Source organism: Exiguobacterium sp. s192 (assembly GCF_018618795.1).
Taxonomy (GTDB): domain Bacteria; phylum Bacillota; class Bacilli; order Exiguobacteriales; family Exiguobacteriaceae; genus Exiguobacterium_A; species Exiguobacterium_A undae.
Genome location: NZ_JACSMS010000014.1, coordinates 1 through 54,892, shown reverse-complemented (window position 1 = coordinate 54,892; position 54,892 = coordinate 1). Strand labels below are relative to the sequence as shown.

The 54,892-nt window shown below is 47.6% G+C and carries 70 protein-coding genes, 3 rRNA genes and 2 other annotated features (1 of these 75 cut by a window edge); of the genes, 1 reads left to right on the top strand and 72 read right to left on the bottom strand.

Translation table 11 applies throughout. The features are described from left to right. From KNP87_RS15685 to KNP87_RS15670, 4 genes are all read right to left on the bottom strand, one after another. Positions 1-22 (bottom strand): 16S ribosomal RNA (locus KNP87_RS15685) (its annotated part extends 176 nt beyond the left edge of the window); the annotation flags it as partial. A 342-nt stretch (positions 23-364) separates the two neighbouring features. Beyond that, the gene (locus KNP87_RS15680) at positions 365-970 is read right to left on the bottom strand and encodes a KinB-signaling pathway activation protein (protein WP_026834288.1); all 606 of its coding nucleotides are present in this window, start codon (positions 968-970) and stop codon (positions 365-367) included. A 3-nt stretch (positions 971-973) separates the two neighbouring features. Next, the gene (locus KNP87_RS15675; protein WP_026834289.1) at positions 974-2,005 is read right to left on the bottom strand and encodes a P-loop NTPase; all 1,032 of its coding nucleotides are present in this window, start codon (positions 2,003-2,005) and stop codon (positions 974-976) included. A gap of 180 nt (positions 2,006-2,185) precedes the next feature. Next, positions 2,186-2,818: a M15 family metallopeptidase gene (locus KNP87_RS15670; RefSeq protein WP_214722236.1), complete on the bottom strand. Its 633-nt coding sequence runs from the start codon at positions 2,816-2,818 to the stop codon at positions 2,186-2,188. 100 nt (positions 2,819-2,918) lie between these two features. Between KNP87_RS15670 and KNP87_RS15665 the strand changes: the two genes are divergently transcribed. Then, on the top strand, positions 2,919-3,209 hold the full coding sequence (locus KNP87_RS15665) for a hypothetical protein (protein ID WP_214722235.1): 291 nt from the start codon (positions 2,919-2,921) through the stop codon (positions 3,207-3,209). Between the two features lie 272 nt (positions 3,210-3,481). Here KNP87_RS15665 and rpsI read toward each other — a convergent pair whose 3' ends face one another. From rpsI to KNP87_RS15325, 68 genes are all read right to left on the bottom strand, one after another. After that, positions 3,482-3,874 carry a 30S ribosomal protein S9 gene (rpsI, locus tag KNP87_RS15660; protein ID WP_012369042.1) on the bottom strand — a complete coding sequence of 131 codons (393 nt, stop codon included), beginning with the start codon at positions 3,872-3,874 and terminating at the stop codon, positions 3,482-3,484. 24 nt (positions 3,875-3,898) lie between these two features. Then, entirely contained in the window at positions 3,899-4,336 is a 438-nt protein-coding gene (rplM, locus tag KNP87_RS15655) for a 50S ribosomal protein L13 (protein WP_012369041.1), read from the bottom strand. 155 nt (positions 4,337-4,491) lie between these two features. Beyond that, positions 4,492-5,241 carry a tRNA pseudouridine(38-40) synthase TruA gene (truA, locus tag KNP87_RS15650; RefSeq protein ID WP_026834292.1) on the bottom strand — a complete coding sequence of 250 codons (750 nt, stop codon included), beginning with the start codon at positions 5,239-5,241 and terminating at the stop codon, positions 4,492-4,494. Next, the gene (locus tag KNP87_RS15645) at positions 5,241-6,032 is read right to left on the bottom strand and encodes an energy-coupling factor transporter transmembrane component T family protein (protein ID WP_026834293.1); all 792 of its coding nucleotides are present in this window, start codon (positions 6,030-6,032) and stop codon (positions 5,241-5,243) included. Before KNP87_RS15645 ends, truA begins: the two co-directional genes overlap by 1 nt. After that, positions 6,029-6,886, bottom strand: coding sequence for an energy-coupling factor transporter ATPase (locus KNP87_RS15640; protein WP_214722234.1), 858 nt, complete (start codon positions 6,884-6,886; stop codon positions 6,029-6,031). The genes KNP87_RS15645 and KNP87_RS15640 overlap by 4 nt, the downstream gene beginning before the upstream one ends. Beyond that, a complete protein-coding gene (locus KNP87_RS15635; RefSeq protein WP_119924075.1) occupies positions 6,874-7,704 on the bottom strand; it encodes an energy-coupling factor ABC transporter ATP-binding protein in 831 nt (276 codons plus the stop codon). The genes KNP87_RS15640 and KNP87_RS15635 overlap by 13 nt, the downstream gene beginning before the upstream one ends. Positions 7,705-7,800: 96 nt before the next feature. After that, positions 7,801-8,172 (bottom strand): 50S ribosomal protein L17, encoded by a 372-nt coding sequence (gene rplQ / locus KNP87_RS15630; protein WP_012369036.1) that lies wholly within the window; start codon positions 8,170-8,172, stop codon positions 7,801-7,803. Between the two features lie 33 nt (positions 8,173-8,205). Then, positions 8,206-9,150 (bottom strand): DNA-directed RNA polymerase subunit alpha, encoded by a 945-nt coding sequence (locus KNP87_RS15625; protein ID WP_012369035.1) that lies wholly within the window; start codon positions 9,148-9,150, stop codon positions 8,206-8,208. 137 nt (positions 9,151-9,287) lie between these two features. Then, on the bottom strand, positions 9,288-9,683 hold the full coding sequence (gene rpsK / locus KNP87_RS15620) for a 30S ribosomal protein S11 (protein ID WP_012369034.1): 396 nt from the start codon (positions 9,681-9,683) through the stop codon (positions 9,288-9,290). A 16-nt stretch (positions 9,684-9,699) separates the two neighbouring features. Next, positions 9,700-10,065, bottom strand: a complete 366-nt coding sequence (gene rpsM, locus KNP87_RS15615; protein WP_012369033.1) for a 30S ribosomal protein S13 — start codon at positions 10,063-10,065, stop codon at positions 9,700-9,702. 20 nt (positions 10,066-10,085) lie between these two features. Further along, entirely contained in the window at positions 10,086-10,199 is a 114-nt protein-coding gene (gene rpmJ / locus KNP87_RS15610) for a 50S ribosomal protein L36 (RefSeq protein WP_003156543.1), read from the bottom strand. A gap of 33 nt (positions 10,200-10,232) precedes the next feature. After that, positions 10,233-10,451 (bottom strand): translation initiation factor IF-1, encoded by a 219-nt coding sequence (gene infA, locus KNP87_RS15605; RefSeq protein ID WP_012369032.1) that lies wholly within the window; start codon positions 10,449-10,451, stop codon positions 10,233-10,235. A gap of 150 nt (positions 10,452-10,601) precedes the next feature. Then, positions 10,602-11,354 carry a type I methionyl aminopeptidase gene (gene map, locus KNP87_RS15600; protein WP_026834296.1) on the bottom strand — a complete coding sequence of 251 codons (753 nt, stop codon included), beginning with the start codon at positions 11,352-11,354 and terminating at the stop codon, positions 10,602-10,604. Beyond that, positions 11,354-12,001 carry an adenylate kinase gene (locus KNP87_RS15595; protein ID WP_026834297.1) on the bottom strand — a complete coding sequence of 216 codons (648 nt, stop codon included), beginning with the start codon at positions 11,999-12,001 and terminating at the stop codon, positions 11,354-11,356. Before KNP87_RS15595 ends, map begins: the two co-directional genes overlap by 1 nt. A 72-nt stretch (positions 12,002-12,073) precedes the next feature. Then, on the bottom strand, positions 12,074-13,363 hold the full coding sequence (secY, locus tag KNP87_RS15590) for a preprotein translocase subunit SecY (protein WP_026834298.1): 1,290 nt from the start codon (positions 13,361-13,363) through the stop codon (positions 12,074-12,076). Further along, a complete protein-coding gene (gene rplO / locus KNP87_RS15585; protein WP_012369028.1) occupies positions 13,363-13,803 on the bottom strand; it encodes a 50S ribosomal protein L15 in 441 nt (146 codons plus the stop codon). Before rplO ends, secY begins: the two co-directional genes overlap by 1 nt. 36 nt (positions 13,804-13,839) lie before the next feature. Beyond that, positions 13,840-14,025: a 50S ribosomal protein L30 gene (gene rpmD, locus KNP87_RS15580; protein WP_012369027.1), complete on the bottom strand. Its 186-nt coding sequence runs from the start codon at positions 14,023-14,025 to the stop codon at positions 13,840-13,842. 18 nt (positions 14,026-14,043) lie between these two features. Then, a complete protein-coding gene (gene rpsE / locus KNP87_RS15575; RefSeq protein WP_012369026.1) occupies positions 14,044-14,544 on the bottom strand; it encodes a 30S ribosomal protein S5 in 501 nt (166 codons plus the stop codon). A 22-nt stretch (positions 14,545-14,566) separates the two neighbouring features. Next, entirely contained in the window at positions 14,567-14,917 is a 351-nt protein-coding gene (gene rplR, locus KNP87_RS15570) for a 50S ribosomal protein L18 (RefSeq protein WP_012369025.1), read from the bottom strand. Between the two features lie 37 nt (positions 14,918-14,954). Next, the gene (gene rplF / locus KNP87_RS15565) at positions 14,955-15,491 is read right to left on the bottom strand and encodes a 50S ribosomal protein L6 (RefSeq protein ID WP_026826919.1); all 537 of its coding nucleotides are present in this window, start codon (positions 15,489-15,491) and stop codon (positions 14,955-14,957) included. A gap of 31 nt (positions 15,492-15,522) precedes the next feature. Beyond that, on the bottom strand, positions 15,523-15,921 hold the full coding sequence (gene rpsH / locus KNP87_RS15560; protein WP_012369023.1) for a 30S ribosomal protein S8: 399 nt from the start codon (positions 15,919-15,921) through the stop codon (positions 15,523-15,525). Between the two features lie 31 nt (positions 15,922-15,952). After that, the gene (rpsN, locus tag KNP87_RS15555) at positions 15,953-16,222 is read right to left on the bottom strand and encodes a 30S ribosomal protein S14 (protein ID WP_012369022.1); all 270 of its coding nucleotides are present in this window, start codon (positions 16,220-16,222) and stop codon (positions 15,953-15,955) included. A 14-nt stretch (positions 16,223-16,236) separates the two neighbouring features. Next, a complete protein-coding gene (gene rplE / locus KNP87_RS15550) occupies positions 16,237-16,776 on the bottom strand; it encodes a 50S ribosomal protein L5 (protein ID WP_012369021.1) in 540 nt (179 codons plus the stop codon). Positions 16,777-16,807: 31 nt separating this feature from the next. Beyond that, on the bottom strand, positions 16,808-17,119 hold the full coding sequence (rplX, locus tag KNP87_RS15545; protein WP_014969156.1) for a 50S ribosomal protein L24: 312 nt from the start codon (positions 17,117-17,119) through the stop codon (positions 16,808-16,810). A 34-nt stretch (positions 17,120-17,153) separates the two neighbouring features. Continuing rightward, positions 17,154-17,522 carry a 50S ribosomal protein L14 gene (rplN, locus tag KNP87_RS15540; RefSeq protein WP_012369019.1) on the bottom strand — a complete coding sequence of 123 codons (369 nt, stop codon included), beginning with the start codon at positions 17,520-17,522 and terminating at the stop codon, positions 17,154-17,156. A gap of 48 nt (positions 17,523-17,570) precedes the next feature. Then, entirely contained in the window at positions 17,571-17,834 is a 264-nt protein-coding gene (gene rpsQ / locus KNP87_RS15535; protein WP_014969155.1) for a 30S ribosomal protein S17, read from the bottom strand. A 31-nt stretch (positions 17,835-17,865) separates the two neighbouring features. Further along, positions 17,866-18,069: a 50S ribosomal protein L29 gene (gene rpmC, locus KNP87_RS15530; protein WP_012369017.1), complete on the bottom strand. Its 204-nt coding sequence runs from the start codon at positions 18,067-18,069 to the stop codon at positions 17,866-17,868. After that, positions 18,056-18,493: a 50S ribosomal protein L16 gene (gene rplP / locus KNP87_RS15525; RefSeq protein ID WP_012369016.1), complete on the bottom strand. Its 438-nt coding sequence runs from the start codon at positions 18,491-18,493 to the stop codon at positions 18,056-18,058. Before rplP ends, rpmC begins: the two co-directional genes overlap by 14 nt. Before the next feature lie 33 nt (positions 18,494-18,526). After that, positions 18,527-19,183 (bottom strand): 30S ribosomal protein S3, encoded by a 657-nt coding sequence (rpsC, locus tag KNP87_RS15520; protein WP_026834299.1) that lies wholly within the window; start codon positions 19,181-19,183, stop codon positions 18,527-18,529. A 12-nt stretch (positions 19,184-19,195) separates the two neighbouring features. Further along, positions 19,196-19,528 (bottom strand): 50S ribosomal protein L22, encoded by a 333-nt coding sequence (gene rplV / locus KNP87_RS15515; RefSeq protein WP_012369014.1) that lies wholly within the window; start codon positions 19,526-19,528, stop codon positions 19,196-19,198. Between the two features lie 20 nt (positions 19,529-19,548). Then, positions 19,549-19,827 (bottom strand): 30S ribosomal protein S19, encoded by a 279-nt coding sequence (gene rpsS, locus KNP87_RS15510; protein WP_012369013.1) that lies wholly within the window; start codon positions 19,825-19,827, stop codon positions 19,549-19,551. A 63-nt stretch (positions 19,828-19,890) separates the two neighbouring features. Continuing rightward, entirely contained in the window at positions 19,891-20,721 is an 831-nt protein-coding gene (gene rplB / locus KNP87_RS15505; RefSeq protein ID WP_012369012.1) for a 50S ribosomal protein L2, read from the bottom strand. Positions 20,722-20,753: 32 nt separating this feature from the next. Beyond that, positions 20,754-21,038 carry a 50S ribosomal protein L23 gene (gene rplW / locus KNP87_RS15500; protein WP_012369011.1) on the bottom strand — a complete coding sequence of 95 codons (285 nt, stop codon included), beginning with the start codon at positions 21,036-21,038 and terminating at the stop codon, positions 20,754-20,756. Then, a complete protein-coding gene (rplD, locus tag KNP87_RS15495; protein WP_012369010.1) occupies positions 21,038-21,661 on the bottom strand; it encodes a 50S ribosomal protein L4 in 624 nt (207 codons plus the stop codon). The genes rplW and rplD overlap by 1 nt, the downstream gene beginning before the upstream one ends. A 29-nt stretch (positions 21,662-21,690) precedes the next feature. Further along, entirely contained in the window at positions 21,691-22,317 is a 627-nt protein-coding gene (rplC, locus tag KNP87_RS15490) for a 50S ribosomal protein L3 (protein WP_026834300.1), read from the bottom strand. Positions 22,318-22,385: 68 nt separating this feature from the next. Continuing rightward, positions 22,386-22,694, bottom strand: a complete 309-nt coding sequence (rpsJ, locus tag KNP87_RS15485) for a 30S ribosomal protein S10 (RefSeq protein WP_012369008.1) — start codon at positions 22,692-22,694, stop codon at positions 22,386-22,388. 318 nt (positions 22,695-23,012) lie between these two features. After that, positions 23,013-24,200, bottom strand: a complete 1,188-nt coding sequence (gene tuf, locus KNP87_RS15480; protein ID WP_026826916.1) for an elongation factor Tu — start codon at positions 24,198-24,200, stop codon at positions 23,013-23,015. A 117-nt stretch (positions 24,201-24,317) separates the two neighbouring features. Then, a complete protein-coding gene (gene fusA / locus KNP87_RS15475; protein ID WP_214722233.1) occupies positions 24,318-26,396 on the bottom strand; it encodes an elongation factor G in 2,079 nt (692 codons plus the stop codon). A 124-nt stretch (positions 26,397-26,520) separates the two neighbouring features. After that, complete coding sequence (gene rpsG, locus KNP87_RS15470) at positions 26,521-26,991, bottom strand: 30S ribosomal protein S7 (protein WP_026834303.1); 471 nt, start codon at positions 26,989-26,991, stop codon at positions 26,521-26,523. Positions 26,992-27,040: 49 nt separating this feature from the next. After that, the gene (rpsL, locus tag KNP87_RS15465; protein WP_012369004.1) at positions 27,041-27,463 is read right to left on the bottom strand and encodes a 30S ribosomal protein S12; all 423 of its coding nucleotides are present in this window, start codon (positions 27,461-27,463) and stop codon (positions 27,041-27,043) included. Between the two features lie 125 nt (positions 27,464-27,588). After that, positions 27,589-27,840 carry a ribosomal L7Ae/L30e/S12e/Gadd45 family protein gene (locus tag KNP87_RS15460; protein WP_026834304.1) on the bottom strand — a complete coding sequence of 84 codons (252 nt, stop codon included), beginning with the start codon at positions 27,838-27,840 and terminating at the stop codon, positions 27,589-27,591. An 80-nt stretch (positions 27,841-27,920) separates the two neighbouring features. Further along, on the bottom strand, positions 27,921-31,520 hold the full coding sequence (rpoC, locus tag KNP87_RS15455; RefSeq protein WP_285801258.1) for a DNA-directed RNA polymerase subunit beta': 3,600 nt from the start codon (positions 31,518-31,520) through the stop codon (positions 27,921-27,923). Positions 31,521-31,540: 20 nt separating this feature from the next. Beyond that, a complete protein-coding gene (gene rpoB, locus KNP87_RS15450; RefSeq protein WP_214722237.1) occupies positions 31,541-35,098 on the bottom strand; it encodes a DNA-directed RNA polymerase subunit beta in 3,558 nt (1,185 codons plus the stop codon). Positions 35,099-35,328: 230 nt separating this feature from the next. Further along, positions 35,329-35,925, bottom strand: a complete 597-nt coding sequence (locus KNP87_RS15445; RefSeq protein WP_214722231.1) for a class I SAM-dependent methyltransferase — start codon at positions 35,923-35,925, stop codon at positions 35,329-35,331. Positions 35,926-36,008: 83 nt separating this feature from the next. Next, entirely contained in the window at positions 36,009-36,374 is a 366-nt protein-coding gene (rplL, locus tag KNP87_RS15440) for a 50S ribosomal protein L7/L12 (RefSeq protein WP_012368999.1), read from the bottom strand. Positions 36,375-36,450: 76 nt separating this feature from the next. After that, the gene (rplJ, locus tag KNP87_RS15435) at positions 36,451-36,957 is read right to left on the bottom strand and encodes a 50S ribosomal protein L10 (RefSeq protein WP_014969141.1); all 507 of its coding nucleotides are present in this window, start codon (positions 36,955-36,957) and stop codon (positions 36,451-36,453) included. A 50-nt stretch (positions 36,958-37,007) separates the two neighbouring features. Beyond that, positions 37,008-37,162 (bottom strand) — a sequence feature (ribosomal protein L10 leader region). 54 nt (positions 37,163-37,216) lie between these two features. Then, the gene (rplA, locus tag KNP87_RS15430; protein ID WP_026834309.1) at positions 37,217-37,903 is read right to left on the bottom strand and encodes a 50S ribosomal protein L1; all 687 of its coding nucleotides are present in this window, start codon (positions 37,901-37,903) and stop codon (positions 37,217-37,219) included. Positions 37,904-38,019: 116 nt separating this feature from the next. Next, positions 38,020-38,445, bottom strand: a complete 426-nt coding sequence (gene rplK, locus KNP87_RS15425) for a 50S ribosomal protein L11 (RefSeq protein ID WP_012368996.1) — start codon at positions 38,443-38,445, stop codon at positions 38,020-38,022. Between the two features lie 149 nt (positions 38,446-38,594). Beyond that, positions 38,595-39,146, bottom strand: coding sequence for a transcription termination/antitermination protein NusG (nusG, locus tag KNP87_RS15420; RefSeq protein WP_014969139.1), 552 nt, complete (start codon positions 39,144-39,146; stop codon positions 38,595-38,597). A 19-nt stretch (positions 39,147-39,165) separates the two neighbouring features. Then, positions 39,166-39,336: a preprotein translocase subunit SecE gene (secE, locus tag KNP87_RS15415; protein ID WP_012368994.1), complete on the bottom strand. Its 171-nt coding sequence runs from the start codon at positions 39,334-39,336 to the stop codon at positions 39,166-39,168. A gap of 44 nt (positions 39,337-39,380) precedes the next feature. After that, on the bottom strand, positions 39,381-39,527 hold the full coding sequence (gene rpmG / locus KNP87_RS15410; protein ID WP_012368993.1) for a 50S ribosomal protein L33: 147 nt from the start codon (positions 39,525-39,527) through the stop codon (positions 39,381-39,383). Positions 39,528-39,684: 157 nt separating this feature from the next. Then, positions 39,685-40,326: an RNA polymerase sporulation sigma factor SigH gene (gene sigH / locus KNP87_RS15405; protein WP_214722230.1), complete on the bottom strand. Its 642-nt coding sequence runs from the start codon at positions 40,324-40,326 to the stop codon at positions 39,685-39,687. 192 nt (positions 40,327-40,518) lie between these two features. Next, positions 40,519-41,049, bottom strand: a complete 531-nt coding sequence (locus KNP87_RS15400; RefSeq protein ID WP_026834312.1) for an NYN domain-containing protein — start codon at positions 41,047-41,049, stop codon at positions 40,519-40,521. After that, positions 41,046-41,810, bottom strand: a complete 765-nt coding sequence (gene rlmB, locus KNP87_RS15395; protein ID WP_026826906.1) for a 23S rRNA (guanosine(2251)-2'-O)-methyltransferase RlmB — start codon at positions 41,808-41,810, stop codon at positions 41,046-41,048. Before rlmB ends, KNP87_RS15400 begins: the two co-directional genes overlap by 4 nt. 94 nt (positions 41,811-41,904) lie before the next feature. Then, the gene (locus KNP87_RS15390; RefSeq protein WP_026834313.1) at positions 41,905-42,309 is read right to left on the bottom strand and encodes a Mini-ribonuclease 3; all 405 of its coding nucleotides are present in this window, start codon (positions 42,307-42,309) and stop codon (positions 41,905-41,907) included. Further along, positions 42,306-43,703, bottom strand: a complete 1,398-nt coding sequence (gene cysS / locus KNP87_RS15385) for a cysteine--tRNA ligase (RefSeq protein WP_026834314.1) — start codon at positions 43,701-43,703, stop codon at positions 42,306-42,308. Before cysS ends, KNP87_RS15390 begins: the two co-directional genes overlap by 4 nt. Next, entirely contained in the window at positions 43,657-44,340 is a 684-nt protein-coding gene (gene cysE, locus KNP87_RS15380; protein ID WP_028107246.1) for a serine O-acetyltransferase, read from the bottom strand. Before cysE ends, cysS begins: the two co-directional genes overlap by 47 nt. 45 nt (positions 44,341-44,385) lie before the next feature. Beyond that, positions 44,386-44,603, bottom strand: a binding site (T-box leader). Further along, positions 44,603-46,048: a glutamate--tRNA ligase gene (gene gltX, locus KNP87_RS15375; RefSeq protein ID WP_214722229.1), complete on the bottom strand. Its 1,446-nt coding sequence runs from the start codon at positions 46,046-46,048 to the stop codon at positions 44,603-44,605. It overlaps the preceding feature by 1 nt. 45 nt (positions 46,049-46,093) lie before the next feature. Then, positions 46,094-46,576 (bottom strand): 2-C-methyl-D-erythritol 2,4-cyclodiphosphate synthase, encoded by a 483-nt coding sequence (gene ispF / locus KNP87_RS15370; RefSeq protein ID WP_026834317.1) that lies wholly within the window; start codon positions 46,574-46,576, stop codon positions 46,094-46,096. A 2-nt stretch (positions 46,577-46,578) separates the two neighbouring features. Next, positions 46,579-47,262: a 2-C-methyl-D-erythritol 4-phosphate cytidylyltransferase gene (gene ispD / locus KNP87_RS15365; RefSeq protein ID WP_214722228.1), complete on the bottom strand. Its 684-nt coding sequence runs from the start codon at positions 47,260-47,262 to the stop codon at positions 46,579-46,581. A 58-nt stretch (positions 47,263-47,320) separates the two neighbouring features. Beyond that, entirely contained in the window at positions 47,321-48,412 is a 1,092-nt protein-coding gene (locus KNP87_RS15360) for a PIN/TRAM domain-containing protein (protein ID WP_214722227.1), read from the bottom strand. A 131-nt stretch (positions 48,413-48,543) separates the two neighbouring features. Further along, positions 48,544-49,920, bottom strand: a complete 1,377-nt coding sequence (gene radA, locus KNP87_RS15355; RefSeq protein WP_026834320.1) for a DNA repair protein RadA — start codon at positions 49,918-49,920, stop codon at positions 48,544-48,546. A 75-nt stretch (positions 49,921-49,995) separates the two neighbouring features. Further along, entirely contained in the window at positions 49,996-52,449 is a 2,454-nt protein-coding gene (clpC, locus tag KNP87_RS15350) for an ATP-dependent protease ATP-binding subunit ClpC (RefSeq protein ID WP_026834321.1), read from the bottom strand. Then, positions 52,449-53,522, bottom strand: coding sequence for an ATP--guanido phosphotransferase (locus KNP87_RS15345; RefSeq protein ID WP_026834322.1), 1,074 nt, complete (start codon positions 53,520-53,522; stop codon positions 52,449-52,451). Before KNP87_RS15345 ends, clpC begins: the two co-directional genes overlap by 1 nt. Beyond that, a complete protein-coding gene (locus KNP87_RS15340; protein ID WP_026834323.1) occupies positions 53,515-53,943 on the bottom strand; it encodes a hypothetical protein in 429 nt (142 codons plus the stop codon). The genes KNP87_RS15345 and KNP87_RS15340 overlap by 8 nt, the downstream gene beginning before the upstream one ends. Positions 53,944-53,959: 16 nt before the next feature. Continuing rightward, the gene (locus KNP87_RS15335) at positions 53,960-54,415 is read right to left on the bottom strand and encodes a CtsR family transcriptional regulator (RefSeq protein WP_026834324.1); all 456 of its coding nucleotides are present in this window, start codon (positions 54,413-54,415) and stop codon (positions 53,960-53,962) included. Between the two features lie 139 nt (positions 54,416-54,554). Beyond that, a 5S ribosomal RNA gene (rrf, locus tag KNP87_RS15330) occupies positions 54,555-54,670 on the bottom strand. Between the two features lie 49 nt (positions 54,671-54,719). Continuing rightward, a 23S ribosomal RNA gene (locus tag KNP87_RS15325) occupies positions 54,720-54,892 on the bottom strand; the annotation flags it as partial.

The following is a 54,892-nucleotide window of genomic DNA, read 5'->3' as shown; positions in this document are numbered from 1 at the left end:
CCAGGATCAAACTCTCCATAAAGTGTTTGACTTGCTCGTTGTTGTGACTAGATGTCACGTTGACGAAGCTTGCGCTTCATTCATTGTTTGTATCCGAAGATACGTTTTTTGCCTCATCGTTCAGTTTTCAAAGTCCGATATGTCGTTTGACGACTTTTAAATCTTACAGTAAAGTATTAACTGGTGTCAATAACTTTTTTCATAAGTTTTTTTCGTTTCCGACGTGTCTGTGTGGCGTGTGCCTCAGCGACATGTATTAATATATCAACTCTTGTTTTTTACGTCAACTGTTTTTCTAAAAAAATATTAAAAAAAGATGGACGCCGCTCTGACCGGATCAAACGGTAGAACGGCGCCCTTTCTTTTATGCTCTTTTTTCAGACGTTGCGTTAGCTGAATTCGGTTTTTCCTGTAACCGATGTAACATCAAAATCTGATAGGCGTTACAAACGAGTAGTGTGGCGAGTGCCGCCCACAACATCCGTTTATCCTGTGTCGCCTGAAGTGCCGGCACCCATTCAATTAATGTGATGACCGTCATCAGAAACAAGGTCGGGATGAAAGCCGTGAAATTCGTTTCCCGTGCTTTCGTCCGGGCTACGAGGAAGGCGATGAACAACAGAACGACCATTTCCCCGATGTACAAGTTCGTCTTCTCAAACCCAAATGCCAGACCGCGTAAATAGATGCCGTCAAACAAGGCAAACGCAATCAAGACAATTTGGACCCGGTTCCACAATCTCGCGCCCCGGAAAATATCAAGCCCCACCCGGTGCAGGATCAGGTACGAAAAGAATCCCATCAGGCTGATGGCAGTCCATGTGCTGCTGTAAGCCAGTGCGGTGACATATCCGCTGATCGATTGGTTCCGGATATATCCTGGTTCAGCAACAAGGTTAAACACGAAGCCGGCGAGCGTCCCGATGAGGAGCGTCATCCAAAACAGCTTCAAAAATCCTCTAGTCTTCATTCATTATCCCTCTACTTTTTCGATGACACGCGTTGCGAGTTCATTATAGTGTGTTTCAAATGGATGGCCGTCACGATAAATCGACGGTGCAAAATCCGTCTCGTTCGCATACGGTTGACCAAGTGGAATCTTAGCTAGGATATCTGTTTTCAGCGCTTCTGACAACTTCTCTCCGCCACCCGAACCAAAGACATACTCTCTTTCGCCTGTCTTCTGACTTTCGAAATACGCCATGTTCTCGATAATTCCGAGCAGACGGTGGTTTGTTTTGATCGCCATCGCCCCGGCGCGTGCTGCAACAAATGCCGCAGTCGCATGCGGTGTCGTGACGATTAATTCCTGGCAACTCGGCAGCATCGAATGGATATCAAGTGCCACATCACCGGTGCCTGGAGGTAAATCAAGCAACAGATAATCCAGTTCGCCCCACTCGACGTCCGAGAAGAAGTTGTTTAACATCTTCCCGAGCATTGGACCACGCCAGATGACAGGTGCATTGTCTTCGACGAAGAAGCCCATGGAGATGACTTTGACACCAAACCGTTCAGGCGGAACGATCCGGTCATTGACGACCGTCGGACGGGTTTCGATTCCCATCATGTCCGGGACGCTGAATCCGTAGATGTCCGCGTCAATCAAACCAACCTTTTTCCCTGCCCGGGCGAGTGCCACTGCCAAGTTGACGGAAACAGTTGATTTTCCGACGCCCCCTTTACCGGAAGCAATCGCGATGAAGGTCGTACCCGACTCCGGTTTGAGAATCGACGGCGTCGTGGCCGCTTGGATCCCGTGATCACCGAGTGCCTCAAAACGTAAGCCGACCGTCTTGAATCCTTTTTCCTTTAATTCTTTGACAATCTGTTGCTGTAACGTCAACTGTTCACCGGAACCCGCTTGAGCAAGGGCGATTTTCAGACTGACATAATCCCCCTTGATGCGGACATCCCGAATCCCGTTCGTATCTGAAAGCGAGCGTTCAATCGTCGGATCGATCAATTGCCCGACCACCTCGCGAATTTCTTGTTCATTCAACATAGTGCCTTCCCCCTGAGAACGTTCGATTTAATCCATTTCAGTATAACAAAAATAAGATAGCGCTTGCACATTTCGGCTCATAAAGGATGACATTTCCTTGTCGACCCGGAAGAATCGGTCCAGCAGCTTTAAAAAAAGAGATCTCCTCCGCGCTGTCGCTAAAAGGGATCTCCCGATCTGTTAAAACATCCGATTCCAGGTTGCCGGTCCGACGACTCCGTCAACCGCTAATCCTTGGCGTGCTTGGTAGGCACGGACCTTTTCAACCGTCTCTGCATCAAATCGTTTCGTGACGGTTGCCTTGACCGCCCGCTGAATCCGCTCGATGTCCCGGCTGTTCATCTGGACGGACCCTCGATAGAGCGGTTGTCCCGGATAAGGCACCAAAACATCCGTCGTCACTTTATTTAACTCAAAGTGCGGGTAATCTTTAAATCCACTCCAGTCTCCGCCCCAGGAAAAACCTTGCCGTTTCATTGCCTGGACGATTTGTTGAAAGTTGGCATCGGTATTAAAAATCGCTTCCGTTCCGTCCATGGAGTATTGAAACAGATCAACGGCAATCCCGCGGTTATGATTCGATTGTCCTCCACGGGCATTCGTGACAATCGCTCCCGGAGTCGTTCGTCCTTGCGCATAGAGTTCCTCCTGCTCGGCATAGGAACGGAAGCCTTGGGCCACCCCGACATAAATTCCTTTGACATGGAGTTCCCGGATGACTTGGCGTGTCTTTCGGGCGACTTCCGGCGAGAGTCCGGGAACATTCAGTTTTCGATTGGCCCGTTCGAGCAACCAACTGACTGATAGTGTCATCTTTCACCACACTCCTTTCTCATCTGTTCCCGAAAACAGAATCCGGTATACTTGATGATGGACTTGTCCTCACAAAGTATTCGGAAAAAGGAGTTTTTTGATGAAAAAAATGTTAGTCTTCGCAGGCGTCTTGTCCGTTCTCTTACATATCGGTTATGCGTTCTACTTTTATACAACGTATGAAGCGAACGCGACTTATCAGCCCGCTCTCCCTGAAAACAGCACCGTGTTAAGTCAGGACACATCATTTGTCGGAAAGGTCGGTTCGCAAACTGCGTTTGATCCGGCTGCTTTTTTACAGGATCTGTTCCTGTGGAGTGTACCGCTCACGTTCGTTGGCCTGTTATTGCTTTTCTTATTGATACGCCGGATTCGTCGGCGCATATCTTAAAAATCAGTTTCTCCAAAGATAAGGGTGACAGAACGATCATCTGCCACTCTTATCTCTTAAAAAAGAATTACTCGTTACACGCAACTCCTACAGGAAAAAGCGCATTTTTGCGCTGTCAGAGACAAACAAGACCCGCTTTCCTGCCTTATTCAGGCAGGAAAACTGGCTTGTGTCTCGCCTGAGGAAAGGGCGTAAAAAGACGAGTGATTTTTTTGAGTCAGCCTCTTTTAAACAAAAAAATCTCCCACCCGTAAGGATGAGAGATAAAACGATTAACGTTTTGAGAACTGAGGTGCACGACGTGCTGCTTTAAGACCGTATTTTTTACGTTCTTTCATACGAGCATCGCGTGTGAGGAAACCTTTAGCTTTAAGTGTGCCACGGAAGTCTGGATCCGCTTGAAGAAGAGCACGTGAGATACCGTGACGGATTGCGCCTGCTTGACCAGTGAAGCCGCCGCCTTTGACCGTTACCATGATATCGTATTTGCCTTCTGTTTCTGTGAGTACAAGTGGTTCTTTTGCAGTCATGATTAAAGTTTCATAACCGAAGTATTCGCTGATATCGCGCCCGTTAACTGTGACTTTACCGTCTCCAGCAACGAGGAAAACGCGAGCTGCCGCGTGTTTACGGCGACCAGTGCCGTAGTAACGTACATCTGCCATCGTGTAGTTCCTCCTAAATTCGTATTAACCGCGAAGTTCGTAAACTTCTGGTTGTTGTGCTTCTTGCTTATGAGTATCTCCAGCGTAAACGTGGAGTTTGTTGAACATTTGACGACCGAGGCTACCTTTTGGAAGCATCCCTTTGATCGCGAGTTCAAGCATACGCTCAGGTTTGTTAGCGAGTAAGTCGCGTGCGACAGTCTGCTTCAAGCCGCCTGGATGACCAGAGTGACGGTAGTAGACCTTTTTGTCGAGTTTGTTACCAGTTAAAACGATTTTCTCAACGTTGATGAGGATAACGTGATCCCCACAGTCAACGTGTGGTGTGAACGTAGGTTTGTGCTTACCGCGGAGAAGTGAAGCCACTTCGCTCGAAAGACGACCGAGTGTTTTGCCTTCTGCGTCGATAAGGAGCCATTTGCGTTCTACATCAGTAGCTTTCGCCATGAAAGTTGTGCGCATGTAAAATACCTCCTAAGGAATTTAAAAATTTCTTTTTTGATTTTTCATTTATTCACTGTTTGAATCTATCAGAATCTTAGGTGTACGGGGCTAAGATTGTGGTTTCATAATAAATGAAATGCCAATAAACATTGTATGTTTTTTAGCGGCTAATGTCAAATGCCTTTTTTAGACTCTGGATAGAAAACTTCCCAAAGGTATAACCCGTGCGGTGGTGCCGTCACACCAGCGACGTTTCGATCCTTCGCTTCGAGCATCCGTTTGATGTCTTCCGGTGCAAAACGCCCGCGTCCGACATCAAGCAACGTGCCGACCATGATACGGATCTGATTGTAGAGAAAGCCGCTTCCCCGGAAACGGAAAATCAGTTCTTCCCCTTGTTCAATCAGCTCTGCCTCATAAATCGTCCGAACACGATTGTCCGTCTCTGTCTTCGCGACACAGAACGAACTGAAGTCATGAGTCCCGATTAAATGCGCCAGTCCCAGACGAACTTGCGCCACATCGAGCGAATACGGAATCAGCACGGATTGATGACGCCGAAACGCATCTTCCGTCTGACGCACGAAGTACCGGTATTCTTTCCCTACTACATCATACCTTGCTTCGAAGTCAGAAGCGACCTCTATACAGTCACGAATTCGAATATCGTCCGGTAATAACGTATTTAGGGCCTTCACCATGCTTGCGGGTGCAATCGACAGTTCCGTATCAAAATGGATCACCTGCCCCTGTGCGTGCACACGGGCGTCTGTACGCCCGGAACCGATAACCTTGACCGGGTGCTTATGCATCCGCTCAAGCGTCTTCTCGAGGACTTCCTGGATCGTCAGACCGTTTGGCTGCACTTGATAACCGGAATAGTCCGTTCCGTCATACTGAATCGTACATTTAAAACGTCGCATCAAAATCCTCCCCGTAAATAGACTAGAAGCAATCCGATGACGACCAGAAGTATCATCAGTCCCGTATCACGGCCTGTCCATTTTGACTCACGGAGCCGTGTCCGCCCTTCTCCGCCCCGGTATCCCCGGGCTTCCATCGCTGTTGCGAGATCCTCCGCCCGTTTAAAGGCCGAGATGAAGAGTGGGATCAGCAGCGGAATGATTGCCCGCAAACGTTCTTTGATCGGACCTGCCGACAAGTCGACGCCGCGTGCCTGCTGTGCCTTCATGATTTTTTCCGTCTCTTCTGCCAACGTCGGCAGGAAACGGAGTGAAATCGACAACATCAAGGCAATCTCGTGCGTCGGTACCCGGACAATCTTAAACGGTTTGAGTAACAACTCAATCGCGTCTGTCAGTTCAATCGGCGACGTCGTCAACGTGACGAGTGTCGTGATCGACACCAAATAGAAGAAGCGGAGCGAGACGATGATGGCGAGACGCAATCCTTCTTCGTAAATCTTGAACCAGCCCAGTTCAATCAGAACGGCCCCTTCCCGGGTAAACAGCAGCTGGATGATAAACGTGAAGACGATTAAAAATAAAATCGGCCGCAAGCCTTTTAAGACGTAACGGATTGGCAGTTTACTGCTTGCCAGTGCCAAGAATGTAAACACAAGCAAAAAGACATTCGTTGCCGTATTGTTCGCCAGAAACACAAGCGGAATGAAACAAAAGGCAAAAATGATTTTCGCGACAGCCGACGAACGGTGTAAATACGATGTACCTGGTATATGTTGACCGACGATCATCGTGTTTCCCCCCGTACATGTAAAATCCACTCAATCAGTTCAGCTTCTGTCTGAAGCGCCGGACGCGTCAGCTTCAACTGATCCGCCATTTGCCAAGCAAACGCCAAGACGTGTGGTAAATCGAGATGGAACTGGCGCAATAACGTTTCTTGACGGAATAGACCCATTGGTTCTCCATCGTAGGCGACTTGCCCATCCTCCATCACGACGACCCGGTTTGTATACTCAAGGACCTGATCCATATCATGTGTGATCAACAGCAACGTCATTCCTGCTTGGGCATGCAATTCGGCAAACAGACGCAACATCTGCTTTCGTCCTTGCGGATCGAGCCCGGCAGTTGGTTCATCGACGATCAACACGTCTGGTTGACTAGCGAGTACGCCCGCAATCGCAACACGCCTCATTTGCCCACCAGACAGGTCAAACGGCGAACGTGACCAGAATACTTCATCCAGTCCGACGGTACGTAATGCATCTTTTGCCAACCGCTCTGCTTCCGCCGGTTCATGACCGAAGTTCATCGGTCCAAACATGACATCCTTCAAGACGGTTTCTTCAAACAATTGATATTCCGGATATTGGAACACAAGACCGACCCGTTTACGTAACGCTTTTAAATCTTGTTTTCGTTTGGGTTCGATGATGATGTCATCGACCTGTACCTTCCCGGCAGTCGGCTTCAACAACCCGTTGATGTGTTGGACGAGCGTCGATTTTCCGGAACCGGTATGCCCCACAAACGCAACAAGCGCCCTTGACGGAATCTCAAGATTCACATCACGCAGCGCGACTCGTTCAAACGGACTATTGAGTTGGTACGTATAATTTAATTCCTGGATTAAGATTGGCATAAGCGGTTCACCAAGTCTCTTTCATCTAGTATCGTGTCCGCGTAAGTAAGACCACGTGCTGAAAGTTGTTCCTGCACCCGGACGACAAACGGAACATCTAGTCCAATCTGCTCAAGAAACGCGGATTGTGCAAACACCTCTTGCGGTGTTCCCTCTAATACGATTTGACCCGCATCCATGACAATCACACGACTGGCCCGTAAGACTTCGTCGAGTTCATGTGTGATGGCAACGACGGCCATCGGATGTTGTTCATATAATTCCTGGACGGTCGACATAACCTCAGATCGTGCAATCGGATCAAGCATCGATGTTGCTTCATCGAGCACGAGAACATCAGGGCGCATCGCAAGCGCCGAAGCGATTGCGACACGCTGCTTCTGTCCGCCGGATAGTTGATGGGGTTCCCGATCAACAAAATCCGTAAGGCCAACGCGCGCTAGACTGTCGTCGATACGACGAACCATTTCCTCGCGTGGCACACCCCAATTTTCAAGGGCAAATGCCACGTCGTCGCGCACGGTCGTGCCAACAAATTGATTATCCGGATTTTGAAAGACGATTCCGATTGCGCGGCGCATCTCCCACAGTTGCTCCGGCACTGCACTCGAGAATGTCTCGTTGACAGTGACCGTTCCTTGTTCAGGAAGCAACAATCCGTTAAACAACTTCGTCAGCGTTGATTTTCCAGAGCCGTTGTGTCCAACGATCGCGACCCATTCCTGCGAATGAATCGAAAGAGAGACATCGCGTAAGGCTGGTTGTTCTTGTTCCGGGTAACGGTATGTCACCTGTTCCAGCTCAATCAGCTTTGTCATGTCTGCTCCTCCTTCATCAAATCAAAATAATTTCATTTGTAACAAAAGGGCAGAAGCGAGTTACGCACTGCCCTTTTTATCCGAATCATTTAAAAATTAAACGAGTTCGATGATGACCATTTCTGCGCCGTCACCACGACGTGGTCCCATTTTCATGATACGTGTGTAACCACCTTGACGCTCAGCAAAACGTGGAGCAACATCAGCAAACAACTTTTGGATTGCATCTTGTGTTTTACCAGCTTCGTTTTGACCAGCAGCTTCGCGACGAACGAACGATGCAACTTGACGACGAGCGTGGAGATCACCGCGTTTACCTAAAGTGATGAGTTTCTCAACGACTGGACGAAGTTCCTTCGCTTTTTGTTCTGTAGTTTGGATACGCTCATTGATGATGAGATCAGTCGCAAGGTCACGCAAAAGTGCCTTACGTTGTGAGCTTGTACGGCCTAATTTCGAGTATGCCATGGATGGATTCCCTCCTTCGTGCAATTAATAGTTTTAGTCTTCTTTACGTAGGCCCAGTCCGAGTTCATCGAGTTTCGCTTGAACTTCTTCGAGTGATTTACGTCCGAGGTTACGAACTTTCATCATCTCGTCTTCGCTCTTGTTCGCGAGTTCTTGAACCGTATTGATGCCGGCACGTTTCAAACAGTTGTACGAACGAACTGAAAGATCGAGTTCTTCGATCGTCATTTCAAGTACTTTTTCTTTTTGATCTTCTTCCTTTTCGACCATGATTTCGGCATGGAGCGCTTCGTCCGTAAGACCAACAAAGATGTTTAAGTGTTCTGTCATGATTTTTGCACCGAGTGACACTGCTTCTTCAGGGCGGATTGAACCGTCCGTCCAAACATCAAGCGTCAATTTATCGAAGCTCGCATCTTGACCAACACGTGTTTTTTCAACTTGATAGTTTACACGTTGAATTGGCGTGTAAATCGAATCAATTGGGATTACACCGATTGGCATATCGTCCCGTTTGTTATCTTCAGCCTGAACGTAACCACGGCCACGACGAGCTGTCAGACGCATATGAAGTGATGCACCTTCTGCAAGTGTTGCGATGTGCAGTTCTGGGTTGAGGATTTCGACGTCGCTGTCATGCGTAATGTTCGCAGCAGTAACAACGCCAGCGCCTTGAATATCGATCTCAAGTGTTTTCTCTTCTTCCGAGTAAACTTTGAGGGCGAGTTTCTTGAGGTTCAAGATGATTTGGGTAACGTCTTCTACAACGCCATCAATCGTCGAGAACTCATGAAGAACGCCATCGATTTGGACTGCAGTGACTGCAGCACCCGGAAGTGAAGATAATAGGATACGACGCAATGAGTTACCAAGCGTTGTACCGAATCCACGCTCAAGCGGTTCTACCACGAATTTACCAAACGTAGCGTTGTCGCTTAATTCGACCGTTTCAATCTTCGGCTTTTCGATTTCGATCATCTGAACCCCTCCTTGAATATCGTCATGTTGGCCATCGCGTTCAATCGCCAACCGTCTTGTGCACGTTTCTACTGCCTTGCTTGGTCATACGATCAACAAAAGTCTACTCGAATTCCCGCTTTGCAGTACAAGACGGGTTACACGCGACGACGTTTTGGAGGGCGGCAACCGTTGTGTGGAACTGGAGTTACGTCACGGATCGCTGTTACTTCAAGACCGATTGCTTGGAGCGCACGGATTGCAGCTTCACGACCTGCACCAGGACCTTTAACGTTAACTTCTACAGTACGCATACCGTTATCCATCGCTGTTTTCGCAGCAGTTTCAGAAGCGAGTTGCGCAGCAAATGGAGTTGATTTACGTGAGCCTTTGAAGCCCATGTTTCCTGCAGTTGCCCAAGAGATTGCATTCCCTTGCATGTCAGTGATCGTAACGATTGTGTTGTTGAATGTTGAACGGATATGCACGATACCAGATTCAATATTCTTTTTGACTTTACGTTTACTACGAACATTCTGTTTACGTTTTGCCATCTTAGTTTACCCTCCCTTACTTCTTCTTGTTCGCTACTGTACGGCGTGGGCCTTTACGAGTACGCGAGTTGTTTTTAGTGTTTTGACCACGAACTGGAAGACCACGACGGTGACGAACACCACGGTAGCAACCGATTTCGATCAAACGTTTGATGTTGAGTGAGATTTCACGACGAAGGTCACCCTCAACTTTTACTTTATCTAATCCATCACGGAGTTGGTTGAGTTGTTCTTCAGTCAATTCACGAGTACGAGTATCTTCAGAGATACCAGCTTCTTTCAAGACTTTCTGAGCAGTCGTTTTACCAACACCATAGATGTAAGTGAGTGAGATAACGATGCGTTTCTCACGTGGAATATCTACACCAGCAATACGTGCCATGTGTGCACCTCCTTGTTTAATTACCCTTGTTTTTGTTTATGCTTAGGGTTTTCGCAAATAACCATTACTTTGCCTTTACGGCGGATAACTTTACACTTTTCACAGATCGGTTTAACCGAAGGTCTTACTTTCATTGTGAATACCTCCTCCTGAAAAAATCGGAGTTTTTATTTGAAACGGTATGTGATCCGTCCGCGAGTCAAGTCGTATGGTGACAACTCAACTGTTACTTTATCTCCTGGCAGGATCCGAATGAAGTGCATCCGAATTTTCCCTGAGACGTGCGCGAGGACCGTGTGGCCGTTTTCTAACTCCACCTTAAACATCGCGTTTGGAAGCGGTTCGATAACCGTACCTTCCACTTCGATTACATCTTGTTTCGCCATCAATTATACCCCTTTCTCTATAAAGTTGATTGGGAGCCCAGACGATTTGTAGCGCTTAGGGGCTTTCTACAGTAGCCGTGAGAGAATCATCGGTCACAAACACGAGTGGATAGCGGCTTATAGAAAGGTGACACCAATAACGCGCACAGCTCACTCTGCATCGACCGTTAAGATCTCGTAGCCTTCGTCTGTGATGGCGATGGTGTGCTCAAAGTGGGCGCACATGCTACCGTCCACTGTCACTACCGTCCAATTGTCCGATAGCGTGCGAACATAGCGTTTCCCGACATTCACCATTGGCTCAATCGCCAAGGTCATGCCGGTTTTCAGGCGCGGCCCTTTCCCCGGTGGTCCATAATGTGGAATTTGCGGATCTTCATGCAAATTTTGTCCCACGCCGTGGCCCACATATTCGCGGACTACAGAAAAATTCGCAGCTTCAACATGTGACTGAATCGCATGCGAAATATCTGTCAGGTGCACGCCGGCTTTGGCGCGCTCCAATCCTTTATACAGAGATTCTTCAGTTACGTCAAGTAACCGCTTCGTCTCTTCAGAGATTGTACCTACCGGATATGTCCAGGCTGAATCTCCGTGATATCCGTTATACTCCGCCCCGATATCAATCGAGATGATGTCTCCATCGTGGAGTACGCGGTCACCCGGAATACCATGGACAAGTTCTTCATTTACCGACGCACAGATGCTACCAGTAAACCCATTATAACCTTTAAACGATGGTGTTGCCCCTTGACTTCGAATATACCGTTCAGCAATCGCATCGAGTTGCCCCGTTGTGATCCCTGGACGAATATGAGCTTTCAACTCTTTATGCGTCCGGGCGACGATTTGTCCCGCCTTCCGCATAATATCGATTTCACGCGGCGCTTTCGTAATGATCATTACTGACCACCAAGAAGTGCTTGAACATCGGAATAAACTTCATTAATCGGACGATCACCGTCCAAATTACGAAGATACCCTTTTTCAGCGTAAAAGTCAATCAAAGGTTGCGCTTGTGCGACGTTGACTTCAAGACGACGGCGAACCGTTTCTTCTTGATCATCTTCACGTTGAACAAGTGCGGATCCGTCGATATCACAGACACCCTCCACTTTTGGTGGGTTGTAGATGACGTGATACGTTGCTCCACATGTCGGGCAAATCCGGCGGCCTGTCAAACGAGGGACAAGTTTCTCCGGGTTCACACCGATGTGAATGACGTGATCGATTTGTTTGTTTAGATCCGCAAGCAATGCTTCAAGAGCGTCTGCTTGTTTCACTGTGCGTGGGAAACCGTCAAGAAGAAAACCATTTGCACAGTCTTCTTTGGCGAGACGCTCACGTACGATGCCGATTGTGACTTCGTCCGGAACGAGTTCCCCTTTATCCATGTACGATTTCGCTTCCTGCCCGAGCGGTGTTTGATCTTTGATCGCCGCGCGGAACATGTCGCCTGTCGAGATGTGTGGAATGGCGTAGTCTTCGATAATTTTCGCAGCCTGCGTCCCTTTTCCAGCACCCGGCAAGCCCATCAATACAAGATTCATGTCGGTAGCCTCCACTTCTATAGACTCTATAGACACAACAGAAAGGAAAGGGATGGTCCCCTTCCTCCCGCCTTATCGGATAAAGCCTTTGTAGTGTCGTTTAACCAGTTGACTTTCAATCTGTTTCATCGTCTCAAGACCTACACCGATGACGATCAACAAGCTTGTTCCACCAATTTGCACCGAGTTCGGTAAACCAGCGAACTTAATAAAGAACGTTGGCGTTACCGCGATGACAGCAAGGAAGAGTGAACCGAAGAATGTCAGACGGTATAGGATCTTCGTGATGTATTGTTCCGTTTGCTTACCAGGACGAATACCAGGAATGTATCCGCCTTGTTTTTGAAGGTTCTCTGCCATTTGTTCCGGATTGACCTGAACGAATGTATAGAAGTACGAGAATGCGATGATGAGCGCCACATAAATCGACATACCGATTGGACTCGTATAGTCGAAAATGTCACGGATCTTCGTCGCGTTCTCCGGACTTGCAAAGAAACTTGCAACCGTTGGTGGAGTCACCATAAACGATACAGCGAAGATAACTGGGATAACACCAGCAGCGTTAAGCTTAATCGGCAAGTGTGTCGATTGGCCGCCGACTGGTGCACGGTTCACCGTACGCTTGGCGTACTGAATCGGAATCTTCCGGGCAGCTTGCTGCACATAGATGACACCGACGATGACCGCGATGATGATTAAAAGCAACAGTACGATATAAAGCACATTGACAAACAAAGCATCCCCTGCATTTTGGAGCTTTGTTTCATAGATCTGACGGAATGCGTTCGGGAAGCCCGCGACGATCCCAGCGAAGATGATCATTGATATCCCGTTACCAATGCCCTTCTCCGTGATGAGTTCACCGAGGAACATCAAGAATGCGGTACCCGCCGTCAAAACAAGTGCAATCATCACGTACGTCCAGGTGCCAAAATCTTCATTGACAAGACCTGGGTAGATACGGTTAAATCCAAGCGCGATTCCAAACGCTTGGACTAAGCCGAGTACGATCGTTCCATAGCGCGTTACCGTTGCTAACTTCTTACGGCCCGCCTCTCCTTGTTTTGCCCATTCGGCAAACTTTGGAACAACGTCCATCTGTAAGAGTTGGACAACGATCGAGGCCGTGATATACGGCATGATTCCCATCGCAAAGAGTGAGAAATTCTGCAAAGCATTCCCGCCGAAGGAGTTCAAGAAGCCAAGAATACCATTCTCGTCAATCTTGAATACTTCAGTGTTTACCATTGGGACTGGGATATGTGCACCGATACGGAACACGATAATCAGAGCCAAGGTAAAGAGAATGCGCCGACGGATGTCGGCTACGCGCCACATATTGGAGATCGCTTGAAACATTAGATCACCTCAACCGTACCGCCGGCAGCTTCGATCGCTTGCTTCGCAGCTTCGGAGAACTTGTGAGCTTTTACTGTCAGTTTCTTTTCAATCTTACCGTTAGAAAGGATCTTCACGCCATCCTTCATACCTTTGACTGCGCGAGTCTCGATAAGAAGTTCTGGTGTTACTTCCGTTCCATCTTCAAAACGGTTAAGTGTGTCAAGGTTGATAACCGCGAACTCTTTACGAGTTGGGTTGTTGAAGCCGCGTTTTGGTAAACGACGGAAAAGTGGGTTTTGTCCACCTTCGAAACCTGGACGAACACCACCGCCTGAACGAGCTTTTTGACCTTTGTGACCACGGCCAGAAGTCTTACCGTTACCAGAAGACATACCGCGACCTACACGGTTGCGTTCTGAACGTGAACCAGCAGCTGGTTTCAATTCATGGAGTTTCATAGTGGGGCACCTCCTCATAAAATTATATCGAACGTATTACTCTTGAATTTCTTTTACTGTCAATAAGTGTGACACGTGGTTAATCATCCCACGCATAGCAGCGTTGTCAGGTACGACAACAGTTTGGTGCATCTTACGGAGACCAAGCGTACGAGTAGTAACGCGTTGGTTCTCCGGACGACCGATCATGCTGCGTGTGAGGGTAACTGCGAGTTTCGCCATCTGTATTCCCTCCCTTTCTTAACCGCGAAGTTCTTCGACGGTTTTACCGCGGAGTTTCGCAACGTCTTCAGCACGTTTAAGTGAAGTGAGACCTTTAACAGTCGCACGAACCATGTTGATTGGAGTGCTTGATCCAAGTGATTTCGAAAGAATGTCGTTGATTCCCGCTAATTCGAGAACCGCACGAACTGGGCCACCAGCGATGACTCCAGTACCTTCAGAAGCAGGTTTCAAGAAGACGTGACCTGCACCGAAAATTCCGTTGATTTCGTGTGGAATTGTAGTGTTAACGATTGGAACGTTAACCATGTTTTTCTTTGCATCTTCGATTGCTTTACGGATCGCTTCAGGCACTTCCTGAGCTTTACCCGTACCGAAACCTACGTGACCATTCTTGTCACCTACGACGACGAGTGCAGCAAAACGGAAGCGACGGCCACCTTTTACTACTTTCGCGACGCGGTTTACAGTAACAACGCGTTCTTCGAGTTGATCCATGTTAATTTCTAACTGGCGCATGTAGAGGTTCCCTCCTTTTCTATTAGAATTTGAGACCAGCTTCACGAGCTGCTTCAGCTACTGCTTTAATACGTCCATGATAGAGATATCCTCCACGGTCGAAAACGACTGTTTCAATACCTTTTTCAAGAGCGCGTTCAGCTGCAAGCTTACCAACTGCTGATGCAGCGTCAGTCGTGTTGCCTTTTTCAAGGTCGAGTGATGATGCAGATGCGAGTGTTGCATGTGTTGCATCGTCAATGACTTGTACGTAAATGTTCTTGTTCGAACGGAATACATTCAAGCGTGGACGAGCTGCAGTCCCGATGATTGTACGACGTACACGACCATGACGCTTTTTACGCGTAGCATTTTTGTTTGCCTTTGAGATCATTTATGCCACTCCTTTCCGGTCAATTCGTATCAACGAATTACTTACCTGTTTTACCTTCTTTACGACGAACGACTTCATCACTGTAACGAATTCCTTTACCTTTGTACGGCTCAGGCTGACGGTACGAACGGATCAATGCAGCAACGTGTCCAACACGCTCTTTGTTGATTCCGCGGACGATGATTTGCGTATTCGTAGGAACTTCGACTTCAATGCCTTGTTCCGGAGTGTACTCGATTGGGTGTGAATAACCGAGGTTGAGTACGATTTTGTTACCTTGCTTTTGAGCACGGTAACCAACACCTTGGATATCGAGTGTCTTAGCGAAACCGTTGTTTACACCTTCGACCATGTTCGCGATAAGCGCACGAGTCGTTCCGTGGATTGTACGGTTAGCTTTCTCGTCGTTTGGACGAGTGACAGTCAATTCATTACCTTCTACGTTGATAGCCATTGTCGGGTTGAACTCACGAGTAAGTTCACCTTTAGGACCTTTTACCGTAACTGTGCTGTTTTCAACTGTTACTGTAACGCCTGCTGGGATAACGACTGGCTTTTTACCAATACGTGACATTTAAGACACCTCCGTTCTTTTTATGCGTGAATTACCAGATGTATGCGATCACTTCGCCGCCGACTTTTTGTTGGCGAGCTTCTTTGTCTGTCATAACACCTTTAGATGTTGAAACGATAGCGATTCCGAGACCACCGAGTACTTTCGGGATTTCATCAGCTTTCGCGTAAACGCGAAGACCTGGTTTCGAGATACGTTTGAGTCCAGTGATGACGCGTTCGTTGCTTGCGCCGTACTTAAGGAATACGCGGAGCGTACCTTGTTTGCTGTCCTCGAGATATTCAACATCGCGGATGAAACCTTCACGTTTGAGGATTTCAGCGACTTCACGTTTGATTGTAGAAGCTGGCATTTCCAACTTCTCATGGCGAACCATGTTTGCATTACGAATGCGTGTAAGCATATCTGCAATCGGATCTGTCATAACCATGCGATGTACCTCCTTTCACAACTTTAATGAATTACCAGCTTGCTTTTTTAACACCAGGGATTTGACCTTTATGAGCAAGATCACGGAACTTAATACGGCTGATACCGAATTTACCAATGTAACCGTGTGGACGGCCAGTGATACTGCAACGGTTGTGTAAACGAACCGCTGAAGAGTTACGTGGGAGTTTGCTCAAGCCGATGTAGTCGCCTTGTGCTTTCAATTCTGCGCGTTGTTCAGCGTAGCGCTCTACGAGTGCTTGGCGTTTTACTTCACGTGCGATCATTGATTTCTTAGCCATGTTGTCGACCTCCCTTATTTTTGGAATGGCATGCCGAGTGCAGTGAGAAGCTCACGTGACTCTTCATCCGTATTTGCAGTTGTAACGATAACGATGTCCATACCACGGACTTTCGATACGCGATCGTAGTCGATCTCTGGGAAGATCAATTGTTCCTTCACGCCTAGCGTGTAGTTACCACGGCCATCGAATGATTTCTTCGATACACCACGGAAGTCACGTACACGTGGAAGTGACACGTTGATCAACTTGTCGAGGAACTCATACATGCGCTCTCCACGAAGTGTTACCTTCGCGCCGATTGGCATACCTTCACGAAGTTTGAAACCAGCGATTGATTTCTTAGCTTTCGTGATGAGTGGCTTCTGACCAGTGAGGAGCTGAAGCTCTTCGACTGCCATGTCAAGTGCTTTCGTGTTCGTAACAGCGTCACCAACACCCATGTTGATTACGATCTTATCGACTTTCGGCGCTTGCATTACAGAAGTATAGTTGAATTTCTCCATCATTACTTTGACGATTTCGTCTTGGTATTTAGCTTTTAAACGGTTCATCAGAAAGTGGACCTCCTTTCTTTAAATCTTCTTATTTATCTAAAGCTTCGCCCGATTTTTTAGCGATACGTACTTTCTTGCCGTCAACCACAGTGAAACCAACGCGTGTTGGGTTTCCTGTCTTAGGGTCGATGAGCATAACGTTCGATACGTGAATCGGTGCTTCTTTCTCGACAATTCCGCCTTGCGGGTTGAGTTGAGAAGGTTTTGAGTGTTTTTTGATCATATTAACGCCTTCGACGATAATGCGATCTTTTTTAGGCATAGCAGTAAGGACAACACCTTGTTTGCCTTTATCTTTACCAGTCATAACCTGAACTTTATCACCTTTTTTGACATGCATCGTTAGAGCACCTCCTTGTAGGAATTCTTTGGAATTAAAGTACTTCCGGTGCCAACGAGACGATCTTCATGAAGTCTTTTTCACGAAGTTCGCGTGCGACTGGTCCGAAGATACGTGTGCCACGTGGGCTTTTATCATCTTTGATGATGACTGCTGCATTTTCGTCAAAACGGATGTACGAACCGTCTTTACGACGAACGCCACGTTTAGTACGAACGACTACTGCGCGTACAACTTCACCTTTTTTGACAACGCCACCTGGTGTTGCTTGTTTAACTGTGCAAACAATTACATCACCGATGTTAGCAGTTTTACGACCAGATCCACCGAGGACTTTGATCGTCAAGACTTCACGAGCTCCTGAGTTATCTGCTACTTTCAAGCGAGATTCTTGTTGAATCATACGATTGTACCTCCCTCCGGATGTTTATTCACCCGAACTAATTAGAGTTTAGATGATTACTGCTTTTTCGACGACTTCTACGAGACGGAAACGTTTGTCCTTAGAAAGTGGACGTGTTTCTTGAATTCGTACAACATCACCGATTTTAGCTGTGTTGCTTTCATCATGCGTTTTATACTTCTTCGAGTAGTTTACGCGTTTGCCGTAGAGCTTGTGCTTTACTTTTGTCTCAACTGAAACAACGATCGTTTTATCCATTTTGTCAGATACGACGCGTCCAGTTAATACTTTGCGGTTGTTAGTGCGTTCCATTGAGTGTTCCTCCTCTCAGAATCCGAGTGAATTATGCGTTGTTGATGCCGAGTTCGCGTTCACGAAGAACGGTTTTCGCGCGTGCAATCGACTTGCGCACTTCACGGATACGAGCAGGGTTCTCAAGCTGACCAGTCGCGAGTTGGAAACGAAGGTTGAACAACTCTTCTTTCCACGAACCGACTTTACCGTTGAGCTCTTCTGTAGTTTGCTGACGGAGATCAGTTGCTTTCATTCGTATCACCACCATTTTCTTCACGTTTTACGAACTTACATTTTACTGGAAGTTTGTGTGATGCAAGACGGAGAGCTTCGCGTGCGATCTCTTCCGATACTCCTGCGATTTCGAACATTACTTTACCCGGTTTGACGACTGCAACCCAGCCCTCCGGAGCACCTTTACCTGAACCCATTCGGACTTCAAGAGGTTTTTTAGTGTATGGTTTGTGTGGGAAGATCTTGATCCACACTTTACCACCACGTTTCATATAACGAGTCATCGCGATACGCGCTGATTCGATTTGACGGCTAGTGATCCAGCTAGCTTCTTGAGCTTGGATACCGAACTCGCCGAAGTGTACTGTAGTACCACGTTTCGCTTTACCACGCATGTTGCCGCGGTGAACACGACGATATTTTACACGTTTTGGTAACAACATGTTGTGTTGCCTCCTTCCCTAGACGGATGTGGATTATTGTTCGTTTGATGCTGCTTTTTTCGTAGGAAGCACTTCACCGTGGTGGAGCCATACTTTTACGCCAATTTTGCCGTAAGTTGTATCAGCTTCAGCAGTACCGTAATCGATGTCTGCACGGAGTGTATGAAGTGGAACTGTTCCTTCTGAATACTTCTCTGAACGAGCGATATCAGCGCCGCCAAGACGACCAGAAACTTCAGTCTTGATTCCTTTGATACCTGAACGCATAGAACGTTGGATTGATTGCTTCATTGCACGACGGAACGAAACACGACCTTCGAGTTGGCGTGCGATGTTCTCAGCGACAAGTTTAGCAACTGCATCCGGGTTTTTCACTTCAACGACGTTAACGTGAACGCGTTTGCCTTTTGCAAGGTTAGTGATGTCTGTACGAAGTGTTTCGATTTCAGAACCGCCTTTACCGATAACCATACCCGGCTTAGCAGTGTGAAGTGAAATGTTCAAGCGGTTTGCTGCGCGCTCGATTTCAATTTTAGAGACACTAGCGTCTTTAAGACGTTTTTCGATATATTCACGAACTACGTAGTCTTCATGAAGGAGATCAGCATAGTCTTTATCTGCGAACCAACGTGATTCCCAGTCTTTGATGATACCTACGCGAAGACCAGTTGGGTTAATCTTCTGACCCACGGTAATCCCTCCTTATTTTTCAGATACCACGATGTGAACGTGGCTCGTACGTTTGTTGATGCGGCTTGCGCGACCCATTGCACGTGGGCGGAAACGTTTGAGCGTTGGACCTTCGTTTACGTAAGCCTCTGTTACTACGAGGTTTTCGATGTTCATGTCGAAGTTGTGCTCAGCGTTCGCGATTGCCGATTTCAATACTTTCTCAACGATTGGCGTTGCTGCCTTGTTCGTGTAAGCAAGAATCGAAAGTGCTTCGCCGATTTGCTTCCCGCGGATTAAGTCTACTACTAGACGTGCCTTACGAGGAGCAATGCGAACCATATTAGCCGATGCTTTTGATTGCATAATGAGTACCTCCCCTCAGATTAACGTTTAGTCTTCTTATCGTTTCCAGCATGTCCTTTATAAGAACGTGTTGGCGCGAATTCACCAAGTTTGTGACCGACCATATCTTCTGTCACGTAAACCGGTACGTGTTTACGACCATCGTAGACAGCGATCGTGTGACCGATGAACTCTGGGAAGATTGTAGAGCGGCGTGACCAAGTTTTGATAACATGCTTGTCACCAGCTTCGTTGGCTTTATCAACCTTAGCGAGCAAATGGTGATCTGCAAATGGACCTTTTTTCAAGCTGCGACCCATAGTTGTACCTCCCTTTGGCATGATTCAGGAACGGTTCCTGCGAACCGTTCAGAAATCACGTAATTATTTTTTAGAACGACGGACGATATATTTATCGCTCGCTTTGTTTTTCTTACGAGTTTTGTAGCCGAGTGCCGGTTTACCCCAAGGAGTAAGTGGGCCTGAACGACCGATTGGAGCACGTCCTTCACCACCACCGTGTGGGTGATCAACTGGGTTCATTACAGAACCACGAACTGTAGGACGTTTTCCGAGCCAGCGTGAACGACCAGCTTTACCGATATTGACGAGCTCATGCTCTTCGTTACCGACAGCGCCGACTGTTGCACGGCAAGTAGCAAGGATCATACGTGTTTCGCCTGATTGAAGACGAACGATCGCGTATTTACCATCTTTACCGAGAAGCTGAGCAGAAGTACCAGCTGAACGAACGAGCTGACCACCTTTACCTGGCTTAAGTTCGATGTTGTGGATCAATGTACCAACTGGGATGTTTGAAAGTGGAAGAGCGTTACCGACTTTAATGTCAGCCTCAACTCCTGACATGACTTGCATGTCAACTTTCAATCCTTTAGGTGCGAGGATGTAGCGTTTTTCACCATCGATGTAGTGTACAAGAGCGATGTTTGCAGAGCGGTTCGGATCGTACTCGATTGTAGCGATACGGCCAGCGATGCCATCCTTGTTACGTTTGAAGTCGATGATACGGTATTTACGTTTGTGTCCGCCACCTTGGTGACGTACTGTCAAGCGACCTTGGTTGTTACGTCCGCCCTTTTTCGAAAGCTTTTCAGTTAACGATTTTTCAGGACGTGAAGCCGTAATCTCAGCAAAGTCAAGAGCAGTCATATTACGACGACCGTTAGTGGTCGGTTTAAACTTTTTAATTCCCATCGAGAGTTCCCTCCTTTTCTACAGAGTACCGATTAACCGAGGTAATCGAGTTCTTTGCTATCTGCAGTAAGCGTGACGACCGCTTTTTTGCGGCGTGCTGTGTAACCAGCGTGACGACCTACGCGTTTTGCTTTTGGTTTAGAGATAAGTGTGTTGATTTTTTCAACTTTAACGCCGAAGATCGCTTCAACTGCATCTTTGATTTGTGTCTTAGATGCCTTTACGTCTACTTCGAACGTGTACTTTTTCTCAGCCATTTGGTTCACTGAGCGTTCAGTAATTACAGGACGTTTGATAATGTCGTGTGCGTTTGCCATTATGCAAGCACCTCCTCTACTCTCGCAACTGCATCCTTCGTGAAGATGACTTTGTCGTGTGCGACAAGATCAAGGACGTTTACTCCAGCAGCGTCAACGACTGTGACACCCGGAATGTTGCGTGTTGAAAGAACGACTGTCTCGTTGTAATCAGCAGTAACGACGAGGACTTTACGTTCGATTGAAAGAGCAGCGAAGACCGAAATCATGTCTTTTGTTTTCGGAGCATCGATTGTCAATCCTTCAAGAACGATGAACTCGTTGTTAGCAACTTTCGAAGAAAGTGCTGAACGTAATGCGAGACGACGAACCTTTTTAGGAAGTTTATAAGCGTACGAACGTGGTGTTGGACCGAAGACTGTTCCACCGCCAACCCATTGTGGCGAACGGATCGAACCTTGGCGTGCACGACCAGTACCTTTTTGTTTCCATGGTTTACGGCCGCCACCGCGAACTTCCGAGCGACCTTTTGTATCATGTGTACCTTGGCGACGTGAAGCTTGTTGCATGACGATTGCATCGTATACGACTGCTTCGTTTGGCTCGATTCCGAAAACGGCATCTGCCAACTCGATGTCTCCAACTTGTGTACCTGTTTGGTTAAGCAAAGCTACTTTAGGCATTCGTTATTCCTCCTTTCCTTGCAAACAAATTAGTTGCCTTTTACCGCAGTTTTGACGACAACTTGGCTCTTACGTGCGCCTGGGATAGCACCCTTGACGAGGAGTAAGCCGCGTTCTACATCAACTTTTACGATTTCAAGGTTTTGAACAGTGACTTGCTCTCCACCCATGCGTCCTGGGAGCAATTTCCCTTTGAATACACGGTTTGGAGCGACAGGACCCATTGAACCTGGGCGACGGTGGTAACGCGAACCGTGAGCCATTGGACCACGTGATTGGTTGTGACGCTTGATTGCTCCAGCGAAACCTTTACCTTTCGACGTACCTGTTACATCAACCATTTCGCCTGCAGCGAAAGTATCTGCTTTAATCTCTTGACCGATTTCGAAATCTGTTACAGATGTACGGATTTCTTTAATGAAGCGCTTAGGTGTCGCACTAGCTTTCGCTGCGTGACCTTTTTGCGGTTTGTTTTGACGACCTTCTTTGATATCACCAAAGCCGAGTTGGACTGCTTCGTAACCGTCCACTTCCATTGTCTTCAATTGAAGAACAACGTTACCTTCTACTGAAACGACAGTAACCGGTACTACTTCGCCTGACTCGTTGAAGACTTGTGTCATACCGAGTTTAGTTCCTAAGATTCCTTTAGCCATGAGATACACCTCCTAATATTGAATGATTTTGATCTTCTGGCTAGTATCAACTATTTATAGAAGAAAAATTAAAGTTTGATTTCGATGTCAACGCCCGATGGAAGTTCAAGACGCATAAGCGCATCAACTGTTTTCGGTGTTGGGTTAACGATGTCGATCAAACGTTTGTGTGTACGCATTTCGAACTGCTCACGAGCATCTTTGTACTTGTGAACGGCACGAAGTACTGTGTAGATCGCTTTCTCCGTTGGGAGTGGGATCGGACCAGATACAGTAGCACCAGAACGTTTTGCTGTTTCGACAATCTTCTCAGCCGATTGATCAAGCACGCGGTGATCGTATGCTTTCAAACGGATCCGAATTTTTTCATTTGCCATGTTGTTTCCCTCCTTTTCGCCTATTTTGTAAATAGACATTCTCCGCGGAAATTTCCACACTAGCCATGGCAATGCCGCCTGGTGTGTCATAACCTCCCGCTTCATCGCGTTGTGTTTGTGACCAACATATTCTAGTTTACTTAATTCCAAGCAGGAAAGCAAGTAAAATAAAAATAGAATTTGTTTTCAAGTCTCTCACCACTCGCACAAACACTTTCCTCAGTATATAAGATGTCTGACCATGTTGCAAGACTGTTTTCAGCAAATCAAAAAAAAGGTCTTCCGTCACGGGAGACGGAAGACCTTTTGTCTTAAAAATTACTCAACGATTTCTGTAACTGATCCAGCGCCTACTGTACGGCCACCTTCACGGATTGAGAAACGAGTTTCTTTTTCAAGAGCGATTGGCGCGATGAGTTCAACAGTCAATTCGATGTTGTCCCCAGGCATTACCATTTCAGTTCCTTCTGGAAGTTGGCACATACCAGTTACGTCAGTTGTACGGAAGTAGAACTGTGGACGGTAGTTACCGAAGAATGGCGTGTGACGGCCACCCTCTTCTTTTGAAAGGATGTAAACTTGCGCTTTGAAAGTTTTGTGCGGTGTGATTGTGTTTGGTTTCGCGAGAACTTGTCCACGCTCGATGTCGTCACGTGATACACCACGGAGAAGTGCTCCGATGTTGTCGCCAGCTTCAGCATAGTCAAGAAGCTTACGGAACATCTCTACACCAGTACATACTGATTTTTTAGTTTCTTCGTGAAGACCAACGATTTCAACTTCGTCGTTGACTTTAAGAACTCCACGCTCAACGCGGCCAGTAGCAACTGTACCACGACCAGTGATTGAGAAAACATCCTCAACTGGCATCATGAAGTCTTTTTCAGTGTCACGAGTTGGCTCAGGGATGTACTCATCAACAGCTGTCATGAGTTCCATGATTTTTTCTTCCCATTTAGCTTCGCCGTTAAGCGCGCCGAGAGCAGATCCTTGGATAACTGGGAGGTCATCGCCTGGGAAGTCGTACTCAGAAAGAAGTTCGCGGATTTCCATTTCAACGAGTTCAAGGAGCTCTTCGTCGTCAACCATGTCGACTTTGTTCATGAATACTACGATGAAAGGAACACCTACTTGACGTGAAAGCAAGATGTGCTCACGTGTTTGTGGCATTGGACCGTCAGTTGCAGAAACAACGAGGATCGCGCCGTCCATTTGTGCAGCACCAGTGATCATGTTTTTAACATAGTCAGCGTGACCTGGGCAGTCAACGTGTGCATAGTGGCGTTTTTCTGTTTCGTACTCGATGTGAGCTGTTGCGATAGTGATACCGCGCTCGCGCTCTTCTGGAGCACCATCGATTTGGTCAAACTTAGTAGCAGTTTTCCCTTGTGATTTTGCAAGTACAGCTGAGATAGCTGCTGTTAAAGTTGTTTTACCGTGGTCGACGTGGCCAATTGTACCAACGTTAACGTGCGGTTTAGAACGGTCGAATTTTTCTTTACCCATTCTGAATTCCTCCTCTATGTGTCTAATAATATTTTATAACTAGGAAGGTGAATCGTCGAATAACGTACACCTTCCTTAGCTTACACTAATCATAAAAGCGTGACAACCTGTGAAGGATTAGCCGTTTGCTTTTTTGATGATTTCTTCAGCAACTGATTTCGGTACCTCTTCATAGTGATCGAAGTGCATCGAGTACGTTCCGCGACCTTGTGTGCGTGAACGAAGACCAGTAGCGTAACCGAACATCTCTGAAAGTGGAATCATCGAACGAACGACTTGAGCGTTCCCACGAGCTTCCATACCTTCAACGCGTCCACGGCGTGATGTAACATCACCCATGATGTCTCCCATGTATTCATCTGGGATAACGATTTCAACTTTCATCATTGGCTCAAGGATAACAGCGCCGCTCTTATCTTTAAGTTGTTTGACGGCCATTGAAGCCGCGATTTTAAATGCCATCTCGTTTGAGTCGACATCGTGGTACGATCCGAAAACGAGTGCCGCTTTAACGTCAACTACTGGATAACCAGCAAGGATACCGTTTTGAAGCGCTTCTTCGATTCCGTGCTCAACCGCTGGGATGTATTCACGTGGAACAACACCACCGACGATTTTGTTGTTGAACTCAAAGCCAGCACCTTCTTCGTTTGGCTCGAATTCTACGACGACGTGACCATACTGACCACGACCACCTGATTGACGAGCAAACTTAGAATCGATTTTCGCCGCTTGGCGGATCGTTTCACGGTAAGCTACTTGTGGAGCACCAACATTTGCTTCGACTTTGAATTCGCGACGCATACGGTCAACGATGATGTCGAGGTGAAGCTCACCCATACCTGAGATGATCGTTTGACCAGTCTCTGGGTTAGTTTCAGTGCGGAATGTTGGATCCTCTTCAGCAAGCTTAGCGAGTGCTTGACCCATTTTATCTTGGTCAGCTTTCGTTTTAGGCTCGATTGCGACCGAGATAACTGGTTCTGGGAATGTCATTGATTCGAGAACGACGTTGTCTTTCTCTGAACAAAGCGTATCACCAGTAGTAGTATCTTTAAGACCTACAGCTGCTGCGATGTCACCAGCGAAGACCATTGGGATCTCCTCACGGCTGTTCGCGTGCATTTGAAGGATACGTCCAAGACGCTCACGTTTACCTTTTGTTGAGTTCTTGACGTATGATCCTGCCGAAGCTGTACCAGAGTACACACGGAAGAACGTCAATTTACCAACATACGGGTCAGTCATAACTTTGAATGCAAGTGCAGAGAATGGCGCTTCGTCAGTTGACTCACGAATAATCTCTTCATCTGTATCCATGTTAATTCCTGTGATTGCTTTTACGTCGACTGGTGATGGGAGGTAGTCAAGGACTGCGTCAAGCATAAGCTGAACACCTTTGTTCTTGAATGCCGAACCAACGAGAACTGGGTAGAAATCAACTGTAAGCGTCGCTTTACGGATACCCGCTTTAAGCTCTTCAATTGTGATTTCCTCGCCCTCGAGGTATTTCATCATCATTTCTTCTTCGTAATCTGCAACTGCTTCGATTAATGACGCACGAAGTTCTTCAGCTTCTTCTGCGAATTCTGCAGGGAAACCTTCAGTTTCTTCGATGTCAGTACCGAGGTCGTTACCGTACATGTATGTTTTCTTTTCAACGAGGTCGATGATTCCTTTGAATTCATCTTCAGCGCCGATTGGGATTTGGATTGCGTGTGCGTTCGCTTGAAGGCGGTCGCGGAGCGTTCCAACCGAGTACAGGAAGTCTGCACCGATTTTATCCATTTTGTTAACGAAAACGATACGTGGTACGCCGTAAGTTGTAGCTTGGCGCCATACTGTCTCAGTTTGTGGCTCAACACCAGACTGAGCATCAAGTACTGCTACCGCACCATCAAGTACACGGAGTGAACGTTCAACTTCAACAGTGAAGTCTACGTGTCCAGGTGTATCGATGATGTTTACGCGGTTACCTTTCCATTGTGCAGTTGTTGCTGCCGATGTAATCGTGATTCCGCGCTCTTGCTCTTGCTCCATCCAGTCCATCTGTGAAGCACCTTCGTGCGTTTCACCAATCTTGTGGATACGACCCGTGTAATAGAGGATACGCTCAGTCGTTGTTGTTTTACCAGCATCGATGTGGGCCATGATCCCGATATTACGGGTGTTCTTAAGGGAGAATTCTCTTGCCATCTTTAAACATTCTCCTTTCGCATTTTAGTTTAGTGTCCGTGTGTTGCCACACGTCATGACTATACCCGAAAGCCACCTCATATTTCCATACAAAATGGCATAGATGAGGTGGTTAATTCCGGATTTACCAGCGGTAGTGAGCAAACGCTTTGTTCGCTTCCGCCATTTTGTGCATATCTTCGCGCTTCTTAACAGAAGCACCAGTGTTGTTTGCAGCGTCCATGATTTCGTTAGCAAGACGAGCATCCATTGTTTTCTCGTTACGGAGACGTGAGTAGTTCACGAGGTAACGAAGTGCGAGTGTCGTACGGCGCTCTGGGCGGACTTCGACAGGAACTTGATAGTTAGCTCCACCTACACGGCGTGCTTTTACTTCAAGAACTGGCATGATGTTGTTCATCGCCTCTTCAAAAACTTCCATTGCATCGCGACCTGAACGTTCAGCGATAGTTTCGAAAGCTTTGTATAAGATTTGTTGAGCAGTACCTTTTTTACCATCTAACATAAGACGGTTGATAAGGCGGGTAACGAGTTTAGAGTTGTAGATCGGATCAGCCATTACATCACGGCGTTCTACTTGACCTTTACGTGGCATTCCGAGTCCCTCCTTTCATATAGTGAGGTGATATCTTCTGATATCTAGATTATTTTTTTGCTGCTTTTGGACGTTTAGTACCATATTTCGAACGACCTTGCATACGGCCGTCAACTCCAGCTGTATCGAGTGCACCACGAACGATGTGGTAACGTACCCCTGGTAAGTCTTTTACGCGACCGCCGCGAATAAGAACAACACTGTGTTCTTGCAAGTTGTGGCCGATACCTGGGATGTAAGCTGTTACTTCCATTGTGTTCGTTAAACGTACACGTGCGTACTTACGAAGAGCCGAGTTCGGTTTCTTCGGAGTCATTGTACCTACACGAGTACAAACACCACGTTTTTGTGGTGAGCTGATGTCAGTACGAGCTTTAATAAAGCTGTTGTACCCTTTGTTCAGCGCTGGCGAATCTGATTTCACAACTTTTGATTGACGTCCTTTACGGACTAATTGGTTGATAGTAGGCATCTTTGAGATCCTCCCTTCCTGAATTCATGACAAGTTTCAAAACCACCGAGCCGGGTGGTTCATCGAAAGTCATAATGAAACGTTTTGCGTGGCTCAGGCATTCCATCGCCACACAAAACGTATTATCAAACTTTCTTAATGGCAACAGCAGTTGCAGCAACGTCGATTCCACAAGCCTTACCAAGCTCAAGCTTAGAAGGAACGCTCACGACTGGAACGTTTGCTTGTTTCGCCGCGTCGAGCAATGCTTGCTTTACGTGTTCATCTGCGTCATCTGCGATGATCACTTCCGACGCCTTGCCAGATCGCAATGCTTTGAGCGTTTGCTTTTGACCGACAAACTTCAAATCTGCGCCGACTACTTTTTTGTAAGACATGAAGATATCCTCCAAAATAACACAGCCGGTTGGCAACACTATATCATAGTAGCACCGCCATACCGGCGTGTCAAGGCGTTTTATTCTACAGGAGAATCTGCTTCTACAGGTGTTTCGCCTGCTATTTCGAGACCGATTTGACGGTAACGTGTCATTCCTGTACCAGCTGGAACAAGTTTACCGATAATAACGTTCTCTTTCAAGCCGCGAAGGTAGTCGCTCTTCCCTTTAATCGCCGCATCCGTAAGGACACGAGTAGTTTCCTGGAACGAAGCAGCTGATAGGAATGAATCCGTTTCAAGCGACGCTTTTGTGATACCGAGGAGAACTGGTTTAGCCGAAGCGAGTGCTTTACCGGCACGGAGCGCTTCTTTACATGCTTCTTTAAACGTGCTGATATCGACAAGCGAACCTGGTAAGAGTGATGTCTCACCTGATTCGATGACGCGGACGCGACGGATCATCTGACGTACCATGACCTCGACGTGCTTGTCACCGATCTCAACCCCTTGCATCCGGTATACTTTTTGAACTTCTTGGAGAAGATAGTTCTGTACGCCTGATACACCTTTAACGTTCAAGAGTTCTTTCGGGTCGATTGAACCTTCTGTGAACACTTGTCCGGCTTTGACTTCTTCACCGAGTTGAACACGCAGACGCGATCCGAAAGGAATCGTGTATGTCCGTGTCTCGCTCAGACCTTGAATCGTCAACTCACGCTTGTCACGCGACTCCGTAAAGTCGATGACTTGTCCGTCGATCTCCGAGATGACCGCTTGACCTTTCGGGTTACGGGCCTCGAACAACTCCTGGATACGCGGGAGACCTTGTGTGATATCGTCTCCGGCAACCCCACCTGTGTGGAAGGTACGCATTGTAAGCTGCGTTCCTGGCTCACCGATTGATTGTGCCGCGATGATTCCGACTGCTTCGCCGACTTCGACGTCGTTACCAGTCGCAAGGTTACGTCCGTAACATTTCTTACAGACACCATGACTTGTGTTACATGTGAAGGCTGTACGAATCTCAACGTTGTCGATGCCTGCGTCCGTGATTGCACGCGCGATATCTTCGTCGATGAGTTCGTTTGTTGAAACGAGAACGGCACCTGTTTCCGGGTGAACGACTTTTTCAAACGCTGTACGGCCAACAAGACGGTCGTAGAGGTTTTCAATTTCTTCCGTTCCTTCACGAAGTGCTGTGACGCGGATACCACGATCCGTTCCACAATCATCTTCACGAATGATAACATCTTGCGCTACGTCAACGAGACGACGAGTCAGGTAACCTGAATCGGCAGTCTTCAAGGCTGTATCGGCAAGACCTTTACGCGCACCGTGCGTCGAGATGAAGTATTCCTGAACCGTCAGACCCTCACGGAACGAAGATTTGATCGGGAGCTCGATGATCCGTCCACTTGGAGCGGCCATGAGTCCACGCATCCCTGCAAGCTGCGTAAAGTTTGACGCGTTACCACGGGCACCGGAGTCACTCATCATGAAGATCGGGTTGAGACGGTTAAGGGATTTCATCAGACGAGACTGAATTTCATCCTTCGCATCATTCCACGATTTAACGACACGCTCATAGCGCTCTTCTTCTGTGATGAGACCACGACGGTACGATTTCATAACGCGGTCAACATTATCTTGTGCCTCGACCAGGATTTCCTGTTTGTCCGGAAGTACGATGATATCGGCGATACCAACCGTAATACCCGCACGTGTCGAGTGTTTGAAACCAAGGTTTTTCATTCGGTCAAGCATGCGGCTCGTTTCAGTCGTTTCAAAACGCTTGAAGACTTCCGCGATGACATTTCCGAGGAATCCTTTTTTGAATGGTTCGATGATCGGACGGCTCTTGATTTCAGCAGCGACATCCGTTCCTTTTTCAAGGAAGTACTGATCAGGCGTTGCTTCCTGCAGATTGCTCATCGATGGTTCATTCAAGTATGGGAACGTCGTTGGGAGGATCTCGTTGAAGATCAACTTACCGACCGTCGTAACCAATAATTTCTCGTTTTGCGCTTCCGTGAATGTCGGGTTTTTGAGAACGCCGGCTGGAACTGCAACACGTGTATGGAAGTGGACATACCCATTTTGGTAGGCAATCAACGCTTCGTTCACGTTCGAGAATGTTTTCCCTTCGCCGATTGCGTTTTCACGCTCAAGCGTCAGGTAGTAGTTACCGAGGACCATATCCTGCGATGGTGTAACAACAGGTTTACCGTCTTTTGGGTTCAAGATGTTTTGAGCAGCGAGCATGAGAAGACGTGCTTCTGCTTGTGCTTCTGCCGAGAGTGGTACGTGAACCGCCATTTGGTCACCATCGAAGTCGGCGTTGTATGCCGTACATACGAGTGGGTGAAGGCGAATCGCGCGACCTTCGACGAGCGTTGGTTCGAACGCCTGGATACCGAGACGGTGAAGGGTCGGGGCACGGTTCAAGAGAACCGGATGCTCACGGATGACTTCTTCTAAAACGTCCCAAATTTCAGGTTGTACACGTTCGATTTTCCGTTTTGCACTCTTGATGTTTGGTGCGATGCCACGTGAGACAAGCTCTTTCATGACAAACGGTTTGAAGAGTTCAAGGGCCATTTCTTTCGGAAGACCACACTGGTACATCTTCAGGTTTGGACCAACGACGATAACCGAACGACCAGAGTAGTCGACACGTTTACCGAGCAAGTTTTGACGGAAACGTCCTTGTTTCCCTTTCAACATATGTGAAAGAGATTTTAATGGACGGTTACCCGGTCCAGTAACAGGACGACCGCGACGACCGTTATCGATCAAGGCATCGACCGCTTCTTGCAACATCCGTTTTTCATTCTGAACGATGATGTTCGGAGCGCCAAGGTCAAGAAGACGCTTGAGACGGTTGTTACGGTTGATGACACGACGGTACAAATCGTTTAAGTCAGATGTCGCGAAACGTCCACCATCAAGCTGGACCATCGGACGGAGTTCCGGTGGGATGACTGGTAATACTTCAAGAACCATCCACTCCGGGTTGTTGCCTGAGTTACGGAAGGCATCGAGGACTTCAAGACGTTTAATCGCACGAGTACGACGTTGTCCTTGAATCATTCGAAGATCTTCACGTAAGCCAGCTACTTCTTTTTCGAGTTCAACATCGCGAAGCAATTTACGAACGGCTTCTGCACCCATTTCAGCGGTAAACGAACTACCGAATTTCTCGCGGTATGCGCGATACTCTTTTTCTGAAAGGAGTTGTTTCTTCTCGAGTGTCGATTCGCCTGGATCCGTTACGACGTACGACGCGAAGTAAATGATCTCTTCGAGTGCACGTGGTGACATATCAAGGACGAGACCCATACGACTTGGGATTCCTTTGAAGTACCAAATGTGCGAAACCGGTGCAGCAAGTTCAATGTGACCCATGCGTTCACGGCGGACTTTCGACTTCGTGACTTCAACGCCACAGCGGTCACAAATGATTCCTTTATAACGGATTCGTTTGTATTTCCCGCAGTAACATTCCCAGTCTTTCGTTGGACCAAAAATCCGTTCACAGAACAAGCCGTCTTTCTCTGGCTTGAGCGTACGATAGTTGATCGTTTCCGGCTTTTTCACTTCCCCGAAAGACCACGAACGGATCTTTTCAGGGGAAGCGAGGCCGATTTTCATATATTCAAATCTATTAACATCTACCAAGGGGTGGACCTCCCTTTCGCTTATTCCTCTTCAGTAACAACTGGTGCGACAGGCGCTTGAACTTCTTCGAGTGCTGGAGTCGCGTTCGGGATGTTGTCCTCGTCGTCGTCTTTCATTTCGATCTCTTCATCTTCGGCAGACATCATCTTAACATCCATACCCAGTGATTGAAGCTCTTTAATGAGGACTCGGAACGATTCCGGTACGCCCGGTTGTGGTACGTTTTCACCTTTAACAATCGCTTCATATGCTTTGACACGACCGATTGTATCATCCGACTTGATTGTCAGGATCTCTTGGAGCGTATAAGCGGCACCATATGCTTCCAGTGCCCATACTTCCATCTCACCGAAACGCTGTCCACCGAACTGGGCTTTACCACCGAGCGGCTGCTGCGTAACGAGTGAGTAAGGACCCGTCGAACGTGCGTGAAGTTTATCATCGACCATGTGGGCGAGTTTGATCATATACATGACACCGACCGAGATACGGTTGTCGAAGGCTTCACCAGAACGTCCATCATAGAGGATGGTTTTGGCGTCGCGATCCATACCGGCTTCTTCAATCGTTGCCCAAACATCTTCCTCACGCGCACCATCGAATACTGGTGATGCGACTTTGATTCCGAGTTGGCGTGCAGCCATACCAAGGTGAAGCTCGAGCAACTGCCCGATGTTCATCCGTGATGGTACACCAAGTGGGTTCAACATGATGTCGATTGGTGTGCCGTCTGGCATGTACGGCATGTCTTCTTCTGGCAAGATACGTGAGATAACACCTTTGTTACCGTGACGTCCTGCCATTTTATCTCCTTCGTGAATCTTACGCTTCTGAACGATGTACGCACGGATCAACTGGTTGACACCAGGTGACAGTTCGTCGCCGTTATCACGATCGAAGATTTTCACGTCAAGGATGATACCGTCGCCGCCGTGTGGTACACGGAGTGATGTATCACGGACTTCACGTGCTTTTTCACCGAAGATTGCATGAAGCAAGCGTTCTTCAGCTGTCAATTCCGTTACGCCCTTAGGTGTAACTTTACCGACCAAGATATCCCCGTCTTTAACTTCAGCACCGACACGGATGATTCCGCGGTCGTCGAGGTTTTTCAGGGCGTCGTCGCCGACGTTCGGAATGTCACGAGTGATCTCTTCCGGTCCGAGTTTTGTATCACGCGACTCACACTCATATTCCTCAATGTGGATCGACGTGTAGACATCGTCTTTCACGAGACGTTCGCTCATGATGACGGCATCCTCGTAGTTGTAACCATCCCATGTCATGAAACCGACGAGTACGTTACGACCAAGCGCAAGTTCCCCACCGTCCATCGATGGACCATCTGCAAGAATCTCGCCTTTGTCGACTGGATCGCCTGCTTTGATGATTGGTTTTTGGTTATAGCACGTTCCTTGGTTGGAACGGATGAATTTTTGAATCTTGTAACGATCGAGTTCACCTTGAACGATGTTGCCATCGACTTCCGTCGTACGACGGACAAGGATTTCACGTGCCGTTACACGCTCAGCGATACCTGAGTGTTTTGCAACAACCGCAGCACCTGAGTCTTTCGCAGACACGTACTCCATTCCTGTTCCGACAATCGGTGATTCCGGATCGAGAAGTGGGACGGCCTGACGTTGCATGTTTGCTCCCATGAGGGCACGGTTCGAGTCATCGTTCTCTAAGAACGGGATACATGCCGTCGCTGCCGAAACAACCTGTTTCGGTGATACGTCCATGTAATCGACACGAGGTGGTTCGACAGACAAGTTTTGTCCACGGAAACGTGATAAGACGTGTGTATCTTGGAACGTCTTCTCTTCCGTCAACAACATGTTTGCCTGCGCGACGACGTAGAGATCTTCTTCGTCTGCCGTCATGTAGTGGATTTCATTCGTGACGACACCCGTTTCCGGATCGACACGACGGTATGGTGCTTCAATGAAACCATACTCATTGACCTTCGCGAACGAAGACAGTGAGTTGATCAGCCCGATGTTCGGACCCTCAGGCGTTTCGATTGGACACATACGGGAATAATGCGAGTAGTGAACATCTCGGACTTCGAAGCCGGCACGCTCACGTGTAAGACCACCGGGTCCAAGTGCAGAGAGACGGCGTTTGTGCGTCAACTCGGCAAGCGGGTTCGTTTGGTCCATGAACTGTGACAACTGCGAGCTACCGAAGAACTCTTTAATCGATGCGATAACCGGACGAATGTTGATCAATGCCTGTGGCGTGATCGCGTTCTGATCCTGAATCGACATCCGCTCCTTAACGACACGCTCCATACGAGAAAGCCCGATCCGGAACTGGTTTTGGAGCAATTCACCGACTGAACGGAGACGACGGTTACCAAGATGGTCGATATCGTCTGTTGTTCCAACTTCATGCAACAAGTTGAAGAAGTAGTTGATAGCAGAAATCATGTCAGCAGGCGTAATATGCTTGATGTCACGATCGATGTTACCGTTACCGATGATATTGATGATGCGTTCACCTTCAGCATCGTCCGGTGCGAACACCTTGATCGACTGCAAGTTGAAGGCTTCGCCTTGTGTTACGCCGCCAGTTGGCGTCGCTTCGATATAACCGACAGATCCTTCAAGGAATGGCAGAACCTTATCGAGCATACGACGATCAAGGACTGTTCCTTCTTCTGCGATTACTTCACCTGTTTCCGGATCCACAAGCGTTTCCGCAAGTTTCTGTCCGAACAGACGATTCTTCAAATGAAGTTTTTTATTGATTTTATAACGACCAACGTTTGCCAAATCATAACGTTTCGGGTCAAAGAACCGTGACACGAGAAGTGCTTTCGCATTTTCGACAGTCGGTGGCTCTCCCGGACGCAGACGCTCATAAATCTCAATGAGGGCTTTTTCCGTTGTTTCTGTATTATCTTTTTCAAGGGAGTTGCGGAGGTATTCATCATCTCCAAGGAGATCGATGATTTCCTGATCCGTGCCGAAACCAAGAGCACGTAAAAGAACCGTTACTGGAATCTTACGCGTGCGGTCGATTCGGACATATACGATATCCTTCGCATCTGTCTCAAGTTCGAGCCATGCTCCACGGTTCGGGATGACCGTTGCCGAAAATCCACGTTTACCGTTCTTATCTAACTTATTGTTGTAATACACACTTGGCGAACGAACAAGCTGAGAAACGATGACTCGTTCCGCACCATTAATAATGAATGTTCCCGACTCCGTCATAAGCGGGAAGTCACCCATGAAGACTTCTTGTTCCTTCAATTCACCCGTCTCTTTGTTTTGAAGACGGACTTTTACGCGTAGTGGTGCCGAATAGGTCACATCGCGCTCTTTTGATTCATCAATCGAATACTTCGGCTCTCCGAGCGAGTAGTCGATGAATTCTAATACGAGATTTCCAGTGAAGTCGGAAATCGGCGAGATATCATGAAACATCTCACGAAGACCTTCCCGCAGGAACCATTCGTATGAATTCGTTTGAATCTCAATAAGATTTGGAAGTTCTAATACTTCGCTGATACGTGCATAGCTTCTTCTCTGACGGTGACGACCGTACTGAACAAGTTGACCAGTCAACTGATTCACCTCTCAGACCCAGTTCTTCTTCTAGAGAAGGACGGGTGTAATATCGAACATTGAAGCCATTTTTTGACCGATAAGCGCAAAAAAGCGACGTCTTGTCTACTCAATCATCTGTAGTCGAGAACGCCAGCTGCTTCAAACTGCTTATCCAAAAATCACTCCAATGGCATTTTATAATACTATCATAGACATTAGACAAGGTCAACGACAAATCACTCGATTTGTCAAGACCGAATTGATTTAAATATCGAGTACCCTTTATCCCGGGTAACGGTTTCACATGAACCAAAGACTTCTTCCATCAGTTTTTTCGCTGACGGTCCGCCTTGTTTTTTCTGAATGACGACCCATAAGGCACCGCCGATTTCCAAATGATCATACGCTTCCCGTAAAATTCGGTGAACTACAGTTTTTCCTGCGCGAATCGGTGGATTCGTCACGATCGCTGCAAACGTCTGATCAACCACGCCAGCGTATCCGTCACTTACACCGGTCGTCACGGAAACACCATTCGCACGTGCATTGTCAGCAGCAAGCTCAAGCGCCCGCTCGTTTACATCCACTAAGACTACTTCTCGTCCGGTCGTCTTCGCAAGCGAAATACCCATCGGACCGTATCCGCAACCAACATCAAGAATTGCTCCAGTTACGTCTGGTTCGACAAAAGCTTCTATCAAAAGACGTGAACCAAAATCAACGCCACCTTTTGAAAAGACACCATGATCAGATGTAAAACGGAATGTTTCACCACGTAATACAAACTCCCACGACTTCGGATCCCGTTTCGAGGAGGGATCATTTGTGTAATAATGATCGGCCATGTTTCCTTCCCCTCTCTGCATTAAAGTTGAAAACAAAAGAAGCCCGCAAAGCGAGCTTCTTTTGTTTTACGTGAAGAAGAAAATTACTTAACTTCTACGCTTGCGCCAGCTTCTTCAAGCTTAGCTTTGATTGCGTCAGCGTCTTCTTTCGAAACGCCTTCTTTAACTGGAGCTGGAGTTCCGTCAACGAGTGCTTTCGCTTCTTTAAGACCGAGGCCTGTCAATTCGCGAACTGCTTTGATGACGTTGATTTTACCAGAACCTGCGCTAGTAAGGATTACGTCGAATTCAGTTTGCTCTTCAGCTGCTGCTGCGCCTGCACCTGCTGCTGCTACTGGAGCTGCTGCTGATACGCCGAATTCTTCTTCGATTGTTTTTACGAGTTCGTTAAGTTCAAGAACAGTCATGCCCTTGAGGTCTTCGATAAATTGCTCTTTGTTGAAAGCCATTATGGTTTTCCTCCTTTGATTTAGCCCACGTTGGGGTTTGAAAAATTGTGTGTTTGCCTATCCCGCTAAGCGGACATTAAGCAGATTGTTCTTCTTTTTGCTCTGCAATTGCGTTCGTTGCCACCGCAAGACCACGGATTGGCGCTTGAAGCACGCTGAGAAGCATCGAAAGGAGACCTTCGCGTGATGGAAGTTCCGCAAGGGCTTTGACATCTTCTACTGAAGTGACTTTGCCTTCGATGATACCACCTTTAAGCTCAAGAGCTTTGTGTTCTTTCGAGAAGTTGTTTAAGATCTTAGCTGGAGCGATAACGTCTTCATTGCTGAAGGCGATCGCAGTAGGACCTGTAAAGACTTCCTCAAGACCTTCAAGATTGCTTTGAACTGCTGCACGGCGGAGGAGACCGTTTTTGTAAACTTTGAATTCAACACCCGCTTCGCGGAGTTGTTTACGAAGTTCAGTTACTTCGTCTACTGTGAGACCACGGTAGTCGACGACGATCGTTCCAGCACTCGCTTGCATTTTCTCAGCGATCTCAGATACGAGATCCGCTTTGACAGCGATAACTTTTTCGTTTGCCATTTCTGTTGCACCTCCTGGTAAATGGAATGTACCGGCGCGAGGGGCTGCTCGATTTCAAATAAAAAGCCTCCGTCTGCGAAGCAGAGGAGGCGTAATCGTCAAAAAGGATACCTGAACAAACAGGCTCTCTGAGCAAGAACACCTCGGAAGGGTTTATGCTCAATCGATGAGCACCTTCTGTCTACGGTATGTCGAATATATCAACGTTTTATACTGTAACAGCGTTCTTAGAACGTTGTCAAGTTCGTTTTAGACGAAATTATTTCGCGAAGTCAGCTGAAGATACTTTTACACCAGGACCCATTGTTGAAGCGATCGCGATGTTCTTAAGGTAGATACCTTTAGCAGTAGCAGGCTTAACTTTAACGAGTGTTTCGATGACTGTGTTGATGTTCTCAACAAGTTTCGTGTCATCAAATGATTTTTTACCGACAGGAACGTGGATGTTACCTGATTTGTCGACACGGTACTCAACTTTACCAGCTTTGATATCGTTGATTGCTTTTGTGACGTCAAATGTAACTGTTCCTGTTTTCGGGTTAGGCATGAGGCCTTTAGGTCCGAGAACACGACCGAGTTTACCAACTTCACCCATCATGTCAGGTGTCGCAACGATAACATCGAAGTCGAACCATCCTTGTTGGATTTTAGTGATGTACTCAGAATCACCAGCGAAGTCTGCTCCAGCAGCTTCCGCTTCTTTCAATTTCTCACCTTTAGCAAAGACGAGAACTTTTTGTGTTTTACCAGTACCGTGTGGCAATACGACTGCTCCACGGATTTGTTGATCTGCTTTCTTCGGATCGACTCCGAGACGAACAGCAAGTTCGATTGTTTCATCGAATTTCGCAGTTGCAGACTTTTTAGTCAAGTCTACCGCTTCAGCGAGTTCGTATGAAACCGTACGATCGATAAGTTTAGCAGCTTCTTTATACTTCTTACCCATTTTAGGTTCCTCCTTTGTGGTTGTGCGGAAAATCCTCCCACATAATGAAAGGGTAGCAAGGCTTCAAGTAACTATCCGCCTGCGACCCTCATCGTTGTTCATTGCAATCAAAAGACTCAGTCTTCGATTACGATACCCATAGAACGTGCAGTACCTTCAACCATCAACATCGCTGTTTCAACAGATGCTGCGTTGAGGTCTGGCATTTTCGTTTCAGCGATTTCGCGAACTTTGTCACGTTTGACAGTCGCTACTTTCTTACGGTTAGGCTCGCCTGAACCGCTCTCGATTCCAGCTGCTTTCTTCAAGAGAACTGCTGCTGGTGGAGTTTTAGTAATAAACGTAAATGAACGATCTTCAAAAACCGTGATGACTACAGGAATAATCAAGCCGGCTTGGTCTTGTGTACGAGCGTTGAACTCTTTACAGAAGCCCATGATGTTCACACCTGCTTGACCGAGTGCCGGTCCAACTGGTGGAGCTGGGTTTGCTTTGCCCGCAGGAATTTGAAGTTTAACTAGTTTCATAACCTTCTTCGCCACGAGACACACCTCCTTAATTCTTTAATGTGGTTTAATTGGACGTTGCGCGTCCTCCCACTCATTCTATTCGACGAGTAATTTATCGAAATAAGCACAACATCAAACAGGAAAAATTGTACCATTAAAACAAAAGTTTCGCAATAGGAAACTTAATCTATTTTCTCAACCTGTGAGAAATCAAGCTCCACTTTTGTTTCACGACCGAACATATCGACAGAAACCTTCATTTTTTCCGTTTCCGTGTCGAGCTCTTCAACCGTTCCTTCTAAGTTCTCAAACGCACCTTCTTTGATCCGAACAATTTGTCCCATTGTAAAGTCGTAACGACTCTTCATATCGACAAGTCCCATTGATCCAAGAATGTTTTCTGCTTCTTCAGGAAGAAGTGGTGTCGGCTTTGAACCGCCGCCGACCGAACCAAGGAATCCTGTGACGTTCGGCGTGTTACGGACGACATACCAAGAATCATCCGTCATGACCATTTCCACGAGGACATACCCCGGGAATATCTTGATTTCACGTTCCTTGATTTTCGTCTCGCCTTTTTTATTTGTTACTTCTTCCTGTACCGTTTCGATCGGAACGAGTACACGGAAGATTTTCTCGTCCATGTTCATAGACTCGATCCGACGCTCAAGGTTCGCCTTGACGTTGTTTTCGAATCCAGAGTACGTTTGGACAACAAACCACTGCTTATCCATGGTACGTCACCTCTTCTTTTTACTTAATCAACCAACTCATGAATGCGCTGAGCCCAGAATCGACACCAAAGATGAAGACACCCATGAAAATGACCATACCGATTACGGTCAGTGTATACTTCGTCAGTTCTTTTCGTTTTGGCCAGCTCGTCTTTTTCAGTTCATTCCATACGTCACGCAAAAATTTCATCGTACTTTCCCTCCAGGATGTATTAAATCGGGACAGATGAAGCCTTATTTCGCTTCTTTATGAATCGTATGCGCGTTACAGCGGCGACAGAACTTTTTCAGTTCCAAGCGGATGCTGACATCCTCTTTTTTCATCGTCGTGTAGTCGCGGGCACCGCAAATATCACAAGCAAGGCCTACTTTCTTAGCCATCTCAAAAGACCTCCTTCTTTGCCACTCTTTCTCTTTGCGAAAAGAAGTCTCTCTCCAAAAAAGAGCGTAAAAAAAAACGCCTATGAGCGGCGTCTCGCTAGTAAGGCGCTATTTATACAGTAGCACACCCGGATTCAGTGGTCAATCCACCTCTCGATCATACTGTCAGTTTCCGCGCCTCGAGGTACCGTTCCAGTTTCTTCTTGACGCGTTGCAACGCATTATCGATCGATTTCACATGGCGGTCTAGATCATCCGAGATTTCCTGATACGTTCTACCGTCCAAGTAAAGGGCCAGGACTTTTCGTTCCAGATCACTTAAAATCTCATCCATCTTACTTTCAATATCGGCATACTCTTCCCGGTTGACGATCAGAATTTGCGGATCAGACGGCGCCGTCGACGTGATGATATCGAGTAACGTCCGTTCCGATTCGTCATCGTAAATCGGTTTATCCAGCGAGATGTACGAATTAAGCGGAATATGTTTTTGACGTGTCGCCGTTTTGATGGCTGTGATCATCTGTCGTGTAATGCAGAGTTCGGCAAATCCTTTAAAAGAAGCTAGTTTATCGGTTCGATAATCCCGGACCGCTTTATACAGTCCGATCATTCCTTCTTGAATGATATCTTCACGGTCAGCTCCGATTAAAAAGTAGGACCGTGCCTTAGCACGTACGAAGTTGCGATACCGCTCGATCAGAAATTCGAGCGCATCACTGTTGTCAAATACCTTCGCTTGTTCCACAAGCGCCTCATCGGTCATGCACTCAAACTGGTCGAACGAAACCAAACTCATCCTTCATCCCTCCAAGCTTCTCTAGCAAACTAATCGATTGTTTCTAATTATACAATAATTTCCTATCGTACGACAATGAAAATTGGCATGACCTCTTTTTCCCTGAACGGTCAAGTGAAGTTTCAGCAGACATGACGATTAAAAAAAAGCAGGATCCACGACTGTATCGTGAACCCCGCTTGTCCGAATATTTTATGAATCTGAATTTTTACGCCGCCGGATTTCTTCCAGACGTTCGATGACATCCGCCGGCATATCGATTGTCGACCGCGGTTTTTTGCTAGTCTTCGACATCGTCGTCTGTCCCCGGATGACGACGACAGCCGCCTTCCAGTCCCGGCGTAACTCCTGTGCCGAAATCCGCAACGCACCCAGTGTGAAAATGACCCATTGCTCCGTGAAGTCGTTTGTCGCAACGGTCAGTTTAACCCGGATGTCCTGCAACCATTCCGCTGCTGTTTTTTCAATCCATTCATCCGCCGTTTCGTTTTCACGTGTATAGATGACTTCGATCCCGCTTTTCTTAATCCGGGACTCTCGTCCCGGTTGCAAGTAGGCATCAAACACAATCGTCACACTGATTCCTGTGACAGCTTGGTACTCGGCCATCGCATCGACCAATCGTTCCCGTGCTAATTCAAAATCCTGCTCCCGCAATGTCCGGAATTCCGGCCATGCGCCAATGATATTGTAGCCATCAACGATCAGACGGTCGTATTTCATCGCGAATACGGCTTTCTCGTCCGGTAGACCTCATACAACAATAACGAGGCTGCGACCGATGCATTGAGTGATGTAACGTGTCCTGCCATCGGGAGATGCACGAGGAAATCGCATTTTTCGCGGACGAGTCGACTCATCCCTTTACCTTCGCTGCCGATGACGATCCCAAGTGGCATCGTCCCGTCAAGCGTCCGGTAATCGTCACTTTCGCGTGCATCCGTTCCGACAAACCAGATGCCTTTTTTCTTCAAGTCTTCCATCGTCCGGGTCAAGTTCGTCACACGGACGACCGGAATGTGTTCGATTGCCCCTGTTGAGGCTTTGGCGACGACTTGTGTCAATCCGACCGACCGGCGTTTCGGAATGATGATCCCGTGGGCACCGACGGCGTCAGCCGTCCGGAGAATCGATCCGAGGTTATGTGGATCTTCAAGTTCGTCGAGCAAAATCATCAACGGCGTTTCGTCTTTCTTCTCTGCGAGCGCGAAGATATCATCGAGTTCCGCATATTCGTAGGCAGCAACGGCAGCAACGACACCTTGGTGGTTGTCACTGCCTGTCAGCCCGTGTAATTTCGAACGCGGAACGATTTGTGTCTGGACACCGGCTTCTTTCGCCATCGCATGGATGACGGCAAGTGGTCCCTTCTGCTGTCCTTCTTGGATAAAGAGCTTGTTCATCTCACGACCTGTCCGCAATGCTTCAAGGACCGGATTACGTCCGTATAAGAAATCCTGTCCTTCCTCAAGCGGCTCGATCACGATGGAATCTTCTTGTTTTGGTTCGACCTTCTTCTGTTTCGTTTTTTCGCCGTGCGACTTTTCGTTTTTTGGTTTCCGCGACGGGTGAACCGATTTATTTTCCGTCCGCTGCTTCGGCTTCGAGTAATTCGAACGCTTGTCCGATGAGTTCTTCAAGACGATCTCCTCCTTCTGAAAGATAGACATATCCTAACAAGGCTTCAAATGCCGTCGCATAACGGTACGTATGGACATCCGTGCTTTTAGGGACGGATCCAGACTTCGCATTTTTTCCTCGACGGACAACAGCTTGTTCTTCTTCTGTCAATGTATTTTCGTTTAACCAATGCGTCACGACAAAGGCTTGGGCTTGCGCACGAACATAACGAATGGCGGCTTGATGCAACTCACCCGGTTTGACGAATCCTTGATCAAGCAACCGTTCCCGGACATGCATCTCATAGACGACGTCGCCCATATAAGCGAGCGCCAACGCATTTAATTGTTTGTAGTTCTTCATCCGCGCTTCCACCGCATCCCTTGTGCTGTATCCTCAAGCAAGATGCCTTGATCACGCAGTTGATCACGGATCGCATCCGCCCGGGCGAAGTCACGTTCTTTTCGTGCTGTGTCACGATCACGAATCAGCTGTTCGACTTCTTCATCGAGTAATCCTTTGTCGACCGTCAACGTCACACCGAGGACCGTTGATAATTCTTGGAAGACCGCTAAGAATTGTTCGAGGACTTCCGTTGCGACTTGGTCCTCGCCAAGATAAAGGTTCGCTTCTTTTGATAAATCAAACAAATCCGTCACAGCATTGGCTGTATTGAAATCATCATCCATCGATGTAATGAAATGTTGTTTGATTTCCTCGATCCGCTTCAACCATTTTTCGTTTGCTGTTCCAAGGTTCGCGGTCATTGCCAAACGGTGTTCGACGTTTGCGACCGATTCCCGGATCCGGGCCAAACCATTTGCCGCCTGATCGATCAATTCACGGCTGTAGTTGATCGGATGACGGTATTGGACCGACAACATGAAGAAACGTAAGACCATCGGATCGACCGCTTGAATCGCTTCGTGGACCGTCAGGAAGTTACCGAGGGATTTTGACATCTTTTCATTTTCAATGTTGAGGAATCCGTTGTGCATCCAGTAATTCGCGAACTTTTGCGAATTGCAGGCCTCCGACTGGGCAATCTCATTCTCATGGTGGGGGAACTTCAAGTCCTGTCCGCCCGCGTGAATATCAATCGTGTCGCCGAGATACTTTTTCGCCATCGCCGAGCACTCGATGTGCCAGCCGGGACGCCCTTCTCCCCATGGACTTGTCCAAGCCGGTTCGCCCGGTTTCGCTGCTTTCCATAACACGAAATCAAGGGGATCTTCTTTTTTCTCGCCGACTTCAATCCGGGCACCGGACCGGAGCTCATCAATCGACTGTTGGCTCAATTGTCCGTAATCTTTGAAACTGCGTGTCCGGAAATAGACGTCTCCACTCGAGGCATAGGCATTTCCTTTTTCAACGAGCACTTCGATGAAGGCGATGATGTCGTCCATCGTTTCCGTGACAAGCGGGTGGATGTCTGCCTTTTGAACGTTCAAGGCACCTGTGTCCGCGTGGTAAGCGTCGATGAATCGTTTCGTCAAGGCATGGTAGTCTTCACCGAGTTCGTTTGCTGTGCGGATGATTTTATCATCCACATCCGTAAAGTTCGACACGTATTTGACGTCATAACCGCGATACGTGAAGTAGCGGCGGACCGTATCAAACACGATTGCCGGACGGGCATTTCCAATATGGATGTAATTGTAGACGGTCGGACCGCAGACATACATCTTGACCTTTCCCTCTTCTAACGGTTTAAATGGTTCCTTTTTTCCGGTCATGCTGTTGTACAGTTGTATCATGGCGGCGTCCTCCTTTTATTCGTTCAATTTCACGTTTTAACCGATCCAGTTCCAGCTCGATTCGTTCCTGGCATTCGCTGACGGGATCCGGGAGTTGATGATCAAGCGGGGCATTGACCTTGATGCCGTCTTGAATGACGACTCGTCCGGGAATACCGACGACTGTCGCATTCGCCGGAACATCCTTTAACACAACGGAACTCGCACCGATTTTTGAAGAGTCACCAATTGTAATATCACCCAGTACACGTGCTCCAGCAGAAACCAGCACCCCATTGCCGAGTGTCGGATGCCGTTTTCCGGTTTCTTTCCCCGTCCCTCCAAGTGTCACACCTTGAAAGATCGTCACATCGTCGCCGATGATGGCTGTTTCGCCAATGACGACTCCCATACCGTGATCGATGAAGAAACGCCGGCCGATCGTCGCACCGGGATGGATTTCGATTCCCGTGATGAAACGACTGAATTGCGACAGCATCCGGGCAGCCAGATGCAGATTCATCTTCCACATACGATGAGCCAGCCGGTGCATCCAGACCGCATGCAGTCCGGGATAGGTCAACACCACTTCCATCGCACTCCGGGCAGCTGGATCCTGCTTAAATACATTTCGGATATCTTCACGCATCCGTGTCATGTTTGTTCTCCTCTCCATAAGAAAAAGCGCCTCCGTGCATCGCTGCACAGAGACGCTAATCAGCGCGGTCCCACTCTGTTTGGATGAACGGGTCATCCCTCTCCGGTCCGTTAACGCCGGAGATACGTCTACGCCTACTCTCACTGATTTCGGGTAGCACTCAGAGGGGCATTTCGCGAACGCGTCCGTTCAAGCTCTCTCACCGTTCAAGCTTGTCTCTGTACAACAGACATCGTCACTACTTTCCTCATCTACGCTTTATTTATGCGTCCAGACGCGCAAGTACGCGGTCTTTTCCTAATAGTTGAATCGTGTTTGGAAGCTCTGGTCCGTGTGTTTGTCCGGTCGTTGCGACACGGATCGGCATGAACAGATTTTTCCCTTTTTGTCCGGTTGCTTTTTGAGTCGCTTTGATGGCGCCTTTGATGGCTTCCGGTGTCCATTCCTCAAGCGTCCGCAACTGTGCTGCGAATTCACTCAAGACAGCAGGAACCGTTTCTCCTGCCAAGACAGTGTTTGCCTCTTCATCATACACCAGTTCATCCTCAAAAAACATCTCTGAAAGCTCAACAATTTCCGCACCGTGTGTCATTTGTTCGCGGTACAGTCCAACCAAGTTTTGCGCCCAAACGAGTTCTTCTTCCGTCGGCTCACTCGAGACACGTCCTGCTTCTTGTAAGAACGGCAGGCTCGCTTCGAATACTTCTTCAAACGATTGGTGTTTCATGTATTGACCGTTGATCCACGCAAGTTTTTGTTGGTCAAAGACAGCCGGACTCTTCGATAGACGAGACGCATCAAAGATTTCGATGAACTCCTCTTTCGTAAAGATTTCCTGTTCGCCAACCGGTGACCATCCGAGCAACGTCACGAAGTTGAGTAACGCTTCCGGCAGGTAACCGAGGTCTTTGTACTGCTCGATGTATTGAATGATCGATTGATCACGTTTCGACAGTTTTTTGTGTTCTTCGTTGACGATCAATGTCATGTGACCGAATGTCGGGTACTCCCAACCAAACGCATCATAAATCATCATCTGTTTTGGTGTGTTCGAAATATGGTCGTCTCCGCGGAGAACATGACTGATCGCCATCAAGTGGTCATCGATGACAACAGCGAAGTTGTATGTCGGGATCCCGTCTTTTTTGACGATGACCCAGTCTCCGAAGTCTTTTGATTCAAACGAGACGTCTTCTTTGACGATGTCATTCCATGTATACGTGACCGCTTCCGGGACACGGATCCGAATCGATGGCGTCCGGCCTTCTGCCACAAACGCCTCTTCTTGTTCCGGTGTCAGGTTGCGGTGTGCACCCGAATAACGGGGTGCTTCGCCGCGGGCAATCTGGGCTTCCCGCTCTGCTTCGAGTTCTTCTGAAGTCATGTAGCACCGGTATGCGAGACCTTTTTCAAGCAACTCGTCCGTATACTTCTTGTACAGATCCAGTCGTTCCATTTGGAAATAAGGACCGTACTCCCCACCGCGACCCGGACCTTCGTCCCAGTCGATGCCGAGCCATTCCAGATACTTCATCTGACTTTCAACACCACCATCGATGTTTCGCTTCTGATCCGTATCCTCAATTCGTAAAATCATCTTGCCGCCTGCGTGTCGTGCAAACAGGTAGTTGAACAATGCTGTTCGTGCGTTCCCGATATGAAGGTGTCCCGTTGGACTTGGTGCATAACGTACACGTACTTCTGCCATTACCGATCCACTCCTTTAGTCTAAAATTCGCTTACCTAGTATACCTTATTCTTCGATTCGTTTCAGCAAAATCACAGCCTGACACGCGATTCCTTCTTCCCGTCCCGTAAAGCCGAGCCATTCCGTCGTCGTTGCCTTGACGTTAATCTGCTCGATATCCGCTTCAAGCAATTCCGCAATCCGGGCCCGGATTGTGTCAATGTACGGACGTAACTTCGGCGCCTGTGCGATGACGGTTGCATCGAGATTACCAAGCTCGTACCCCTCGGCTTTGACAAGCGCATAGACATGTTGCAACAACTTCGCCGAGTCCGCGTCCTTGAATTCCGGATCCGTATCCGGGAAATGTTTCCCGATGTCACCGGCTGCGATGGCCCCGAGTGCCGCGTCCGCAATCGTATGTAACAACACGTCCGCATCCGAGTGACCAAGCAATCCTTTGGTATGTGGAATCTCGATCCCACCTAAAATCAGTTTCCGATCCTCTGCAAATGCATGTACATCAAAACCTTGTCCAATTCGAATCATCATCATTTCCCTCGTTTCGTTAAAATCGCTTCACCAAACAATAAGTCGTCCGGTGTCGTCACTTTAATGTTCTCGTATTGTCCGGTGACCCAGGTCACCGTTCCTCCGTCCCATTCTATCAAACTTGCGTCATCCGTACCTAAAAATTCGGTTGCCGCTTTTTCGTGAACGGTCCGAATTACTTCCAGCTGAAAAGCTTGCGGTGTTTGGGCTGCCATCAACTCATCACGGGGTACTGTCTCGACGATCGCATCATGTTGAATCCGTTTGACTGTATCCTTGATCGGAACCGCAAGAACGGCGGCTCCCGTCGTCGCAGCAGCATGGACGACCCGCTGGATCGCATCAACCGTCACGAATGGTCGTGCCCCGTCATGAATCAAAACGATTCCCGGTTCTGTGATGACTTCCAGTCCACGCTGGACACTTTCCTGACGTTCACGTCCACCCGAAACGAGACGAATCGGTGTTTCATACTGTGCCGTCATGTCTTCAAACCAGATCTGTTCGACCGGATTGATGGCTAAAATGATTTCAAGACACGCCGGATCCTGCTCAAAGACATCGAGTGTCCATTCGATGATCGACCGGTCCCGTAATGTCAGCATCAACTTGTTTCGATCCGCTCCCATCCGTTTTCCTGCTCCGGCAGCCGGAATGACGATCCGGTATGTATGTTCTTTCATCTAGTTCCCTCTTTTCGCATAAGTAAAGACTGCCAAAACAGATTTGGCAGCCCGCTGTTTATTTTTCTTGTGGTTTCGCAAAAATCATCCGACCTGCAGACGTTTGCAAAACACTTGTCACGACGACACCAATCGTCTTCGAAATCAAATGTTTTCCCTCTTCGACGACGACCATCGTCCCGTCCTCGAGGTACGCAATTCCCTGTTTTTGCTCTTTTCCTTCTTTGATGACAAGGACCGTCATCTCTTCACCCGGAATCACCACTTGTTTGACGGCATTCGCCAAATCGTTGATGTTCAAGACCGGTACATTCCGGACTTCACAGACCTTATTTAAGTTGTAATCGTTGGTGACGACGATCCCTTTGATCAGTTCGGCAAGCTTAATCAACTTGATGTCAACTTCCGGTACATCTTCAAAATCACCGTCATAAATTTCAACTTCCATCCCGGGAATCGACTGCAATTCCTTGAGGACATCCAGCCCGCGGCGTCCACGATTCCGCTTCAGTGTATCGGATGAGTCGGCGATATACTGCAACTCACCGATGACGAATTGAGGGACAATCAATTTGCCTTCCACGAACCCGGTTTTGGCGATATCCGTGATCCGACCGTCGATGATGACACTCGTATCGAGTACTTTACTGTTCGATTTTGCAACGACGACGGGTTCTGCCGCCGCTTTTTTCTCAGCTTGATTGTTGTTGTTGCGCAAGAAGACTTTTGTCAGCTCATGACGCTTCCGGTAACCGACGGTAAATCCGAGATAGCCGAACAATACTGCGACAATCATCGTTAACACGTTACTCAGTAAAGGAATACCGACAAGTTCAATCAACATACTGACGAGAAAGGCCATGACAAGACCAATCAATAGACCAAATGTGCCGAAAAACAAATCGGCGACAGGTGCTTTCACTAATTTTTCTTCTAAAAACCGGAGAAGTCGAATCACAGAATCCGTAATGAATAATCCAATTAATAAAAATATGAGTGCACCAATCGTTCCTGTTACGTATGTGGTCATCAACCATTCCGGGAAAGCCGTCTTCGTCGCTGCTTCAATCAGTTGAAATAATTCAGGAAGCAACAAGATACCAAGCGCAAGACCTAATAACGCAAAAAAGATCCTGATGACGATTTTCAATCTTCCCACCTCCTTCTATTATTTTAAGTTCATTGTAACATGTATTTATTTGAATCACCTACGGCTTAAGATGGGGAAACTGTTTACAATTCTTTAACACCTTCCCCATCTTTTACCGCAGTTGAAACCGCTTAAAACGGAATTGTCTCACGTAAGGCTTCATCGACACTTTCAACACCGATCACCGTGATGCCGGGAGGATAGGTCCAACCCCCGAGGTTGTTTTTCGGAATGATCGCCCGTGTGAAACCGAGCTTGGCTGCTTCGGCGACACGTTGTTCAATCCGTGACACCCGTCTGACTTCTCCTGTCAAACCAACTTCGCCAATGACGACGTCAGTCGGACGTGTCGGTTTATCACGGAAACTTGAGGCGACGGCAACACAAATCGCTAAATCGATCGCCGGTTCATCCAATTTGACGCCACCCGCTGCTTTGAGATAGGCATCCTGGGTTTGAAGCAACAAGCCGGACCGTTTTTCCAGAACCGCCATCAATAAGGCGACTTTATTTTGATCGATGCCTGTCGCCATACGGCGTGGATTGCCAAATGAGGTCGGTGAAATCAACGCCTGTAACTCAACGAGGACTGTTCGGGTCCCTTCCATCGAGGCGACGATTGTCGATCCGGAAACACCGGACGTCCGTTCTTCGAGGAAAATCTCCGACGGATTCAAGACTTCTTCGAGTCCCGATTCCCGCATTTCAAAAATGCCGATCTCATTGGTTGAACCAAACCGGTTTTTGACGGCACGTAAAATCCGGAACGTATGATGACGTTCTCCTTCAAAATACAATACGGCATCAACCATGTGCTCGAGCAAACGGGGACCCGCAATCGAACCTTGTTTCGTCACATGACCGACGATAAAGATGGCGATTCCGCGGCTCTTCGCGATTTTCATCAGCATCGCTGTACATTCCCGGACTTGCGTGACGCTGCCCGGCGCCGACTGAATCTCATCGATATACACCGTCTGAATCGAGTCAATGATTAAAAAGCCCGGGTTTTCTTCATCCACGACCCGTTCGATCATGTTCATATCGGTTTCACTTAACACGAACAAATCCTGTGTCGGTAATCCAAGTCGTTCAGCTCGTAATTTCGTTTGTTTCAGTGATTCTTCTCCTGAAATATAGAGCACCTTTTCGCCCCGTTGTGCGAGACGGGCACTTGTCTGGAGTAATATCGTCGATTTCCCGATTCCGGGATCTCCTCCGACCAGTACCATCGATCCGGGAACGATTCCCCCACCGAGCACACGGTCAAACTCACTGCTTCCGGTAAAGACGCGGCTTTCTTCCTGCGAAACGATATTCGACAAACGTTCCGGTTTTAATTGCTTTGTCGTCGTATGCACAAAAGCAGAACCACGACGGGCTTTTTTCTCTTCTACGACTTCTTCGACCATCGTGTTCCATTCGCCACAGCCCGAACAACGGCCCATCCATTTTGGAGATTCCGTTCCACAACTTTGGCAGACAAATTTCGTCTTCAGTTTAGCCAATCGATTCATCCTTTCTCTTTATCAAGAAAAAAATCCAGCTTTCGCCTCATACTTGCGAAAGCTGGACCCTGTTGATCACTTATTCTCAGTCGTTGCTGGTTCAGCTTGATGACGACGGACGATAAATTCACCGTTCTCGACATCAAGTGCCACGCGTTCACCTTTTTGGATGTCTCCCGCAAGCAATGCTTCCGACAAACGATCCTCCGCTTCCCGTTGAAGCGCTCGGCGAATCGGACGGGCTCCGTATTCCGGATCGTATCCGACATCTGCGATTTTCGAGAGGGCTGCTGGTGTCAACTCGAAATGCACCTGTTGTTCAGCAAGTCGTTGTTCCAGTGTTTTCGCCATCAACTTCACGATTTCTTCGATGTGTTTTTTCTCAAGTGAGTGGAAGACGATGGTTTCGTCAATCCGGTTCAAGAATTCAGGGCGGAAAGCTTTTTTGAGCTCATCCATGACTTTGCCCTTCATGTCTTTGTACTCACGATCCGTATCATCCGAGACGGCAAATCCAACGTATTTATTGCGTTTAAGGGCACTTGCCCCGACGTTCGATGTCATGACGATGATCGTATTTCGGAAGTCGACCGTCCGACCTTTTGAATCCGTCAAACGACCGTCATCAAGCACTTGAAGTAAGATGTTGAAGACTTCAGGGTGTGCTTTTTCGATTTCATCCAGCAAGATGACAGAGTATGGTTTCCGGCGTACTTTTTCTGTTAACTGACCGCCTTCTTCATATCCGACATATCCTGGAGGAGAACCGACCAAACGGCTTGTTGCATGTTTCTCCATGTACTCGGACATATCGATTCGGATGATGGCATCCTCGTCACCAAACATGGCTTCTGCGACTGCTCGTGCCAGTTCCGTCTTACCAACACCAGTTGGACCGAGGAAGATGAACGAACCGATCGGACGTTTTGGATCTTTTAGTCCTGCCCGCGCACGGCGGATGGCTTTTGAAATCGATTTGACGGCTTCGTCTTGACCGATGACACGTCCATGCAGAATTTCTTCGAGACGTAATAAACGATCCGTTTCTTCTTCTGCGATTTTCGTGACCGGAACACCTGTCCAGTTGGCGACGACTTGTGCGATATCATCTTTTGTCACTTCTAGTTTTTCATTGCCTTGCTTGTTCTGCCATTCTTCTTTCAAACGTTCCAATTCATCCCGTAATTTTTGTTCCGTATCACGGAGACTGGCTGCTTTTTCGAATTCCTGGCTTTGAACCGCTTCATCTTTGTCTTTACGAATGCCTTCAAGCTTCGCTTCGACTTCTTTTAAGTTTGGTGGTGCCGTGTAAGAACGTAAACGGACTTTTGAAGCCGCTTCGTCGATCAAATCGATCGCTTTATCCGGTAGGAAACGATCTGAGATATAACGGTCCGAAAGTGTTACAGCTTCTTGGATCGCTTCATCTGTGATGGTAACACGGTGGTGGGCTTCATAACGGTCACGAAGACCAAACAAGATTTGTGTTGCTTCATCCGTTGTCGGCTCAGCGACTTGGATCGGTTGGAAACGACGTTCGAGTGCCGCATCTTTTTCGATGTATTTCCGGTACTCATCCAGTGTCGTTGCCCCGATACATTGGAGTTCACCACGAGCAAGTGACGGCTTGAGGATGTTCGAGGCATCAATCGCCCCTTCCGCTCCACCGGCACCGATTAACGTGTGCAACTCATCGATGAAGAGAATGATGTTTCCAGCCTGGCGAATCTCGTCCATGACTTTTTTCAAACGATCTTCAAACTCACCACGGTACTTCGTTCCCGCAACGAGTGTCCCCATATCGAGTACCATGACGCGTTTATTCCGTAACGTCTCCGGCACTTCGTTATTGATGATTTGTTGGGCAAGCCCTTCAACGACTGCTGTTTTACCAACACCCGGTTCCCCGATTAACACGGGATTGTTTTTTGTCCGACGACTTAAGACTTCAATGACCCGTTGGATTTCTTTGGCACGACCGATGACTGGGTCAAGACGTGTCTCACGTGCTTGTTGCGTCAAATCACGCGCCAGACCATCAAGCGTTGGAGTTGCGACACCTGAGCCGGCTTGTGAAGCGTTTGCTGTCGTTTCGCTGTTCCCAAGCAACTGAAGTACTTGTTGACGGGCTTTTGAAAGGCTGATCCCGAGGTTATTCAAGACACGTGCTGCGACACCTTCTCCTTCACGGATCAAACCGAGTAAGAGGTGTTCGGTTCCGACGTAAGAGTGACCGAGTTTACGGGCCTCATCCATCGAAAGTTCGATGACTTTTTTCGCACGTGGTGTATAGTGAATCGTTGTCGCGCCATCTTGGCCGCGACCAATTAAAGCTTCGACTTCCATTTGAATCTTATCTGAACTGAGTCCGAGTGCTGTTAAGGCTTTTGCCGCAATCCCGTCTCCTTCACGTACAAGTCCGAGTAAAATATGTTCTGTCCCGATATTATGGTGACCAAGACGTACCGCTTCTTCTTGTGCAAGTGCGAGTACGCGTTGAGCACGTTCTGTGAATCGTCCAAACATCATTACGCAAAACCTCCTTGTGTGTGATCCCTGTTTGTCTGTTCGGTTAACATCTCACGAATGACTGTCGCTCGTTCGATGTCCCGTTCTCTTGATGTTAATTGTTTCCCGAAATGCTTTTGTAGAAAACCTGTTTGTAGTGATACAAGTAAATGATGGAACAAGTTTGGCGGCAAAGTGACGGCCAACCCTAGGCTGTCTGCCAGACGGACATCGGATAAGCGTTCGGTTGCTTCCCGTGCCGTAATCAAACGTGCCGATTTTAAGATACCGTACGACCGATAAAGTCGGTCTTCTAGTTCTTCTTGATACATCTCCAATAATCCTTTTCTTGCAGCCTGTTCTGCTTCAATTAATGCTTCGACGGCAAATTGATAATCAGTAATCAGCATGTCTTCACTGGCTCCAAGCGTCCGTTGATTCGACAGTTGGAACATTCTTCCCGAGGCGTCGCTTCCTTCGCCATACCGTCCACGAATCGCAAAACCCAGTTGCCGCAGGTGTTTGATATACCCTTGGATCTGATTCGTCAGGACAAGTCCAGGTAGATGTAACATCACAGAAGCCCGCAAGCCTGTCCCGACGTTACTCGGGCACGTCGTCAGATAACCGAGTGTATCGTCAAAGGCGATTTTAAACCGTTCACTGATTAAACGATCCACTTGTTTGGCCACGCGGAATGCTTCTTCTAATTGCAATCCCGGTAAAAGCGTCTGAATCCGGAAATGATCTTCCTCATTCACCATGACACTGATCTGTTCATCTTCACTGACGAAAAGGCCGGTCCGTGGATGTGTCGCAAGAGCAGGACTGATTAAATGCTTTTCTACTAAAGCAGTTCTTGTCAACGCATCGACTTGATCGACCCGTCCGAACTGAAATCCTTTTAAACCGGACAATTGACGTTCCGTTTCGTTGATCAAAGCATTGGCTTGATCTTCTGTCATTCGGGTCGAGAACGGATAATGGGTGACGTTTCGCGCCAATCGAATCCGTGTTGAGACGACGATATCATCGTACGGAGCTTGTTGATCCATCTTTTCACTGAGAGGCCGCGTCAATAATTGTTCAAACATGGCGCAAATCCTCCTCGACGTTCAAAATTTGCTGTTTGATGAGTTCGGCTTCCTCATAGTCTTCCGATAAAATCTTGCGGTTCAACTGTTCTTTGAGTCGACTTAACTGCTGGGATAAGCGTCTTTCAACCGACTCTTCTTCCGGACGTGATCCATAATGCTTTGTATGACCGTGTTGAAACTGACGAATCATCCCATCTACTTCTTCTTTAAAAAACGAATAGCATGTCGCACACCCAACTTTTCGGACATGTAAAACTTGTTGACGTGTCATTCCACACGAAGGACAAGCGGTTTCTTGATAGGCTTTTGCCAACTCTTTTACGCATACGGAACAGAGTATCTGTTCCGTTCCCTCTTGATCTTGTGGAAGTTTGACACGGACGACGGCTTCTCGTTCACCACACCGTTGACAACGCATACTCATTCCTCCCGCGTCAAAGTCGCTTAATGGTTTGCAGGACTGTCTGCATCAAGTGAGCCCGCATTCGACGTTGGTCTTCAAGCGCCATCGGCAAACTTTCCTTTTGTAACAACGATTGAATGACAATGGCTTCTCGTCGTGTTAAAAGTTGTTCATTCACCAATCGAATCAGATAATCTTCTGCTGCTTGTTGCGTCAAATCATTTCCAATCCATCGGCTCATCTCATCGAGCAGATCGTGGCTATCCAGAATCACAATCTTTTGAATCCGGATATACCCACCTCCACCACGCTTACTTTCGACGAAATATCCTTTTTCAATCGTAAAGCGGGTATTGATGACATAATTGATTTGTGAGGGTACACAATCAAAACGTTCAGCAATCTCTTGACGTTTGATTTCAATTTTTTTCTGGTCATGTAAAATCTGCTTTAAATAGGCTTCGATGATATCTGTGATGTTTTGCATGGGCACCACCTCTCTGACCATCTTTGACTATTATTTGATTTAATAGTAATCATCTTAAAAGTGAATTGCAAACATTTCGCCTTTTCATCCGGAGTACACAAAAAAACCGATCTGCAGATGCAGATCGGCTTTTTCAGTTGCCTGGCAACGTCCTATCCTCACAGGGGGAAGCCCCCAACTACTTTCGGCGTTCAAGTGCTTAACTTCCGTGTTCGGCATGGGAACGGGTGTGACCACTTGGCTATCGTCACCAGACGACAGGGCTCGCGCCCTCAAAACTGAAGTCATCAACAAGATCATCTGCTAGAACAAAGCCTCGACCGATTAGTATCACTCAGCTCCGCATGTCACCATGCTTCCACCCGTGACCTATCTACCTCATCGTCTCTGAGGGGTCTTTCTTGATTACTCAAAGGGAAATCTCATCTTGGAGGGGGCTTCATGCTTAGATGCTTTCAGCATTTATCCCGTCCGCAC

What these genes read in the sequence shown, in the direction of transcription:
- KNP87_RS15680 (WP_026834288.1), bottom strand. Translation starts at nt 970, where the DNA reads ATGAAGACTAGAGGATTTTTGAAGCTGTTTTGGATGACGCTCCTCATC.
- KNP87_RS15675 (WP_026834289.1), bottom strand. Translation starts at nt 2,005, where the DNA reads ATGTTGAATGAACAAGAAATTCGCGAGGTGGTCGGGCAATTGATCGAT.
- KNP87_RS15670 (WP_214722236.1), bottom strand. Translation starts at nt 2,818, where the DNA reads ATGACACTATCAGTCAGTTGGTTGCTCGAACGGGCCAATCGAAAACTG.
- KNP87_RS15665 (WP_214722235.1), top strand. Translation starts at nt 2,919, where the DNA reads ATGAAAAAAATGTTAGTCTTCGCAGGCGTCTTGTCCGTTCTCTTACAT.
- rpsI (WP_012369042.1), bottom strand. Translation starts at nt 3,874, where the DNA reads ATGGCAGATGTACGTTACTACGGCACTGGTCGCCGTAAACACGCGGCA.
- rplM (WP_012369041.1), bottom strand. Translation starts at nt 4,336, where the DNA reads ATGCGCACAACTTTCATGGCGAAAGCTACTGATGTAGAACGCAAATGG.
- truA (WP_026834292.1), bottom strand. Translation starts at nt 5,241, where the DNA reads ATGCGACGTTTTAAATGTACGATTCAGTATGACGGAACGGACTATTCC.
- KNP87_RS15645 (WP_026834293.1), bottom strand. Translation starts at nt 6,032, where the DNA reads ATGATCGTCGGTCAACATATACCAGGTACATCGTATTTACACCGTTCG.
- KNP87_RS15640 (WP_214722234.1), bottom strand. Translation starts at nt 6,886, where the DNA reads ATGCCAATCTTAATCCAGGAATTAAATTATACGTACCAACTCAATAGT.
- KNP87_RS15635 (WP_119924075.1), bottom strand. Translation starts at nt 7,704, where the DNA reads ATGACAAAGCTGATTGAGCTGGAACAGGTGACATACCGTTACCCGGAA.
- rplQ (WP_012369036.1), bottom strand. Translation starts at nt 8,172, where the DNA reads ATGGCATACTCGAAATTAGGCCGTACAAGCTCACAACGTAAGGCACTT.
- KNP87_RS15625 (WP_012369035.1), bottom strand. Translation starts at nt 9,150, where the DNA reads ATGATCGAAATCGAAAAGCCGAAGATTGAAACGGTCGAATTAAGCGAC.
- rpsK (WP_012369034.1), bottom strand. Translation starts at nt 9,683, where the DNA reads ATGGCAAAACGTAAACAGAATGTTCGTAGTAAACGTAAAGTCAAAAAG.
- rpsM (WP_012369033.1), bottom strand. Translation starts at nt 10,065, where the DNA reads ATGGCACGTATTGCTGGTGTAGATATTCCACGTGAGAAACGCATCGTT.
- rpmJ (WP_003156543.1), bottom strand. Translation starts at nt 10,199, where the DNA reads ATGAAAGTAAGACCTTCGGTTAAACCGATCTGTGAAAAGTGTAAAGTT.
- infA (WP_012369032.1), bottom strand. Translation starts at nt 10,451, where the DNA reads ATGGCGAAACAAGATGTAATCGAAGTGGAAGGTACGGTTATCGAACCG.
- map (WP_026834296.1), bottom strand. Translation starts at nt 11,354, where the DNA reads ATGATCATTACGAAAGCGCCGCGTGAAATCGATATTATGCGGAAGGCG.
- KNP87_RS15595 (WP_026834297.1), bottom strand. Translation starts at nt 12,001, where the DNA reads ATGAATCTTGTATTGATGGGCTTGCCGGGTGCTGGAAAAGGGACGCAG.
- secY (WP_026834298.1), bottom strand. Translation starts at nt 13,363, where the DNA reads ATGTTTCAAGCGATCTCCAATATGTGGCGCGTAGCCGACATCCGTCGG.
- rplO (WP_012369028.1), bottom strand. Translation starts at nt 13,803, where the DNA reads ATGAAACTCCATGAATTGAAACCAGCTGCTGGTTCACGTTCAGAACGC.
- rpmD (WP_012369027.1), bottom strand. Translation starts at nt 14,025, where the DNA reads ATGGCGAAACTCGCAGTTACCCTCACACGCAGCATGATCGGTCGTCCG.
- rpsE (WP_012369026.1), bottom strand. Translation starts at nt 14,544, where the DNA reads ATGCGCCAGTTAGAAATTAACATGGATCAACTCGAAGAACGCGTTGTT.
- rplR (WP_012369025.1), bottom strand. Translation starts at nt 14,917, where the DNA reads ATGATCTCAAAGGCAAACAAAAATGCTACGCGTAAAAAGCGTCATGGT.
- rplF (WP_026826919.1), bottom strand. Translation starts at nt 15,491, where the DNA reads ATGTCACGTATTGGTAAAAAGCCAGTCGTTATCCCAGCAGGCGTTACA.
- rpsH (WP_012369023.1), bottom strand. Translation starts at nt 15,921, where the DNA reads ATGGTTATGACAGATCCGATTGCAGATATGCTTACACGCATTCGTAAT.
- rpsN (WP_012369022.1), bottom strand. Translation starts at nt 16,222, where the DNA reads ATGGCTAAGAAATCAATGATCGCACGTGAAGTAAAACGCCAAGCACTC.
- rplE (WP_012369021.1), bottom strand. Translation starts at nt 16,776, where the DNA reads ATGAACCGTTTAAAAGCTAAATACCAAGACGAAATCGTCAAAGTAATG.
- rplX (WP_014969156.1), bottom strand. Translation starts at nt 17,119, where the DNA reads ATGCATGTCAAAAAAGGTGATAAAGTTCAGGTTATGACTGGTAAAGAT.
- rplN (WP_012369019.1), bottom strand. Translation starts at nt 17,522, where the DNA reads ATGATTCAACAAGAATCTCGCTTGAAAGTAGCAGATAACTCAGGAGCT.
- rpsQ (WP_014969155.1), bottom strand. Translation starts at nt 17,834, where the DNA reads ATGGAACGCACTAACAACCGCAAAGTATTAACTGGACGCGTCGTATCT.
- rpmC (WP_012369017.1), bottom strand. Translation starts at nt 18,069, where the DNA reads ATGAAAGCAACTGATCTCCGTCAGCAAACTACAGAAGAGCTCAACGGT.
- rplP (WP_012369016.1), bottom strand. Translation starts at nt 18,493, where the DNA reads ATGTTGTTACCAAAACGTGTAAAATATCGTCGTGTTCACCGCGGCAAC.
- rplV (WP_012369014.1), bottom strand. Translation starts at nt 19,528, where the DNA reads ATGCAATCAAAAGCATCGGCTAATATGGTTCGCATTGCTCCTCGTAAG.
- rpsS (WP_012369013.1), bottom strand. Translation starts at nt 19,827, where the DNA reads ATGGGTCGCAGCTTGAAAAAAGGTCCATTTGCAGATCACCATTTGCTC.
- rplB (WP_012369012.1), bottom strand. Translation starts at nt 20,721, where the DNA reads ATGGGAATTAAAAAGTTTAAACCGACCACTAACGGTCGTCGTAATATG.
- rplW (WP_012369011.1), bottom strand. Translation starts at nt 21,038, where the DNA reads ATGGCAAACGCACACGACATTATCAAACGTCCTGTAATTACTGAACGC.
- rplD (WP_012369010.1), bottom strand. Translation starts at nt 21,661, where the DNA reads ATGCCTAAAGTAGCTTTGCTTAACCAAACAGGTACACAAGTTGGAGAC.
- rplC (WP_026834300.1), bottom strand. Translation starts at nt 22,317, where the DNA reads ATGGCTAAAGGAATCTTAGGAACTAAACTCGGTATGACACAAGTCTTC.
- rpsJ (WP_012369008.1), bottom strand. Translation starts at nt 22,694, where the DNA reads ATGGCAAATGAAAAAATTCGGATCCGTTTGAAAGCATACGATCACCGC.
- tuf (WP_026826916.1), bottom strand. Translation starts at nt 24,200, where the DNA reads ATGGGTAAAGAAAAATTCGACCGTTCTAAACCGCACGTTAACGTTGGT.
- fusA (WP_214722233.1), bottom strand. Translation starts at nt 26,396, where the DNA reads ATGGCAAGAGAATTCTCCCTTAAGAACACCCGTAATATCGGGATCATG.
- rpsG (WP_026834303.1), bottom strand. Translation starts at nt 26,991, where the DNA reads ATGCCACGTAAAGGTCAAGTAGAACGCCGTGATGTAATGGCTGATCCG.
- rpsL (WP_012369004.1), bottom strand. Translation starts at nt 27,463, where the DNA reads ATGCCTACTATCAACCAATTAGTCCGTAAAGGACGTCAATCAAAAGTT.
- KNP87_RS15460 (WP_026834304.1), bottom strand. Translation starts at nt 27,840, where the DNA reads ATGTCTTACAAAAAAGTAGTCGGCGCAGATTTGAAGTTTGTCGGTCAA.
- KNP87_RS15445 (WP_214722231.1), bottom strand. Translation starts at nt 35,925, where the DNA reads ATGGCCGATCATTATTACACAAATGATCCCTCCTCGAAACGGGATCCG.
- rplL (WP_012368999.1), bottom strand. Translation starts at nt 36,374, where the DNA reads ATGGCTTTCAACAAAGAGCAATTTATCGAAGACCTCAAGGGCATGACT.
- rplJ (WP_014969141.1), bottom strand. Translation starts at nt 36,957, where the DNA reads ATGGCAAACGAAAAAGTTATCGCTGTCAAAGCGGATCTCGTATCTGAG.
- rplA (WP_026834309.1), bottom strand. Translation starts at nt 37,903, where the DNA reads ATGGGTAAGAAGTATAAAGAAGCTGCTAAACTTATCGATCGTACGGTT.
- nusG (WP_014969139.1), bottom strand. Translation starts at nt 39,146, where the DNA reads ATGGATAAGCAGTGGTTTGTTGTCCAAACGTACTCTGGATTCGAAAAC.
- secE (WP_012368994.1), bottom strand. Translation starts at nt 39,336, where the DNA reads ATGAAATTTTTGCGTGACGTATGGAATGAACTGAAAAAGACGAGCTGG.
- rpmG (WP_012368993.1), bottom strand. Translation starts at nt 39,527, where the DNA reads ATGGCTAAGAAAGTAGGCCTTGCTTGTGATATTTGCGGTGCCCGCGAC.
- sigH (WP_214722230.1), bottom strand. Translation starts at nt 40,326, where the DNA reads ATGAGTTTGGTTTCGTTCGACCAGTTTGAGTGCATGACCGATGAGGCG.
- KNP87_RS15400 (WP_026834312.1), bottom strand. Translation starts at nt 41,049, where the DNA reads ATGAAATACGACCGTCTGATCGTTGATGGCTACAATATCATTGGCGCA.
- KNP87_RS15390 (WP_026834313.1), bottom strand. Translation starts at nt 42,309, where the DNA reads ATGAAGAACTACAAACAATTAAATGCGTTGGCGCTCGCTTATATGGGC.
- cysS (WP_026834314.1), bottom strand. Translation starts at nt 43,703, where the DNA reads ATGATACAACTGTACAACAGCATGACCGGAAAAAAGGAACCATTTAAA.
- cysE (WP_028107246.1), bottom strand. Translation starts at nt 44,340, where the DNA reads ATGACACGGATGCGTGAAGATATCCGAAATGTATTTAAGCAGGATCCA.
- gltX (WP_214722229.1), bottom strand. Translation starts at nt 46,048, where the DNA reads ATGGCAGAAGTACGTGTACGTTATGCACCAAGTCCAACGGGACACCTT.
- ispF (WP_026834317.1), bottom strand. Translation starts at nt 46,576, where the DNA reads ATGATTCGAATTGGACAAGGTTTTGATGTACATGCATTTGCAGAGGAT.
- ispD (WP_214722228.1), bottom strand. Translation starts at nt 47,262, where the DNA reads ATGAAAGAACATACATACCGGATCGTCATTCCGGCTGCCGGAGCAGGA.
- clpC (WP_026834321.1), bottom strand. Translation starts at nt 52,449, where the DNA reads ATGATGTTTGGACGATTCACAGAACGTGCTCAACGCGTACTCGCACTT.
- KNP87_RS15345 (WP_026834322.1), bottom strand. Translation starts at nt 53,522, where the DNA reads ATGTTTGAACAATTATTGACGCGGCCTCTCAGTGAAAAGATGGATCAA.
- KNP87_RS15340 (WP_026834323.1), bottom strand. Translation starts at nt 53,943, where the DNA reads ATGCGTTGTCAACGGTGTGGTGAACGAGAAGCCGTCGTCCGTGTCAAA.
- KNP87_RS15335 (WP_026834324.1), bottom strand. Translation starts at nt 54,415, where the DNA reads ATGCAAAACATCACAGATATCATCGAAGCCTATTTAAAGCAGATTTTA.